At 42.6% G+C, this 57671-nt stretch carries 54 protein-coding genes and 1 riboswitch (2 of these 55 running past the window's edge); of the genes, 32 read left to right on the top strand and 22 right to left on the bottom strand.

Annotation, left to right across the window (positions count from 1 at the left end; translation table 11 throughout):
• From AC1RM2_RS33270 to AC1RM2_RS33260, 3 genes are all read left to right on the top strand, one after another.
• On the top strand, positions 1-2452 hold the 3' portion of the coding sequence (locus tag AC1RM2_RS33270; protein WP_492989434.1) for a glutaminase family protein. 17 nt of this gene lie to the left of the window's left edge; 2452 of the gene's 2469 nt are visible here — the last part of the coding sequence; its start codon lies beyond the left edge, outside the window; its stop codon occupies positions 2450-2452.
• A gap of 175 nt (positions 2453-2627) precedes the next feature.
• Positions 2628-3944 (top strand): MFS transporter, encoded by a 1317-nt coding sequence (locus AC1RM2_RS33265; RefSeq protein WP_492989433.1) that lies wholly within the window; start codon positions 2628-2630, stop codon positions 3942-3944.
• Positions 3945-3953: 9 nt separating this feature from the next.
• Positions 3954-4682: a (Fe-S)-binding protein gene (locus AC1RM2_RS33260; RefSeq protein WP_492989432.1), complete on the top strand. Its 729-nt coding sequence runs from the start codon at positions 3954-3956 to the stop codon at positions 4680-4682.
• A gap of 80 nt (positions 4683-4762) precedes the next feature.
• On the opposite strand, the gene AC1RM2_RS33255 is transcribed toward AC1RM2_RS33260, so the two are convergent.
• A complete protein-coding gene (locus AC1RM2_RS33255) occupies positions 4763-5905 on the bottom strand; it encodes a hypothetical protein (protein WP_492989431.1) in 1143 nt (380 codons plus the stop codon).
• Positions 5889-6659 (bottom strand): hypothetical protein, encoded by a 771-nt coding sequence (locus tag AC1RM2_RS33250; protein WP_492989430.1) that lies wholly within the window; start codon positions 6657-6659, stop codon positions 5889-5891. The genes AC1RM2_RS33255 and AC1RM2_RS33250 overlap by 17 nt, the downstream gene beginning before the upstream one ends.
• A 35-nt stretch (positions 6660-6694) precedes the next feature.
• On the opposite strand from AC1RM2_RS33250, the gene AC1RM2_RS33245 reads away from it, so the two are divergent.
• The 7 genes from AC1RM2_RS33245 to AC1RM2_RS33215 all read left to right on the top strand — a co-directional run bounded on the left by AC1RM2_RS33245 (position 6695) and on the right by AC1RM2_RS33215 (position 11409).
• Positions 6695-6859 (top strand): hypothetical protein, encoded by a 165-nt coding sequence (locus AC1RM2_RS33245; RefSeq protein WP_492989429.1) that lies wholly within the window; start codon positions 6695-6697, stop codon positions 6857-6859.
• Positions 6860-6864: 5 nt separating this feature from the next.
• Complete coding sequence (locus AC1RM2_RS33240) at positions 6865-7347, top strand: hypothetical protein (protein WP_492989428.1); 483 nt, start codon at positions 6865-6867, stop codon at positions 7345-7347.
• Positions 7348-7495: 148 nt separating this feature from the next.
• Positions 7496-9421 (top strand): threonine--tRNA ligase, encoded by a 1926-nt coding sequence (thrS, locus tag AC1RM2_RS33235; protein ID WP_492989427.1) that lies wholly within the window; start codon positions 7496-7498, stop codon positions 9419-9421.
• A 1-nt stretch (position 9422) separates the two neighbouring features.
• A complete protein-coding gene (gene infC, locus AC1RM2_RS33230; protein ID WP_090647343.1) occupies positions 9423-9989 on the top strand; it encodes a translation initiation factor IF-3 in 567 nt (188 codons plus the stop codon).
• Positions 9990-10204: 215 nt separating this feature from the next.
• Positions 10205-10405 carry a 50S ribosomal protein L35 gene (gene rpmI, locus AC1RM2_RS33225; protein ID WP_090647347.1) on the top strand — a complete coding sequence of 67 codons (201 nt, stop codon included), beginning with the start codon at positions 10205-10207 and terminating at the stop codon, positions 10403-10405.
• Positions 10406-10484: 79 nt separating this feature from the next.
• Positions 10485-10829 (top strand): 50S ribosomal protein L20, encoded by a 345-nt coding sequence (gene rplT, locus AC1RM2_RS33220; protein ID WP_076369188.1) that lies wholly within the window; start codon positions 10485-10487, stop codon positions 10827-10829.
• Positions 10830-10920: 91 nt separating this feature from the next.
• Positions 10921-11409: a hypothetical protein gene (locus AC1RM2_RS33215; protein WP_492989426.1), complete on the top strand. Its 489-nt coding sequence runs from the start codon at positions 10921-10923 to the stop codon at positions 11407-11409.
• 49 nt (positions 11410-11458) lie between these two features.
• Here AC1RM2_RS33215 and AC1RM2_RS33210 read toward each other — a convergent pair whose 3' ends face one another.
• From AC1RM2_RS33210 to AC1RM2_RS33200, 3 genes are all read right to left on the bottom strand, one after another.
• Complete coding sequence (locus AC1RM2_RS33210; RefSeq protein WP_492989425.1) at positions 11459-12202, bottom strand: SRPBCC family protein; 744 nt, start codon at positions 12200-12202, stop codon at positions 11459-11461.
• Between the two features lie 180 nt (positions 12203-12382).
• Positions 12383-13636, bottom strand: a complete 1254-nt coding sequence (locus tag AC1RM2_RS33205) for a serine hydrolase (protein WP_492989424.1) — start codon at positions 13634-13636, stop codon at positions 12383-12385.
• A gap of 125 nt (positions 13637-13761) precedes the next feature.
• A complete protein-coding gene (locus tag AC1RM2_RS33200) occupies positions 13762-13986 on the bottom strand; it encodes a CDGSH iron-sulfur domain-containing protein (protein WP_090647357.1) in 225 nt (74 codons plus the stop codon).
• Positions 13987-14247: 261 nt separating this feature from the next.
• On the opposite strand from AC1RM2_RS33200, the gene AC1RM2_RS33195 reads away from it, so the two are divergent.
• From AC1RM2_RS33195 to AC1RM2_RS33185, 3 genes are all read left to right on the top strand, one after another.
• On the top strand, positions 14248-15279 hold the full coding sequence (locus AC1RM2_RS33195; protein ID WP_492989423.1) for an aldo/keto reductase: 1032 nt from the start codon (positions 14248-14250) through the stop codon (positions 15277-15279).
• A 405-nt stretch (positions 15280-15684) separates the two neighbouring features.
• Positions 15685-17016 (top strand): Gfo/Idh/MocA family protein, encoded by a 1332-nt coding sequence (locus tag AC1RM2_RS33190; protein ID WP_492989422.1) that lies wholly within the window; start codon positions 15685-15687, stop codon positions 17014-17016.
• A gap of 149 nt (positions 17017-17165) precedes the next feature.
• A complete protein-coding gene (locus AC1RM2_RS33185) occupies positions 17166-18518 on the top strand; it encodes a 3-keto-disaccharide hydrolase (RefSeq protein ID WP_492989421.1) in 1353 nt (450 codons plus the stop codon).
• A gap of 101 nt (positions 18519-18619) precedes the next feature.
• Here the strand turns inward: AC1RM2_RS33185 and AC1RM2_RS33180 are convergent, their stop codons facing one another.
• Complete coding sequence (locus tag AC1RM2_RS33180; RefSeq protein WP_477363771.1) at positions 18620-19648, bottom strand: GntR family transcriptional regulator; 1029 nt, start codon at positions 19646-19648, stop codon at positions 18620-18622.
• Between the two features lie 209 nt (positions 19649-19857).
• Complete coding sequence (locus AC1RM2_RS33175) at positions 19858-20526, bottom strand: basic secretory protein-like protein (RefSeq protein ID WP_492989420.1); 669 nt, start codon at positions 20524-20526, stop codon at positions 19858-19860.
• Between the two features lie 142 nt (positions 20527-20668).
• Between AC1RM2_RS33175 and AC1RM2_RS33170 the strand changes: the two genes are divergently transcribed.
• Complete coding sequence (locus AC1RM2_RS33170) at positions 20669-21733, top strand: M20 family metallo-hydrolase (RefSeq protein ID WP_492989419.1); 1065 nt, start codon at positions 20669-20671, stop codon at positions 21731-21733.
• A gap of 99 nt (positions 21734-21832) precedes the next feature.
• Here the strand turns inward: AC1RM2_RS33170 and AC1RM2_RS33165 are convergent, their stop codons facing one another.
• Positions 21833-22549 carry a ZIP family metal transporter gene (locus AC1RM2_RS33165; RefSeq protein ID WP_492989418.1) on the bottom strand — a complete coding sequence of 239 codons (717 nt, stop codon included), beginning with the start codon at positions 22547-22549 and terminating at the stop codon, positions 21833-21835.
• Positions 22549-23112: a phosphatase PAP2 family protein gene (locus tag AC1RM2_RS33160; RefSeq protein ID WP_492989417.1), complete on the bottom strand. Its 564-nt coding sequence runs from the start codon at positions 23110-23112 to the stop codon at positions 22549-22551. Before AC1RM2_RS33160 ends, AC1RM2_RS33165 begins: the two co-directional genes overlap by 1 nt.
• Before the next feature lie 279 nt (positions 23113-23391).
• On the opposite strand from AC1RM2_RS33160, the gene glmM reads away from it, so the two are divergent.
• The 4 genes from glmM to AC1RM2_RS33140 all read left to right on the top strand — a co-directional run bounded on the left by glmM (position 23392) and on the right by AC1RM2_RS33140 (position 27623).
• Entirely contained in the window at positions 23392-24774 is a 1383-nt protein-coding gene (gene glmM / locus AC1RM2_RS33155) for a phosphoglucosamine mutase (protein WP_492989416.1), read from the top strand.
• 185 nt (positions 24775-24959) lie between these two features.
• Complete coding sequence (locus AC1RM2_RS33150) at positions 24960-26096, top strand: cysteine desulfurase family protein (RefSeq protein ID WP_492989415.1); 1137 nt, start codon at positions 24960-24962, stop codon at positions 26094-26096.
• Positions 26097-26722: 626 nt separating this feature from the next.
• Positions 26723-27121: a hypothetical protein gene (locus tag AC1RM2_RS33145; protein WP_492989414.1), complete on the top strand. Its 399-nt coding sequence runs from the start codon at positions 26723-26725 to the stop codon at positions 27119-27121.
• Between the two features lie 283 nt (positions 27122-27404).
• Positions 27405-27623 carry a hypothetical protein gene (locus AC1RM2_RS33140; protein ID WP_492989413.1) on the top strand — a complete coding sequence of 73 codons (219 nt, stop codon included), beginning with the start codon at positions 27405-27407 and terminating at the stop codon, positions 27621-27623.
• A 101-nt stretch (positions 27624-27724) separates the two neighbouring features.
• Here the strand turns inward: AC1RM2_RS33140 and AC1RM2_RS33135 are convergent, their stop codons facing one another.
• From AC1RM2_RS33135 to AC1RM2_RS33120, 4 genes are all read right to left on the bottom strand, one after another.
• On the bottom strand, positions 27725-28936 hold the full coding sequence (locus AC1RM2_RS33135; protein ID WP_492989412.1) for a homoserine dehydrogenase: 1212 nt from the start codon (positions 28934-28936) through the stop codon (positions 27725-27727).
• Positions 28936-29991 (bottom strand): homoserine O-acetyltransferase family protein, encoded by a 1056-nt coding sequence (locus tag AC1RM2_RS33130; protein ID WP_492989411.1) that lies wholly within the window; start codon positions 29989-29991, stop codon positions 28936-28938. The genes AC1RM2_RS33135 and AC1RM2_RS33130 overlap by 1 nt, the downstream gene beginning before the upstream one ends.
• A gap of 88 nt (positions 29992-30079) precedes the next feature.
• Positions 30080-31399 carry an O-acetylhomoserine aminocarboxypropyltransferase/cysteine synthase family protein gene (locus AC1RM2_RS33125; RefSeq protein ID WP_492989410.1) on the bottom strand — a complete coding sequence of 440 codons (1320 nt, stop codon included), beginning with the start codon at positions 31397-31399 and terminating at the stop codon, positions 30080-30082.
• Between the two features lie 247 nt (positions 31400-31646).
• A riboswitch (SAM riboswitch) is annotated at positions 31647-31757 on the bottom strand.
• A 212-nt stretch (positions 31758-31969) separates the two neighbouring features.
• Positions 31970-33085, bottom strand: a complete 1116-nt coding sequence (locus AC1RM2_RS33120; RefSeq protein WP_492989409.1) for a trans-sulfuration enzyme family protein — start codon at positions 33083-33085, stop codon at positions 31970-31972.
• 387 nt (positions 33086-33472) lie between these two features.
• On the opposite strand from AC1RM2_RS33120, the gene AC1RM2_RS33115 reads away from it, so the two are divergent.
• The 11 genes from AC1RM2_RS33115 to AC1RM2_RS33065 all read left to right on the top strand — a co-directional run bounded on the left by AC1RM2_RS33115 (position 33473) and on the right by AC1RM2_RS33065 (position 47434).
• Positions 33473-33994 (top strand): hypothetical protein, encoded by a 522-nt coding sequence (locus tag AC1RM2_RS33115; RefSeq protein ID WP_492989408.1) that lies wholly within the window; start codon positions 33473-33475, stop codon positions 33992-33994.
• A gap of 220 nt (positions 33995-34214) precedes the next feature.
• On the top strand, positions 34215-35411 hold the full coding sequence (gene mqnE, locus AC1RM2_RS33110; RefSeq protein WP_492989407.1) for an aminofutalosine synthase MqnE: 1197 nt from the start codon (positions 34215-34217) through the stop codon (positions 35409-35411).
• 104 nt (positions 35412-35515) lie between these two features.
• Positions 35516-36133 (top strand): histidine phosphatase family protein, encoded by a 618-nt coding sequence (locus tag AC1RM2_RS33105; RefSeq protein ID WP_492989406.1) that lies wholly within the window; start codon positions 35516-35518, stop codon positions 36131-36133.
• A 15-nt stretch (positions 36134-36148) separates the two neighbouring features.
• Positions 36149-36898, top strand: coding sequence for a menaquinone biosynthetic enzyme MqnA/MqnD family protein (locus tag AC1RM2_RS33100; protein WP_492989405.1), 750 nt, complete (start codon positions 36149-36151; stop codon positions 36896-36898).
• 235 nt (positions 36899-37133) lie between these two features.
• Positions 37134-37571 carry a DUF5990 family protein gene (locus tag AC1RM2_RS33095; RefSeq protein ID WP_492989404.1) on the top strand — a complete coding sequence of 146 codons (438 nt, stop codon included), beginning with the start codon at positions 37134-37136 and terminating at the stop codon, positions 37569-37571.
• A gap of 140 nt (positions 37572-37711) precedes the next feature.
• Positions 37712-38212, top strand: coding sequence for a DinB family protein (locus tag AC1RM2_RS33090; protein ID WP_492989403.1), 501 nt, complete (start codon positions 37712-37714; stop codon positions 38210-38212).
• Between the two features lie 197 nt (positions 38213-38409).
• Positions 38410-39015 carry a TetR/AcrR family transcriptional regulator gene (locus AC1RM2_RS33085; protein WP_492989402.1) on the top strand — a complete coding sequence of 202 codons (606 nt, stop codon included), beginning with the start codon at positions 38410-38412 and terminating at the stop codon, positions 39013-39015.
• Positions 39016-39351: 336 nt separating this feature from the next.
• Positions 39352-40488: an efflux RND transporter periplasmic adaptor subunit gene (locus tag AC1RM2_RS33080; RefSeq protein ID WP_492989401.1), complete on the top strand. Its 1137-nt coding sequence runs from the start codon at positions 39352-39354 to the stop codon at positions 40486-40488.
• Positions 40489-40639: 151 nt separating this feature from the next.
• Positions 40640-43855, top strand: a complete 3216-nt coding sequence (locus AC1RM2_RS33075; protein WP_492989400.1) for an efflux RND transporter permease subunit — start codon at positions 40640-40642, stop codon at positions 43853-43855.
• A gap of 105 nt (positions 43856-43960) precedes the next feature.
• Positions 43961-45385, top strand: coding sequence for an efflux transporter outer membrane subunit (locus AC1RM2_RS33070; protein ID WP_492989399.1), 1425 nt, complete (start codon positions 43961-43963; stop codon positions 45383-45385).
• Positions 45386-45646: 261 nt separating this feature from the next.
• Positions 45647-47434 carry a beta-N-acetylhexosaminidase gene (locus tag AC1RM2_RS33065; protein ID WP_492989398.1) on the top strand — a complete coding sequence of 596 codons (1788 nt, stop codon included), beginning with the start codon at positions 45647-45649 and terminating at the stop codon, positions 47432-47434.
• A gap of 74 nt (positions 47435-47508) precedes the next feature.
• On the opposite strand, the gene AC1RM2_RS33060 is transcribed toward AC1RM2_RS33065, so the two are convergent.
• The gene (locus AC1RM2_RS33060) at positions 47509-47850 is read right to left on the bottom strand and encodes a hypothetical protein (protein WP_090647651.1); all 342 of its coding nucleotides are present in this window, start codon (positions 47848-47850) and stop codon (positions 47509-47511) included.
• A 577-nt stretch (positions 47851-48427) separates the two neighbouring features.
• Between AC1RM2_RS33060 and AC1RM2_RS33055 the strand changes: the two genes are divergently transcribed.
• From AC1RM2_RS33055 to AC1RM2_RS33045, 3 genes are all read left to right on the top strand, one after another.
• Positions 48428-48601 (top strand): hypothetical protein, encoded by a 174-nt coding sequence (locus AC1RM2_RS33055; protein ID WP_492989397.1) that lies wholly within the window; start codon positions 48428-48430, stop codon positions 48599-48601.
• Between the two features lie 47 nt (positions 48602-48648).
• Positions 48649-49221, top strand: coding sequence for a Crp/Fnr family transcriptional regulator (locus tag AC1RM2_RS33050; protein ID WP_492989396.1), 573 nt, complete (start codon positions 48649-48651; stop codon positions 49219-49221).
• A gap of 84 nt (positions 49222-49305) precedes the next feature.
• Positions 49306-49884, top strand: coding sequence for a GNAT family N-acetyltransferase (locus AC1RM2_RS33045; RefSeq protein WP_492989395.1), 579 nt, complete (start codon positions 49306-49308; stop codon positions 49882-49884).
• 51 nt (positions 49885-49935) lie between these two features.
• Here the strand turns inward: AC1RM2_RS33045 and AC1RM2_RS33040 are convergent, their stop codons facing one another.
• The 8 genes from AC1RM2_RS33040 to AC1RM2_RS33005 all read right to left on the bottom strand — a co-directional run.
• Entirely contained in the window at positions 49936-50856 is a 921-nt protein-coding gene (locus tag AC1RM2_RS33040; protein ID WP_492989394.1) for an Rpn family recombination-promoting nuclease/putative transposase, read from the bottom strand.
• A gap of 134 nt (positions 50857-50990) precedes the next feature.
• Entirely contained in the window at positions 50991-51701 is a 711-nt protein-coding gene (locus AC1RM2_RS33035; RefSeq protein WP_492989393.1) for a phosphoadenylyl-sulfate reductase, read from the bottom strand.
• Position 51702: 1 nt separating this feature from the next.
• Positions 51703-53211, bottom strand: coding sequence for a TSUP family transporter (locus AC1RM2_RS33030; RefSeq protein ID WP_492989392.1), 1509 nt, complete (start codon positions 53209-53211; stop codon positions 51703-51705).
• A complete protein-coding gene (gene cobA, locus AC1RM2_RS33025; RefSeq protein ID WP_492989391.1) occupies positions 53189-53965 on the bottom strand; it encodes a uroporphyrinogen-III C-methyltransferase in 777 nt (258 codons plus the stop codon). Before cobA ends, AC1RM2_RS33030 begins: the two co-directional genes overlap by 23 nt.
• Complete coding sequence (locus tag AC1RM2_RS33020; RefSeq protein WP_492989390.1) at positions 53965-56055, bottom strand: ferredoxin-like domain-containing protein; 2091 nt, start codon at positions 56053-56055, stop codon at positions 53965-53967. Before AC1RM2_RS33020 ends, cobA begins: the two co-directional genes overlap by 1 nt.
• Before the next feature lie 233 nt (positions 56056-56288).
• The gene (locus AC1RM2_RS33015; protein ID WP_090647684.1) at positions 56289-56723 is read right to left on the bottom strand and encodes an RrF2 family transcriptional regulator; all 435 of its coding nucleotides are present in this window, start codon (positions 56721-56723) and stop codon (positions 56289-56291) included.
• A gap of 254 nt (positions 56724-56977) precedes the next feature.
• On the bottom strand, positions 56978-57256 hold the full coding sequence (locus tag AC1RM2_RS33010) for an Rdx family protein (protein ID WP_492989389.1): 279 nt from the start codon (positions 57254-57256) through the stop codon (positions 56978-56980).
• On the bottom strand, positions 57253-57671 hold the final stretch of the coding sequence (locus tag AC1RM2_RS33005) for an MOSC domain-containing protein (RefSeq protein WP_492989388.1). It continues 424 nt past the right edge of the window; 419 of the gene's 843 nt are visible here — the last part of the coding sequence; its start codon lies off the right edge, out of view; the stop codon is at positions 57253-57255. The genes AC1RM2_RS33010 and AC1RM2_RS33005 overlap by 4 nt, the downstream gene beginning before the upstream one ends.

Here is a 57671-nt window from a genome sequence, read left to right as displayed (position 1 = left end):
AACCGTTTGTATTTCACTATTGGGGCTGTTTGCCGGGGCGCAGGATGTTAAGGCGCCGGCTTATCCGCTTATTACGCATAATCCTTACTTCAGCATCTGGTCGTCTACCGATGATTTGAACGAATCAACAACTCACCACTGGACAGGAAAAGATCAGTCACTATTGGGCCTGATAAAGGTTGATGGCGAGGTTTATCGTTTTATAGGTAAAGAGCCGGTACACTACAAAACGCTGGTGCCCGGTGGCGATGAAAAACCTTACACGGTTAAATACACCGAAACACAGCCTTCACAAAATTGGGCCGATGAAAAATTTGACGATGCCGCATGGAAAACTGGTACTGCCCCTTTTAGCGACGACCCCAAACAAGGTAAAACAGTATGGACAAGCCGCGACATTTGGGTGCGCCGCATATTTACCTTCCACAAAACAGGCATTAATAAACTGTTCCTGAAACTTCATCATGATGATGAAGCCGAAGTATATCTTAACGGCGAAAAAATAAACGTAAGCAGCGGCGCCAATGGCGATTTGCAAATGATGCCGCTTAAAGACGATGTAGCGGGTAAACTGAAAGAAGGCGAAAATGTATTGGCTTTGCATTGCACCAATACCGGAGGCGGCGCTGCCCTTGATGCCGGCTTTGCTGATGAACTAAAACCTACCCAACATGCCGATATTCAGGCAGCTAAACAAACCCACGTTGAGGTTACGGCTACCCAAACCATGTATGCATTTAAATGCGGCAAAATTGATTTGCAGGTAACGTTTACATCACCTCTGTTGATGAATAACCTTGATTTGATGGCAAGGCCAATATCGTACATTACTTACAGTGTAAAATCAAATAACGGCCAGGCACACAACGTACAGGTTTATTTAGGCGCATCTGCGGATATTGCCCGTAACAAACCGTCACAGCCGGTTACAACTCAAAAGTATGAAACAAGCACTTTGTCGGTGTTAAAAGCAGGAACTGTTGAGCAGCCCATTTTACAAAAACGCGGCGACGATTTACGGATAGATTGGGGATACATGTATGTTGCGGCGCCAAAATCGGCAACTGCCACACAGTACATCAGCACAGGCGACGAAGCCGTTACTTCGTTTTTTAAAAACGATAGTAAATCAACCGTTAAAGAAGGTACAGATGTGGTACTGAATACGGTGGTACCTTTTGGTAAAGTAGGTAAAACAGCGGTTGAACATTTTGTTGAATTGGGCTACGATGATATCACGCCCGTTCAGTACTTTCATGTAAACTTAAAGCCATACTGGCAAAACGCGCAAATTAAAACTATTGACCAGTTACTGGCCAAAGCAGCTACCGATTACCCCGTGATTACTAAAAATTGCGCGGCTTTTAACGCACTGATGTATCGTGATGCCTTAAAAGCAGGTGGTGATAAATATGCTAAACTTTGCGTGTTGGCTTATCGCCAGGCAATAAGCGCTCATATATTGGTAAAAAGTCCGCAGGGCGAGCTCTTATTTTTATCGAAAGAGAATTTCAGCAATGGATCTATTAATACAGTTGACGTAACTTATCCATCGGCGCCATTATTCCTGATCTATAATCCAAAACTGATGGAAGGCATGCTGAATGGGATTTTCTATTTCAGCGAAACCGGTAAGTTTCCGCATGATTTTGCGGCACATGACTTAGGTACTTACCCGCTTGCAAACGGACAAACTTATGGCGAAGGCATGCCGGTTGAAGAGTCGGGCAATATGCTGGCGCTTACTGCGGCCATTGTTAAAGCAAATGGCAATAACCCTGCTTATGCTAAAAAGCATTGGAAAACTTTAACCGCATGGACTAACTACCTGGTGCGCGAAGGCGGCGATCCGGCAAACCAGTTGTGTACCGATGATTTTGCCGGTCACCTGGCGCGCAATGCAAACTTATCTGCCAAAGCCATAGTAGGGGTAGGCTGTTACGCTCACCTGGCCGATTTAATGGGCGATAAAGCTACAGGCACTAAGTACAGGGCTATAGCTAAAGAAATGGTTGCCAAGTGGATGAAACTTGCCGATGCGGGTGATCATTACTCGCTGGTGTTTGAAAAACCTGAAACCTGGAGCCAGAAATATAATATTGTATGGGATAAAATTCTTGGCTTAAACCTGTTCCCGCAATCGGTTTACGACCGCGAGGTTAAATTTTATCTTACCAAACAAAACGAGTTTGGCTTACCATTGGATAGCCGTAAAACTTATACCAAAAGCGACTGGATTATATGGACAGCCACCCTGGCCAAAAGCAACGACGATTTTAATACGCTTGTTGCCCCTGTTTACAAATACGCCATGGAAACCCCAACCCGTGTACCGCTAAGCGATTGGCACGAAACTACCGATGGCAAGCAGGTAGGCTTCCAGGCCCGCAGCGTAGTAGGCGGATACTTTATAAAGGAACTGCAGGAAAAGTGGAAACCGACGGTGAAATAGAATCAAGAATCAAGAATCAAGATTTTTTGAAACACCGTGACGGTTTGCCGTCACGGTGTTTTAGTTATGCAGGTAAATCAAATGAGCTACGTCGCTTCCTAATCCTCGCTCAAAAAATAAGTCTTAATTCTTGACTCTTGATTCTTAACTCTTTTTCCCTACTTTTAAAGTATCAATGGAAACCAAGAATAACAAGAAAACCATCCGGGCCTGGGCATTTTTTGATTGGGCCAACTCGGCCTATAACCTGGTCATCACTTCAACAATTTTTCCGGCTTATTATGTAGCTATCACCGCTAACCCGGCTAATGGAAACAGGGTCACCTTTTTTGGAAAAAGTTTTGTGAATACAGCATTGCAAGATTATGCGCTGGCTGCCGCTTACCTCGTTATGGTATTTCTGCTGCCTATACTTTCGTCTATCGCAGATTATAAGGGTAATAAAAAAGTATTCATGCAGTTTTTTACAGCCATAGGCGCACTCTCCTGTGGTTGTTTGTACTTTTTTACAAAAGACAACATAGAGATGGGGATCATAGCGTTTGCGCTGGCAGCTATAGGATATAGTGGTGGCTTTGTGTTTTACAATTCATATCTGCCCGAGATTGCCACTATCGACATGCAGGATAAGGTAAGTGCGAAGGGCTTTACCTACGGATATATCGGTAGTGTTTTATTACAGATCATTTGCTTTGTATTTGTGCTTAATCCCAAATGGTTTGCCGATGAAAGCTTTCCTTCCCGGTTTTCGTTCCTGTTAGTTGGTTTGTGGTGGATAGGCTTTGCTTTAATTCCGTTCACAGTGTTGCCAAAAGGAAGTCCTAACGTAAAAGGGCATAATCATAATATTATAAAGGGTGGTTTTATTGAGTTGGGCAACGTTTGGAAAAAAGTAAAAAAAATGCCTTTGCTTAAAAGATTTTTACCTGCGTTCTTTTTTTATTCTATGGGCGTGCAAACTATCATGCTGGTAGCTACCGGGTTTGCGGCCAAGGAGCTTAATATGAAAAAAGAGGAGTTGATCGCCATTATATTGATCATACAATTAGTGGCAATAGCCGGTGCAACTTTAATGTCGTGGTTATCCACCAAGTACGGAAATGTTAGGGTACTTATCGGTACTGTGATGTTGTGGATCATTGTGTGCATCGCAGCTTATTATACCGCTAATAAATCAGAGTTTTATGTCGTTGCAGTAATTGTAGGGCTAGTAATGGGTGGTATACAATCCATGTCTCGATCTACTTATTCCAAGTATTTGCCCGAGAATATACCGGACACAGCTTCTTTCTTTAGTTTTTACGATGTTACCGAGAAGCTTGCCATTGTAGGCGGTGTATTTAGTTTCGGTTTTTTTGAAGAAATAACAGGTAGTTCACGCAATTCGGTATTGGTGTTAGGATTATTTTTTATCGTTGGATTGATTTTATTGTTTTCTTTGCTGAAAGCCGAAAAAAGCATTCAAAAAAATGCGGAATTTAGTGCCGAATAATTTGTGCCGATGAAGATAGAGTTGTTTGTACCGTGTTTTGTAGATCAATTATTTCCTGATACTGCTTTTAATACCATAAAAGTGCTGGAAAAGGCAGGCTGCAAGGTCAGTTTTAACCCTAACCAAACCTGTTGCGGGCAACCGGCTTTTAACGCCGGTTTCTGGGATGATGCCAAAGCAGTGGGCAGCAAATTCCTGAATGATTTTTCGGAGGATAGCGTCATCGTTACGCCATCGGCCTCGTGTACGGGCATGGTAAAAAATTACTATAACGATTTATTTACCAATACAGCCCTGCACAATAAATGCCGGGCCATACAGGGTAATATTTACGAGCTGTCGGATTTCCTGGTGAACATTCTCCAGTTTGATTACTTCGGCGCAGAACTGGACGGAAAAGCCGTGTACCACGATAGCTGTGCCGCCCTGCGCGAGTGCAAGATCAGGTCGGAGCCCCGGCAGTTGCTATCCAAAGTATTAGGCCTGGAATTGCTCGAACTAAAAGATAACGAAACCTGTTGCGGCTTCGGTGGTACATTTGCCGTTAAGTTTGAGGCCATCTCCACAGCTATGGCGCAGCAAAAGGTAGATAACGCTTTAGCCGCCGGTGCAGAATATATTATATCGACAGATGCCTCATGCTTGATGCAGCTGCAAACCTATATCGATAAAAATAGCTTACCTATCCGCACTATTCACCTTGCTGATGTGTTGGCATTGGGGTGGGGGAATGTTTGAGATTGGATTTGGGAACTTCGATTGTGGATTTACTTGAAGTGAAGAAATGTATTCCATTTTTAATTCTCAAATAAATTCTACTATCTCGATTTCAGCAACTTCATCCGGATAGTATCCGAGTAATATACCATATCCCATTGCATCATTTTGCCTGTATAATTGCTGATTTTGACTTTAGTCGTATCTGTTATTGGGCCGTTGAAAAATACAATGTCAAGCGTTTTCTTTGGCTCGTTGTATGTATAATCGCCGGATAAAGCCTGATTCTGTTCAAAAATGAACGGATTGGTTGAAAAGTTCAACTTGCCATATTGTTCAATATAAACAGCATGCCAGGCCCTTGGATTGTTTTGCCAGTTGCGCTGGTCAATATCTTTTCCGTTTTGAATCAGTTCGTAAACCTTCCATTTGCCTTCAAATGCCGATGGCGGCTGGGCGGCAACCAAATGATGAAGGCCATAAAACGCGAGGGCAATTGTCGCTACTTTTATTAAAGGTTTTAGGTAGCCTAATTTAACAGCCGGAAGGTTGTCAATCTTTTTAAATAAAAGAATTTTAAGGTCGTCCCATCTTAATAAGATCAAATAACTTAACCCGGCTGTAAAAATCAAGGAGTTTATAAATGCACCCACGTCTATATCATAAAAAATATTGATAAGCACGATATTGACCATTACAGGCAGTAAAATAAACGCGCCCAGCAAAGTAGTACGTCTAAAAAGTAACAGTATGCCTCCGCCAATTTGTAGCAGGCCCAAAATGACAGCGAATGTATAGGAGTGGCCAAAATAATTCCAGGTAAGATTGAAACCCGTCAACTCGCCCACCGGGATATCGTCGCGACTATAAATATGGCCAAATTGAGTTTGAAGTATTTTAGCAAAACCGTAAACAGCAATTTCATAGGCAATAAAATACCGCATAATCCCGCGGAGCCATGCGTGCCTGATTCCCGAATTAAAACCCGGCGATTTTTCTTTTCGGTGCCAGTAAACAGAATATACAATGGTCGGGATAATGGAAAATATGCCGCAATAAAGAAAAACTCTTACATCTTTGGAGTGATCAATACTATCAAAATATCGGAAGAAAATAGTTGTTACAGCCAAATAAAAACCACTGCCCAAAACTGCACACGCGAATATGCACTCAAAACACTTTCCAAACCAGGTGGTTTGGGCCACTGCGCTAATTTCTATTTGTTTATCAGTTTCGTTCAACATCCAGTATCTGCTCTTTTTTATCCATTAGTTTCAAATCGTCAGTACTTATGCCATCTTCTTCGGTTTCAAACTCCTTACTTTTTAAGTCATCGATACCCGATTCCAAATTTGTTTGATACTTATTGGCAACGCAGTATATACTGTCACCAACAACCCGGCTAACCTTAATCAGGGTGTATGCATCATCCTTTAGTTTAATTTGAAGGACATCGTCCTTTTTAAGCGAAGTAATCATGCTGCTCACCTTTTTTGCCGTTTGCCTGCCGGAAATAGTTACGCCTACCGCTATCAAACCTATAATAAAAACACCAGAAAATGTCCATACAGGCACCGCGGTATGCTTTTTAATATTGTAATAGCTCATTTTGAGCGAAGGTGTCATTTGGTCGAATTTTAACACCTGTTTGCAATTGTTACATTGCGAGACGCCGGTTTTACCGATAGGAAAAAAGGGGATCCAGTAAACATGCGCGTACCGTTGAAATACGTTCATCTGTATCACGTTACCTGTGCCGCAGGCCGGGCATGAATCTGCAATATAGTCGGTTTTTCGAAGGGTAGCTTTTGTGCCGTAGATGATCATTGTTATGGTGTGATAAAGGTTTTGGAAATGAAGTTGGTTAAACGAACTGAAAATAAGCAAAAAATCGTGTAGGGTGAAATTATGGTTGAAATATTTTTGCTCCCATGGTAAATGATTGCCGGGTTTATTCACGTTATCAAATTTGAAACCCGCTTGTGTTATTACCGGCATTTACTTAAATTTGAAATAATTGCTAACTGTAATTTATGGACAAAAACAAGTCGCCGTTTACCCAGGCAGAGTTGGAGTATTTAAAGGAAGGCCTTAAGCGTAGTTATAAAGAACGTTTTGAGATGGCCACCCGTTTATACAAAATACAACAAACCATGAACAAGGCAACTATAACGCATAAGCCGTTTATCAGCAAATAACTTCTGTGGATATTTTTGATGAGGATATTTTAAATTTTTGGAGATCGTTACAAGAGTTTGATGTAAAATATATCATGGTTGGTGGGTATGCCACTAACCTTCATGGATATCAGCGTTTTACCGGTGATATGGATATCTGGCTTAAGGATACTCTGGAAAACAGGCAACAACTTCGTAAGGCTTTCATAAAATGTGATGTCGGTGACTACCCAATGATCGATTATATGCAATTTGCGCCAGGCTGGACCGATTTTCATCTTAATAACGGATTGAGTGTTGATATTCTTATTGATATGAAAGGGCTGGAGGGGTATACCTTTGATGAGTGTTTGCAAATGGCATCGGTAGCTGATATTGAAGATATAAGCATTCCTTTTCTTCATATAACCCAACTGATAGAAAATAAAAGGGTAGTAAATCGCCCGAAAGATCAGATTGATGTATTGGCGCTTGAACAAATTAAGCAATTGAGAGAAGACAACCGGTAATTGTCAGAGCTATTCCATTCTCCAATCGAAATACCGCATCCGCAATCCCAATTCAAAAAATAATCCTATTTTTGCACCTCAAAATATACAATCACTTTGTAGGTGATTGTGCAAACGTAATTTTATAAACTTTAAATCATAGTTGTAGATGATTAGTATTACACTTCCAGATGGTTCCGTTCGTCGGTACGACAAGGGGATCACTTCCGCCCAGATCGCGTTGTCGATCTCCGAAGGATTAGCACGTAACGTTTTAGCAGCCGAAGTTGATGGCGAGGTTTGGGATGCCAGCCGGCCTATCGAAAAGGATTCGCACGTTAAATTATTAACCTGGAACGATGCTTCAGGTAAATCAACCTTCTGGCATTCATCAGCCCACTTATTGGCCGAGGCTTTAGAAGCGCTTTATCCGGGTACCAAATTTGGTATTGGCCCGGCGATTGAAACAGGTTTTTACTATGATGTTGACTTTGGCGACCGCGAATTCTCGTCAGATGAGTTCAAAAAAATCGAAGATAAAATTATCGAGTTAGCTAAAACTAAAGAGGAATACATTCGCAAGGCGGTAAGCAAGGCCGACGCTATTAAGTATTTTACCGATAAAGGCGATGAGTATAAACTCGACTTGATTAAGGATCTGCCGGATGGCGCTATTACATTTTACACACAAGGTAACTTTACCGACTTGTGCCGCGGGCCGCATATCCCCAACACCGGTTTTATAAAAGCTGTTAAACTCATGAGCGTTGCCGGTGCTTACTGGCGCGGCGACGAAACACGCAAGCAGTTAACCCGTATATATGCTGTAACGTTCCCTAAAGCCAGCGAACTTACCGAATACCTGCATATGATTGAGGAAGCTAAAAAGCGCGATCACCGCAAATTGGGTAAAGAGTTGGAATTGTTTGCTTTCTCCGAAAAAGTGGGTATGGGCCTGCCTCTGTGGTTGCCTAAAGGTACCGCACTACGCGAGCGTTTGACTAATTTTTTGCAAAAGGCGCAGGTTAAAGCCGGTTACGAGCAGGTAATTACACCACACATCGGCCATAAAAACCTGTATGTAACATCTGGTCACTATGAAAAATACGGCGCCGATTCCTTTCAGCCTATAAAAACCCCGCAGGAAGGAGAGGAGTTCTTTTTAAAACCGATGAACTGTCCGCACCACTGTGAGATATATAAGACAAAACCACGCTCGTACAAGGACCTTCCTGTTCGTTTGGCCGAGTTTGGTACCGTATACCGTTACGAGCAAAGCGGCGAGCTGCACGGCCTAACCCGCGTGCGTGGCTTTACGCAGGACGACGCCCACTTATTTTGCCGCCCCGACCAGGTAAAGGACGAATTTAAAAAAGTGATTGACCTGGTGTTATACGTGTTTAAAGCCCTGGGTTTTGAAAACTATACCGCGCAGGTATCGTTACGCGATCCGGAAAATAAAGCCAAATACATCGGTACAGACGAGAATTGGGCCCTGGCTGAGTCGGCTATTATTGAAGCAGCAGCCGAAAAGGGCTTAAATACAGTGGTTGAGTATGGCGAGGCCGCGTTTTATGGCCCCAAACTCGATTTTATGGTGCGTGATGCCCTGGGCCGTAAATGGCAATTGGGTACCATCCAGGTAGATTATAACCTGCCTGAGCGTTTTGAGCTGGAATACACCGGTAGCGACAACTTAAAACATCGCCCGGTAATGATTCACAGAGCGCCATTTGGCTCGATGGAACGCTTTATTGCCGTGTTAATTGAGCATTGCGCGGGCAATTTCCCGCTGTGGTTGTCTCCTGAGCAATTTATTATCCTGCCGATATCAGAAAAATACGAGGAATATGCAAAAAAACTTTCTGATGTGTTAAAAGATTCCGATATTTGCGGGCTGATTGATTTCAGGGACGAGAAGATAGGGCGTAAGATACGCGATGCTGAAGTCAAAAAGATCCCTTATATGTTGATAGTGGGTGAAAAAGAAGCTGCCGAAGGCATGGTTTCTGTAAGGAAACATGGTTTGGGCGACTTGGGAAGTATGAGCATAGAAGATTTTAAAGAACAAATAATTAAAGAAATAAAAGTATAACTTGGCATTAAACAAACCTTTCAATAGAGGACCAAGGCTTCCTTTTAAGAAAAAAGAAGCTGAACACAACATCAATCAATTCATTAGGGCTCAGGAAGTTCGCCTTGTAGGTGACAACGTAGAGCAAGGTATTTTTTCATTAAGAGATGCCCTTGCTATAGCGCAGGAGCAGGAACTTGACCTGGTTGAAATATCTCCGAACGCCGTACCACCGGTTTGTAAAGTAACGGACTATAACAAGTTCATTTACGAACAGAAGAAAAAGCTTAAGGAGATAAAAAGCAATGCCAAGCAAACTGTAATTAAAGAGATTCGTTTTGGGCCGAATACTGATGACCATGACTTTGAATTTAAATTAAAGCATGCCATTAAGTTTTTGGAAGCCGGCGAAAAGGTGAGGGCTTACGTACACTTTAAAGGTCGTGCCATTGTTTACAAAGAGCAGGGCGAGATATTACTACTTCGTTTTGCGCAGGCATTGGAAGATGTAGGTAAAGTAGAGCAGTTACCAAAGCTTGAAGGTAAAAGGATGTTTTTAACCCTTGCGCCTAAAGCAGCTAAAAAATAGATTTGAGATATTAGATGTGAGATTTGAGACAAAGGTGCAAACTCATAGCTAATTAAGATAATAGTTGAATATGGTGTAAGATCGAGTATGATTCTCGCACCGCAAATCTTATATCTCAAGTTTAAATAATGAATTTAATAAACGAGTTGTGAGGCAGATGAAGAGGAATGAATCTCAAATCTCAAATCTCATATCTCAAATCTAAATAAATAGTTATGCCAAAAATGAAAACCAATTCCAGTGCTAAAAAGCGCTTTAAGCTTACTGGAACAGGTAAAATCACTCGGAAGAATGCATTCAAAAGCCACATCTTAACCAAGATGTCGACTAAACGTAAGCGTAACCTTGGCCACACCAGCTTAGTTTCTAAAGCTGATAGTGGAAATGTTAAACGCATGCTTTGCATCGGAAAGTAATTCACAATTTTTATTAACCAGGTATTAGAGTTTTAAGTTCGGCTGTAAAGGCAGGCACTCACTACCAAAATCAAACAACATGCCACGTTCAGTTAACGCAGTCGCGTCGAGAAGACGCCGGAAAAGGATCATGAACCTCGCCAAAGGTTATTGGGGTTCACGCAGCAAGGTTTATACCGTTGCAAAAAACACAGTAGAAAAAGGTTTACAGTACGCTTATCGTGACCGTAAAACCAAGAAAAGAGAGTTCAGAGCTTTATGGATCCAGCGTATCAACGCCGGTGCGCGTCAGCACGGAATTTCTTACTCTCAATTAATAGGTAAATTAGCAGCAAAAGAAATCGGTTTAAACCGTAAAGTGTTAGCTGATTTAGCAATGAATCATCCTGATGCTTTCAAAGCCGTTATTGATGCAGTAAAATAATATCGAAATTTATTAACAGGAATGGCCCTTTGATTTTTCAGAGGGCCATTTTTGTTATATTTATGTTTGCGTGTAATAGAATCAAAATCCAATGTGGTATCTGTTAAAATCATTTGTTTCAGCCCTGTTTATACTTTGTTTGATAGTAATATCTATCAGTGCTAAGTCCAAAAAGAAAAGTAACAATCCGATACAGGCGGCAGATATCTCGAAAGTGATCAAACCTCCTAAACAACGCATAGAACCAGAAATAGTAAAAGATACGGTTATCACTGTGGCGTACGGATCAGTAGCGTGTACCTGTGCACAATGGATTATATACCCAAAACAAAACCGGGAGTATATTTACCTGGAACGAACTAATAAACGTTTGACAGATGCGGACGACATATCGGATGGTGCACATGTACCACTACATTTAAGAGTTACCGGCAGTTTTTATAAAAACAAGGGAATCCCTCCAAACTATCGGGAAGGTAAAGGTGGCCCCGATTCGGCGAGAATTTTTAAATACCGGAAGATTGAAATATTAAGTGCTTATTTTAGAAATAAGAAGCACTGGGGTATTAATACCAATTAGTTAAAAAAGCCGCCCTCGCGACATGCAAGGCGGCTTTTTTAACAGTCTTTTAAGATATGATAATAACCTCCGGTGTATCAAAAGATGCTTCGAATCCATTATCAAGATCCATATACTGTTTAAAGTTTTGTACGTCTTTGTCAACCATGTTTTTAAACAAGGGATTCAATACCTGCGCTATACCCGCGCCTATACCGCCTGCGGGAGGCTGATAACTGATCACAATATCAACTACAGTGCCCGTTCCGTCAACAGTATCCTGGAAACGTACTTTGCCGGCGTTATTAATGGCTGAATCGGGCAACGAACTCCAGCCTATCATCTCGTTTGGTTCATCCTTCACAATTTCGGCATGCCAGCTTACGGTTGCCATATCGGCGGGTAATTTTAAAACCCAATAAGAATACTTTGAGTCAATAATTTCCACGCTTTCCAGGTGTTTCATAAACAGCGGCAGGTTATCCAGTTTGCGCCAAAAATTATAAACCTTGTGCCTTGGCTGGTTTACCGTGAATGACGACCGGATATTAACGTTTATAGGGTTGGTAGAAAGTTTGCCAATGCGCTTATAAAGCTCACAATGCCCCGTAAGGCCGCGGTTTAACAGGTAACCACCTGCGCCAATTTTTAAAACACTTGAAAACGGGCTCGAGAAAATGTTTTTAAAGCCCGACCAGCCGAGTTTTACACCACCAATGATAGATGTATAACGTTCCGGCCAGTTCAGGTTTACCCTGTCATCGCCATAAAGTATGGGGAAATTATCTTTGTATTCAATTATGGTAGTTGCCATGTGCTTGTTTTAATGGTACTAAAACTAAACGCAAGATGGCGAGGTAAGTTTTGTTGAATTGTATTTTATAACACGAATTGTCACGAATGGTATCGAATTACACGAATAAAACACACACACCACTTTTTCAATTCGTGTAATTCGATACAATCCGCGGCAATTCGTGTCTAATTCAATTTTTCAATTCGTGTAATTCGATACCATTCGTGGCAATTCGTGTCTGTTTTTTTTAGGCCGGTGCAATTCGTGTTGATAGATTACCCGGCCCAGGTTTTTCAGAAAGGGGAGGCATACCGTGGCATACTCATACTTGTTGTCATTGTAAATACCATCTTCGTTTGATTGAACAACGGCGGTAAGTAAAAATTCCACTTGATTTTTAAAATCAACTATATAAGCGTTATCAATATTGTAGCCATAGCTGTCGCCATATTTATTAAAAATTCTAATGTTTGCATCGGGCACTGCGGTACTATCAGCGCCATAAAACAACAGTTTGCTCATTACAGGATAATTTTGTGGCCGGTTATAGGTGGGTTTCATACTTTCTGTGGGGAACATGCTCATATACTTGTAGATAAGCCGGTAATCTGCTGGTGTTAAATTAAAGCGTTGTTCCGCAGCGAAAGCTTCGGGGAAAAGCAACCGTTTTAAAACCATTTGCTGATCGGCAATGGTATAAACGTTTTTCTGGGTAAAATCAAACGGCTGCATTACGAGTTTGTCGTTCTTATCCAGGTAGCCTTTACCTTGCAGCATATTATCCAGCTGCATGGGGTAGTCGTTGCCATCAAACAAAGCCGGTTTTTGGTAAACCAGTTTATTGCCATTGTAAAAATCAATGGGGTTGGTATGTTTGGTACCTTCGCCGGTATCGTTTATCGCCAACCTGCCTATAATGCGGGTGTTGTTAAGCCGGTATTTTTTTAATTTTTTGTTAATCTCTTCGCGACCTACAAACTCGTATAAGCGGTTATAAGCATCATTATCGCTTACCAGCAGTATCTTTTTTATATAGTTTTCTATCGATGGCAACCCATTGGCCGACGATGTATCTGTTTTAACTTTAGTTTGGCCTGCGAAAGCGCTGTCGGTTATCATTGCCGAGCTTTTTGTAAAGCCCTTAATTTTAAGCTCGTTGATTTTTTCGAGCGCGAAAATGCAGGTTGGCAGCTTTACAGTACTTGCCGGATAAAAATATCGCTTTGGATTAAGCCGGTAACTGTATGATTTAAAATGTGGTATATTACTCTTGTCACGGTTGATCTGCGTATACAGGATCTGTACTTCGTTTTGTGTTGGATGGTTGAGGATGCCTTTAAACAACTCCGGATGCGATTGCAGCAGATTTTTTAGGAAGATGGTATCTGGTTGTTGGGCTAAGGTTTTTAAACCGGTTACAATCATTATTAACAGGATGCAATATTGTTTCATTATGATAAATATACGCTATGTAAACAAGTTTGCCGGCATAATAACACAAATGGCCCCGTAGGAGCCATTTGTTATAAAAAACAGATAATGTGCCGGTGCAGCAGCGGAGTCCGTTATTAAACGAATTATACTTTTTTTGGAGGCAAATCAAAAGCGATTGCATCATGCTCAAAATGACCTTTGTGCGAGCCATCGCAAAATGGTTTGTTGGCCGATAAGCCACAGCGGCAGATAGAAACTATTGTTCTGCCTTGTAAGCCATAGTTGTTGCCCTGCATATCTACAATTTCAAAATCGCCATCGATTTTTACAGATCCGTTGTTATTGATAGTAAGTTTAGTTGTTGCCATACGTTAAATTTTGGCCCAAAGTTAACCAATGCAGTGGCCTTTAAGCCTGCTATTTGCTATTTAGAAGGGTTCCGGATTGGACTGGGAATAGAATCAAGAGTTAAGACAGCTGCGGATAGTTTGGCCTTTTATTATCGCAGGCCACAAATGACAAAATGATGATGCACTATATCCGCGCTACAGAAACAGATGTTTTAGCTTTGTTATATGCGATAAAGGCTTTCGGCTTTTTGCTTTAAACTTTCTGCTTAAAATTACACTATGGAATACAGACAATTAGGAGCATCGGGATTGAGGGTTCCCGTATTAAGTTTCGGAACGGCCACTTTTGGCGGTGGCAACGAATTTTTTAAAGCCTGGGGCAATACACAAGTTGATGATGCCAAAGAACTGATTAATTTATGCCTTGATGCGGGTGTGAACTTTTTTGATACTGCGAATATATACTCAAGGGGGCTATCCGAAGAGATATTAGGCAAGGCATTAGAAGGGCTGCGTAACGAGGTGCTTATCAGCACAAAGGCGACGCTGCCTATGGGCGATGGCCCCAATGAATATGGTTCATCGCGCCTGCATCTGGTAAAACAGGCAGAAGACAGCCTCAAACGCCTGCAAACCGACCACATAGATTTATACCATATGCATAGCTTTGATGCCACAACCCCGGTTGAAGAAACCCTGCGTGCGCTTGATGACCTGGTGACCAGCGGCAAGGTGCGTTATATTGCCTGTTCAAACTTTTCGGGCTGGCATTTAATGAAATCGTTGTCGGTATCTGAACGTTACGGCTGGAGCAGGTACATTGCCAACCAGGCTTATTATTCGCTGTTAGACCGTGAATTTGAATGGGAGCTGATGCCTTTGGCTATCGATCAAAATGTGAGTACCATAGTTTGGAGTCCGCTGGCATCCGGCAAGGTGAGCGGTAAATTCAGGAGAGGGCAGCCCATACCGGCAGATTCAAGAACCGTGCAAGGCGGCGCTCACGGCCCCGCAACCAACTTCGATCGCCTATACAATATTGTTGATGTGCTGGATGAAGTGGCCGAAGAAACAGGTAAATCTGTAGCACAGGTTTCCATTAATTGGCTGTTGCAAAGGCCAACCGTTGCCAATATCATTATAGGCGCACGTAACCAGGAGCAGCTAAAGCAGAACCTGGGCGCCGTTGGCTGGAATTTGACTACCAACCAGGTAAAAAAACTGGATGCCGCCAGTGATTTGACGCCAATATATCCATACTGGCACCAACGCCAAAATCCAAAACTTATACCTCCGCCAATACAATACTAATATTATTATTTACTCAAGTGCCGTAGAAGCAGATTTTAAAGTGGTCGGTATGTGAGTTTGAATCATCATGTTTAATTGCGTAAAAACACGTGCGTAAACTGTTCAAATACCGTGTTTCTACTAATCTGATAACAACAGGGGATCTCTATTTTTACAAAGTAGACAGTTAATAGTTAATAATTTAATGCTCCTAAACATTATCCTTTAAAAACAAGCCAGTTTCCTGCCGGCTTGTTTTTTTGTTTTAAAGCAAGCCGATTGAGATGACAACGGGCCGAGGTAACAGTTAAATTACAATGGTATTCAAAAAAAATAGCCTGTTTTCTTCGATGCTTTACAAAACTTAGCTAATTTGCCTGCCTGCCCTAACGGGCAATGCTTTATAAACCAATTTACCTTTTACCTATGCTTAACCGAAGACAGTTCATCCAGAATACGTCAGTTGCCGGGACAAGTTTTTTACTTGCGCCCCAACTTTCAAAGGCAGCCGGTTTTTTCAAAGGTTCGCCCAACGAAAAAGTAGTTTTAGGCTCTATGGGCACCAATAGCCGCGGCCTGTACCTGGCACAGAGCTATGCTAAAATTCCGAATGTAGAGATAGGGTATATCTGCGATGTGGACTCCAAAGTAGTGGATAGAACCATTGACGAGATTTATAAAATAACAGGCAAACGGCCAAAAGGAATTACCGATATCCGCAAAATGCTGGAAATAAAGGACATCGACGCCGTTGTTGTTGCGCCGCCCGATCATTGGCACGCCCCTGCAACCATTATGGCTTGCCAGGCCGGTAAACATGTTTATGTTGAAAAGCCCTGCAGCCATAACCCACACGAGGGCGAGATGGCTGTTGAGGCCGCAAAAAAATACAATCGCCTGGTACAGATGGGTAGTCAGCGGCGCTCATTCTCCAATGTACAAGCCATGGTGAAAGAATTGCATGATGGCGTTATTGGCCGTACCTATTATGCCAAAGGCTGGTACACCAACCACAGGCTAAGCATTGGGCATGGCAAGCAAGTGCCCGTGCCCGCGAATTTAAACTACGATTTGTGGCAGGGCCCGGCCCCACGAAAACCCTACCAGGATAACCTGATACACTATAACTGGCACTGGTTTTGGAACTGGGGAACCGGCGAGGCCCTGAACAACGGTACCCACGAGCTGGATGTGATCCGCTGGGGCTTGGGTGTGGATTATCCTAACAAAGTAGTATCAACCGGAGGCCGTTTCCATTTTAATGACGACTGGCAAACGCCCGATACCCAAAATATCCTGTATAATTTCCCCAACAATACCGCTGCCGAATGGGAAAGCCGAAGCAGCAACGGTTTTAATATTGAGCAATTAAGCCGTGGGGTAGTATTTTATGGCGATAAAGGCACCCTGTTTTACGGCAGCGGCAACGGCTACCAGGTTTACGATGGCGATAACAAGCTGGTGAAGGAAGTTAAAGACGATACTAAAGTTGATGGCACCAACAAAGTTAGCCCAACCGAGGCACTTGACGGTTTTCACCTGAAAAATTTTATCGATGGTGTAAGGGGAGTAGCGCCGCTGAACTGCCCCATCGAAATTGGTTTTAAATCGACCCTGCTGCCGCAATTGGGCAATATATCATACCGCGTTGACCGCGTGCTGCACATTAACCCAACCAACGGCCATATCCTGAATGACCCCGAAGCCCAAAAACTTTGGAGCCGGGAATATGAAAAGGGTTGGGAGGTGAAGGTGTAAAACGCCATTATTGCCTCATTCCTCACCAGTATGTCATTGCGAGGAACGAAGCAATCCCGTAGAAATGCATCTCCGCCAAGTAAGCGAAGAGGTTGCCGCGCTACGCTCGCAATGACATAGTTTAATAATTTGAATAACAATACCATACCATGAAAAAATACATCTATCCTTTAGCTCTTTTACTTGCTACAGCCTCATTAACCCAGGCGCAAACAAAAATATTTGACGGCAAAACGCTCAAAGGCTGGAAACGCCTTGCAGGTACCGCCGATTACAAGGTAGAAGATGGGGCCATTGTGGGCACCACCGTTTTAAATTCCGGTAACACCTTTTTGGTTACCGAAAAAGAATACGGCGATTTTATTTTAGAGCTGGATGCCAAAATAGAAAGCAAACTGAGCAACTCTGGCGTGCAAACACGCAGCCATTATAACCCGGCCGGTCACGATGGCAAGGGGCTGGTTTATGGCCGACAGTTTGAAATTGATCCATCGGACCGTAAATGGACAGGTGGTATTTATGACGAGGGCCGTCGCGATTGGCTATACCCGTTAGATTTGAATGCCGCTGCCAAAGATGCCTTTAAAGTAGGCGAATACAACCACATCCGTATTGAGTGCATCGGTAACGAAATGAAAACCTGGGTAAACGGAATTCCGACCGCTGATGTGGTAGATACTATCGACACCAAAGGCTTCATTGCCTTACAGGTTCATGCGGTGAGCGACGAAAAACAAGCCGGTAAAAAAGTATATTTCAAAAACTTTAACCTGCAAACTACCAATCTGAAATTAAAGCCATTTCCTAAAAATGTGTATGTGGTAAACCTGCAACCCAACAGCATCACCGCTGCCGAAAAAGCAGCCGGTTGGAAGCTGTTATATGATGGCAAAACCAGTGCCGGCTGGCGCGGTGCAACCCTCAAAACCTTCCCTAATCATGGCTGGGAAGTTGCCAATGGTACCATGCATGTACTGCCATCTGCCGGTAAAGAAGAATCGGGCGGCGGCGATGTGGTTACTGATGATAATTACAGCGCCTTTGACCTGTCGTTTGAGTTTAAGCTGACGCCGGGGGCCAACAGCGGTGTTAAATACTTTGTCACCCTGAGTGAAGTTACCACAGGCTCGGCCATAGGCCTGGAATACCAGGTATTGGATGACAAGCTGCACCCCGATGCCAAACTTGGCCGCGACGGCGACAGGACGCTGGCTTCACTATATGACCTGATTAAAGCCAACAAACAGGAACGCTTTGTACATCCCATTGGTGCCTGGAACACCGGCAGGGTGGTTGTTTACCCCAATAACCATGTAGAACACTACCTGAATGGTGTAAAGGTATTGGAGTACGAACGCGGCTCAAAGGCCTTTAAAGACCTGGTTGCCATCAGCAAATACACCATCTGGAAAAACTTTGGCGAAGCCCCTCAAGGGCACTTGCTTATACAAGACCATGGTAACGAGGTGTTTTTCAGGAGCATAAAGGTGAAGCCCCTCTAAATCTCCCCTAAAGGGGAGACTTCAAAAAAGGAAGTCGTTAAAATTAAAAGTGCTCTTAAGTCTCCCCTTCCGGGGGAGATTTAGAGGGGGCTGGGCTGTGCTTACAACGAATTCCTCAACGTTACATTAAAAGGAACCGCGAAATGTTCATGGCAATTGCTCAACGCAAACTCAGCTGTTTTGCTGCCCATGAGTTTAAAATCGGTTGATATGGTGGTGATGCCATCCAAAATAATCTCCTTAAGGGCTGTCTCGTTGTAAGATATAACGCCCACATCCTTAGCTACTTTCAAGTCGGATGCGATGATCTTCTTGATCAGCTCTACCAGGTCATCTTCTGTGAGGCTGATGTATACTGTATCTTTCTGGATGGTTTCTATTGCTGATGATTCAACTACTTCGTAGTCAAAGGCGTATTGCCTGCAAAAATTAAGGAAACCTTTCAGTATCTCTTTAGAATGGTATGTTTTACCGGGAAATATCAGTTTAATGTTATGATACTTGGTTAGTTTGTGTGTAAGGCTTTTAAGTGCTTCATAAACATCCGATGCAAAATTTTCATAAATGGCGGCAAACTTGCCGTTTATAGCCGGTACCAGGTTATCTAACAGGATCAGTTTATCCTTGGGGATCGTGTTGATGATCTCATGCGCCTTGGTTTCGTTATCCAAAAAATGGGGGATAATAATGTATTTGGCGTAGTCGCTGTTAAAGCTTTCGGCCATTATCTTTTTAAAAAAGTAAAAGTCGTTATTGTAAATGTAAAAATCGATGGTCGCCAGTTCGCCAATTGTGTCTACAAAGGCATCGTAAATCAATTTTTTATGAGCGCTTAACTTGTTGAATAACAGGAAGATCTTCAACGGCTTCTGAAAGTCCGTATTCGATATAAAAAAGCCCTTGCCCGGTACAGAACTTACTATCCCTTTGTCCTTCAATTCTTTATAAACTCTTTCTATAGTATTTCGCGAGGTGTCTAAAGCAAAACTTAAATCATTGATAGATGGTAGCATATCATCTTTAACGATATCACCACTTTCGATAGCCCTGATAATGGCGTTTGAAAGCTGCAGGTATTTGGGAGTGATGGAATACTCGTCGATAGATAATATTTTAAGATAGTTCTTCACGCTTTACAATTGGGTTACACAAATGTAATATTACAGGGTTGTATTTTTTGTTTAAAAAGATAGTAGGGGATGGCGAGGGTGTTTGTCTGAACGGAATTTGTCGAATTGAAGAATTTGTAGAATTAAAAAAGCAAATTCGATAAATTCAACAAATTCCGGTTTGACTTGTCTCAGACAAATTCTGTATACTCTTAAATTCTGAAGTCAATTCAGACAACTGGATTCTCTGAATAATCTTTCCACAGTTCATCCAGTGTTTTGCCGGTTTGTTGTTTCCAGGTGTCGTCGGTAAATGTATGGTCGCGCATTTTGCCATCGAAAGTTTTCACAATTCCGGGCTTGCCTTTTTCAAGCCAGGCCAGGAAACGCGCTGTAACCCGGTAGCTGTTATCATAGTTTTGCGTGGCCTTGTAAGCAGGTAACAACCAGTTTGCTGCCGGGTTGTTAACGCCAAATTTAAATCGGGCATAATCGGCAATCCCCTCTGTTAACCAACCCGGGCCGGTGCTTTGGCCATAATCCTGTACAATATGCATTACTTCGTGCGTTACCACATCGATGTCCTGGGGGCGTTGATGCATCCAGCGCGAGCTTATGGTAACAATGCCGTTTGCAGTTTCGGCAACGCCTTTGTAACTGGTATCTATGATCATAGTAACAGCCTTCAGTGTTTTTTTGTTGTAGGCATTTGCCAGTTCAGGATATACTTTATAAAATGTGTTTATCAGTTTGGTTTTCAGCGCAGTATCAAGCGTATTGTCATAGTTGATAAAAGTTAGCTTGTAACCGTTTTTGTTGTAAGTACTGGTTTGCTGCGCACACGAAGCACCTGCCATCAGCATTAAAAATAAGATAGATAAGATTGATGTTTTTTTCATTGTTTTGGATAAAATAGATTGAATTTCAAAACTACCATTTTAAATTAAACCCGAATATTAATACCATTCGTTTATCAGTATCGTTACATAAAAAGTTATTAATTTTGCCCGCATAACATTCATGGGAATTATCCCGACATCTATGACCGATAGCAACAATTTATACCAGTTGGCAGTTACATTATTGCAGCAACTGATATCTATACCATCATTCAGTAAAGAAGAAGACCGTACAGCCGATCTGATTAACGAGTTTTTACAACAATATGGCGTAACAACCCATCGTAAGCTTAACAACATCTGGGCCTGGAACAGGCATTTTGATCCGGCAAAGCCAACAATACTGCTCAACTCACATCACGATACCGTAAAACCCAATTCAGGTTACACACGCGACCCATATGATGCCAAAATTGAAGACGGCAAACTATTTGGCCTTGGCAGTAATGATGCCGGCGGTTGCCTGGTATCGTTGATAGCGGTATTCCTTTATTTTCACGACAGGGAAAACCTGAAATATAATTTTTGCCTGGCTACCACTGCCGAAGAGGAAATCTCTGGGGTAAACGGACTTGAACTCATCATCCCCGACCTCGGCAAGCTTGATTTCGGAATAGTAGGGGAGCCTACCCAGATGCAGCTGGCCATTGCCGAACGTGGTTTAATGGTGCTGGATTGTACCGCTCATGGCCGCGCCGGCCACGCAGCCCGCGAGGAAGGCGAAAATGCAATCTATAAAGCACTAACAGATATTGAATGGTTCCGCAGTTTTAAGTTTCCTAAAGAATCGGAAGTTTTTGGGCCTATCAAAATGTCGGTTACTATTATCAACGCAGGTTCGCAGCATAATGTGGTACCGGCAAGTTGTGTGTTTACCGTTGATGTTCGGGTTACCGATGCCTACCGCAACGAGGAGGTTTTGGAAATCATCCGGCAGCATGTAAGCTGCGATGTAAAGCCAAGATCTATCCGGCTAAAACCATCATCAATTCCCCGGGAGCATGCTATTGTACAGGCAGGTATAGCTTTAGGCCGGACAACGTATGGCTCGCCAACCACCTCAGATCAATCGTTGCTGGATATCCCATCGATCAAAGTTGGCCCCGGCGACTCAGCAAGGTCACATACTGCTGATGAGTTTGTATATATTGACGAGATAAGGGAAGGCATTGAGTTGTATATTAAGATGTTAGAGAGTATTAATTAGCGCATAGCGCCTAAGCCCCCTAACCCCCTGAAGGAGGAACCATAGTTGCAAATTCAAATTAGCAATTCAAAAAGTTCCCCCTTCAGGGGGTTAGGGAGCTTAATGGGTTAGGGGGCTCGCAGCTAATGCTATGCCGATGCCCAAAAGTACCGCAATCATTTTTCGTAAGTTAAATTTGTGATCGGCGCTTGATTCAAACAAAATTGTGGTGGATATGTGCAGGAAGATACCAATTACCACGCCCATTATCCGGTTAAAGTAATGCTGCAGGTTACCAATATTACTGGTGCTTAAGGTATTGCTAAAAAAGTAGCCCGCCGGCGCCATTACGGCAAATAACAAAATGAAAAACACCGTTTTATTACGGCCTTGTTTGTTGGTGAGCAGTACAGTACCTAAAGCAAACGCCGCCGGTATATGGTGCAGTGCTATGCCATAAACCAACTGATCCTGGTTGCCTTGTGCCAATGGCATACCCTCTAAAAAAGCATGCAGGCAAAGGCTTACCATAATGCCCACCGGAAAAACCACAAGGTCGTGCTGGTGTTTGTGCATGTGGCCGTGCTCAATGCCGTCCGAAAACAGTTCTAAAACAATCTGGAAAAGAAAACCGATCAGGATAAACACCCCTACATAATTATCATTGCCGTGGTAAGCATCGGGTATCAAATGCAAAACGGTTATGCCAAACAGGTATGCCCCGCTAAACGACAGCACAAGTTTGAGCATTTTATGATTATCGCCCCTGAATAAAAAAACAGATAAGCCACCAAAGGAGGCGCTTAAAAACAACAGTAAAACTTTCCAGATCTCCATTAAAAGGCAGGTTGTATTTTTTTGAAAATATAGGCAAACAGCATCCCCACAAGCGAGCCGTAAATAGCACCGCAAATGACATCAACAGGGAAATGCACGCCCACGTAAACTTGCGCAAATGATACCAGCGCGGCCCAGAAAATTGCAGCAAACCATACCCAGCGCCATTTTTTGCCAAAAACAAGGCATAAAAATATAGCCATGGCAAAATGATCGGTCGCGTGGGTTGATGGGAAGCTGTACCCGGTTCCGCATGGAATGCGGTTAATATCAGTTAAACCAACCACCGGATCGCGGCAGGGGCGAAGCCTTTGTACCTGGTGTTTGATGAGGGTAGCGCTTGTAAAATCAGCAAAGCCTGCTGTGGTTGCTAACAGGATGATGATTATAGCGCCCACTTTTTTATATCGCCATAAAGAAAAAACAATAATGAAAATATATAGCGGAATCCAGAATTTAGGATTACGGAACCAGGGCATAACCAGATCAAAGAACGGATTGGCCAGGTCGTGGTTGATGAAATAAAATAAATGCCGGTCGAGTTGTAAGATGTAATCTGGCATTGATGCAAATTGAATTTTATATTTTCGTCCAAAGTTATTAAATACTTTAAAACAAGTTTTATAACAAGCGCCCAATAAAAACTAAAACATAGGTTAGTTTACCGGCTACATGCGGATTGACCCGCTTAAACACTATACTTTTAAAAGATAAACAGCTATAAAGTAGTTTTTAACGCCGTTTAAGCTGTTTTTCGCTGAGCAAACGTTTGCAGAAAAATATAATTTGTACAAGGCAATCGCTTAAATATTTTACTTTTGTGCAACAAAAACATTACAATTTTGACACTTATAAAATCAATTTCGGGAATACGCGGTACCATTGGTGGTGCTGCCGGCGATGGTTTAACACCGCTGGATATTGTAAAATTTACATCGGCTTACGGTGCCTGGGCAGTTAAAAAATCGGGGATCAAAAAAATTGTGATAGGCCGCGATGCCCGCATATCGGGCACCATGGTTAATAACCTGGTAGTGGGTACTTTACAAGGCCTTGGCATTGATGTAATAGATCTTGGCCTTTCAACTACGCCTACTGTTGAAGTTGCAGTTACAGGCGAGCAGGCGGCAGGCGGCATTATACTAACAGCAAGCCATAACCCAAAACAATGGAACGCGCTTAAACTGCTTAATGCCGATGGTGAATTTATAAGTGATGCGGATGGTAAAGAAGTATTAGAAATTGCCGAAAACAGCGATTTTAAATATGCCGATGTAAACGACCTTGGTAAGGTTACCCTGGATGATAGCTGGCTGCAAAAACATATTGACCTTGTACTGGCATTGCCACTGGTTGACGTGGAAGCTATTAAAAAGGCCGATTTTAATATTGTAATTGATTGTGTAAATTCTACCGGTGGTATTTTTGTACCAGCCTTGCTTAAGGCATTGGGTGTAAAAACCGTTCACGAATTATATTGTGAGCCCGATGGGAATTTTCCACACAATCCCGAACCTTTGCCCGAGAACCTTACAGCCTTGTCAAAAGAAGTTTTAAATAAGCGCGCCCATTTAGGGATAGCTGTTGACCCGGATGTTGATCGCCTTTGCTTTGTTTGCGAGGATGGCAATATGTTTGGCGAGGAGTATACCCTGGTTGCTGTGGCCGATTACGTGTTGCAGAATAATTTGGGTAATACGGTATCCAACCTGTCGTCAACCCGTGCTTTGCGCGATGTTACCGAAAAGGCAGGCGGCGAATATCATGCGTCGGCAGTAGGCGAGGTGAACGTGGTTAACAAAATGAAAGCAGTTAACGCTGTTATCGGCGGCGAAGGTAATGGTGGTATTATTTACCCCGAAATACACTACGGCCGCGATGCTTTAGTTGGTATAGCCTTGTTTTTAACCCACCTGGCTAAATATGGCAAGTCGGTTTCAAACCTGCGTCAGTCATATCCCGGTTATTTTATTTCGAAAAATAAGATCACTTTAACCCCTGAAATGGACATTGATGCCCTTTTGATCAAGGTTGAAGAAAAATATATGAAACAACCGCACTCAACAATTGACGGTTTGAAAATAGAATTTGATAAAGAATGGGTACATTTGCGTCGTTCAAACACTGAACCGATTATCCGTATTTACTCTGAGGGCAATTCAGAAACGGTTGCAAACGGATTGGCAAATAAGATAATCGCAGATATTAAAGAGATTTTGAATTAATTATTGAATTATTGATTTACTGAATTATTGAGTTAGGAATTAGCCCAGTCATTGAATTATTAATTTAATAAATAGTTTTTACAAGTTAACTGACCCATTTGTTGAAGGATTGAATTGATGAATTGTTGAGTTTGCTCTTCAAATCACTAATTCAGTAAATCAATAAATCAATAATTACTATAACGATGCGTGTTTATTTTGATAATGCTGCTACTACGCCGCTTGACCCTGAAGTTTTAAAAGAAATGTATAAAGTGATGGAAAACCATTATGGTAATCCATCTTCAATTCATTCGCACGGCAGGGAGGCACGCACGCTAATCGAAAGATCGCGCAAAACCATAGCCGGGCTGCTGCATACTTCGCCTGCCGAGATATTTTTTACCTCGAGCGGCACCGAAGCCGATAATACAGCCATCAGATGCGGCATAATTGATCATAACATTACCCATGCCATAACCAGCCATATTGAGCACCATGCCGTATTGCATACGCTGGAGGCGATGGAAAAATCGGGTATTATCAAGTTAAGTTTTGTTAACGTTGATAGTAAAGGCAATGTAGATTATGATCACCTGGAGACTTTATTGAAGGATAATGCCAGGAGTTTTGTATCTATTATGCATGCCAACAACGAGATTGGAACCCTATCGGATATGAACCGCATTGGCGACCTTTGCGAGGCTTATAACGCCATTTATCATTGCGATACGGTACAAACTATGGGGCACTATCAGCACGACCTGAGTAAGCTTAAAACTCATTTTTTGGTTTGCGCCGGTCATAAACTGCATGGGCCTAAGGGTGTTGGATTTTTACACATCAACCATCGCATTAAAATAAAGCCTTTGATATATGGCGGCTCGCAGGAGCGCAACATGCGTGGCGGTACCGAAAATATTTACGGCATTGTTGGCCTGGCCAAAGCTTTGGAGCTGGCTTATGCCGAAATGGAGCAACACCAGGCACATATCCAGGGCTTAAAATCATACATGCTGGGCAAATTGGCCAGCGAAATCCCCGGCGTAAACTTTAACGGCGAAATTGATCCTGAAAAAAGCTTATATACGGTACTTAACGTAGCTTTCCCCGAAATGGAAATGGCCGATATGTTGTTATTTAATTTAGATATCAGCGGCATATCAGCATCAGGCGGCAGCGCTTGCAGTTCGGGCACCGATATTGGCTCGCACGTACTTACATCGATAGGTGCAAGCTCATCAAGGCCTTCGGTGAGGTTCTCTTTCTCCAAATACAATACCAAAGACGAAGTTGATTTTACCGTAGCCAAGGTAAAAGAGCTTTGCTTGGTAAGCGCGTAAACTGCGTCGCATAGAGGGGCGAAAAAATAAAAAATGAGCTTCACCCTCTTTGCGGCTTCAGCCGGAGAGAGGGTCGGCCAGCGTAGCGTAGCCGGGGTGAGTAGTAGCCAGCGTTCAAAACCAATGTTTATGTAAACCCTAACAAGTCATGGGTAGCCTGCAGAAGCATAGCGGGCAAAGGCCTCTCCGCGCGACCCTTCGACAGGCTCAGGGTGACAGGCCTACGCACCTCGAAAGTTTAACATGTCATGGGTAGGAACGAAGGCTCTATCCGTGAACTTTTCTATCGGTCATGCACAGCTTATAGATCCTTCGTACCTCAGGATGACAGGAAAGTTGCAGTCCGCTGTTGCCCGCACTACGCTTGTAATGACATGTTTATAAATAGTTGACTGCCAATATCGAATATCCGTCATTGCGAGGCACGAAGCAATTCCCTACATGCTACCCACATAGTTCGGGATTGCTTCGTGCCTCGCAATGACGGTAGTTTGAAAAATTCGTTTACCTTTCCCTCGCACTGCGCATCTAAATCTGCACACTTTTATTTGAAAGTTATTTTCTTAATTCGAAAACAATATGGCATTTTAATAGGTTTAATTAATTAACAACTAAAATTAAAACCTATGAATATGCATAATGAAACCTGGGAAAACCAGGATAGCAATTACCAAAATGCTCATTCAGTTCCGGTAAACAAAGGCGATGCCCATAACAGCAACCGCGATTTGGAAGACGAAGGTGATGATCTGGACGAAGAATTTGATGTAACCAACGAGTATCCAAACGAAACTCCCGAGGAACGTAAAACCAGGACAGAAGGTGTAGGTAGCCATAGCCAGGCCGAAGTTGACCAGCCAACCAAAAGCGCCGATACATCTTACAGCGAACAAACCGACGTAACCCCACCAAATAAGAAAGAATTTCCATCAGTTGGGCCAGCTAAAACAGATTTTGCCAGCCGCCCGCAGGGCCGCACAACAGGCCGTATGGTAGGGCATGAGCCGGGTACCGAAGGTATATAGGTTTACGAGCTTGAATTGATTATAACATCGTGCCGACCACCAGTCGGCTTTACTAACCAAACAGAACTCGCTGCTTGAAAATAAGGAGGGGCTATCCGTACCGGCCGGCCTCTTCTTTATCGCTCTTTCGGGATAATATATAGAACAATAATGAGTTTATATTTTATACAACGAGGATAAAATCCCAGCTACAAAAGCGGGTGCCCAGACTTATCACCGACTGAATTCATAACCATGAATAATTTTAGAATTAATAACCTAAAATATAAAGGAGGATAAGATCATGAGAAAGTATGGAGAACTAAACCAAAACCAGGCTAATAACCTGTGGATGAGGGACGCTAACATTAACGCAGATATGACGGCGGGTAATCATACGCTTGAAAGGAATGGCCCCAACAGAAAAAACCTGAAAGTTTTACACGAGGACGGGAGCTTTGCCGATTTTCCTGATCGCGATATACCAGGAGCCGGTGCACTATCGGGCTGTATAACAAAATAAATTTTTATAACACACAAAGAAAGGGTACCCAAAACGGATACCCTTTCTTTTGTTATAAACTAACAAAGCAAAATTTGCTTTAAAATCATTCAGGCTTTCACTTAAATTGACGCCAGGCTAACCCCGGTAAGCTGGCCGGCAAAGGCAACAAACGCCTTTCCTTCGGTTATTTGCAATTGGTTATCAATAAGGCTTTGTAAATTAACTTTTCCGATAACAAATTTATAATCGCCAGAGTAGTAGCGTTCTTTTATCGAAATAAATTTCAAATCTTCTACCAACCGCTCGTCATCATACCTTAAATAGATATCAAACTCCACATCGTTGGTAAATTGAAGTCCTGTTTTTTCTTTGGCTTTTTTGTACTCGTATTGGTAGCTATAACGCAAAGCAGCTATATCTGATAGTACGGCCGATCCGGTAGGGTGGCCACCGGCGCCTTTTCCGAAAAAGAATTGCTGATCGGCAAAGGCGGCTTGTACTGTTACCCCATTGTACTCGTACTCCACGTTATATAAAAACTCGGTACTGTTAACAAATTTAGGCAATACAAACATGGCCACATTGCTATCATCCAATTCTTTAGCTACCGGAACCAGTTTAATTTTCAGGTTCTTTTCGCGGGCGTATTGTAAATCCTGGGCAGCAAGGTTCTGAATGCCTAAATTGAAAACCTCATCTGGCTGTACTATTACGCCATAGGCATGTGCCGCCGCAATAACCAGCTTATATTTGGCATCGTAACCGCCTACGTCGCTGGTGGGGTCGGTTTCGGCAAAACCAAGGTCTTGCGCCTGTTTAAGGGCGCTATCATAATCAAGGCCTTCAATAAAGCCTTTAGATAAAATATAATTTGATGATCCGTTAAAAATTCCGCTTATGGAGTGTAGTAATTCATTATCATAATACTCTTCCAGGTTACGGATAATAGGGATGCTACCACAAACCGCGCCTTCGTATAATAATGAAGTGCCGTGTTTGTGCTGTAGCTCAATCAGCTCTTCCAAATGAAGCGCTATCATTTTTTTACTGGCCGATACTACATTTTTGCCGCTGCTTAATGCTCTTGATACAATTTCAAAAGCCGCCTCGGTATCGTTAATTAATTCTACAATGGTATTAATCTCCGGGTTGTTTAGCAACTCGTCTCTATCTGTAGTAAATAAATCTGCCGGCAGGGAACGCTCTTTATGCGGATCCTTGATAGCAAATTTTACAATTTCGATGTTTAAATTTTTTGTCTTGATGATATCATATAATCCCTGTCCAACTACGCCAAATCCAAATAATCCTATACTTAACTTTTTACTCATTACGCTGTACGTTGCAATTCTATAATTTTTCCTTTTACATCAGTTTTAAAAAACGATGTAATAATATTTGTTAATGCTTCTGTTTCAATTAAAAAACCATCGTGGCCATAAAACGAATCCAATTCGGCAAAGGCCGATTTGGGAATATGCCTGAACAGGTATTCCTGCTCCTCGATAGGGAATAGCACATCCGATTTGATGCCAATAACCAAAGTACGGGCCTTGATAAGGCTTAATGCCTTCTCAACTCCATTACGGTTGCGGCCCACGTTGTGCGAATCCATCACTTTGGTTAAATACCAATAGCTGTAGGCATTAAACCGGTTCACCAGTTTTTGGCCCTGGTATTCCTGGTAGGTTGACGCCTTAAAATTATCGGTTTTGCTATCAACCTCCTCCTGTTGTGTAATACCGTAAGTTTTATAGGTACGGTAGGAGAGCAGTGCTATACTCCTGGCAGCCTTTAATCCGTTTAGCCCGCCTTCAATAGTGTTATTGTTAAAAGTCGCGTCGGCGCTTAAAGCCAAACGCTGCGACTCATTAAAGGCTATACCCCATGGCGAATGGCGCGCGTTGGTAGCTATCAAAATAAGGTTTTTGATACGGTTTGGTTCGATAATACCCCATTCAACAGCCTGCTGACCGCCCAATGAGCCACCAATAAGGATATGAATATTGCCTACGCCCAAATGGTCGGCTAATAACTGGTGGGCCTTAACAATGTCCCTGATAGTAAACTGGGGGAATGTTAAAAAATATGGCAAACCAGTTTCAGGATTTGTACTTAACGGATTAGTTGTACCATATGGCGAACCCAAAATATTGGCACAAACTATAAAATGTTCTTCGGGGTTGAATTTATTTGCGGTGCCCACAAAACCTTTCCACCAATCAAAAACATCGGCATTGGCCGTTAGCGCGTGGCATACCCATACCACGTTGTCCCGCTCTTGGTTTAAGCGGCCATAAGTATGAAAGCCTATCTCCAGTTGCTGTAGTTGTTCGCCAGATTCCAGCTCAAAAGTTTGTGTGTACTTAAATATTTCTGTATTCATTCTATCTTACTTTCAGTCGAAAGTCTTGAGTCTTAAGTTCTAAGTGTTTTGTTTTTGACTCAGAACTTAAGACTTTAGACTCAAGACTTTAAACCAATTCGGCCTGCGCCTCTTTTATTTTGGCAAATGCCTGTTCAAAATCTGCTTTTATATCGTCAATATGCTCAATACCAACTGCTACCCGTAACGATGTTGGGGTAACGCCCGCCGAAAGCTGTTCTTCATCAGATAGCTGCTGATGTGTTGTGGCCGATGGCTGTATAATGAGCGTTTTTGCATCGCCCACATTGGCCAGGTGGCTCACCAGTTTCAGGCTATCTATTAATTTACCCGCTGCTTCTTTATCGCCATCAATCTCGAAAGATAACACCGCTCCAAAACCATTTTTCAGATATTTTTTTGCTAATTCGTGGTACGGCGACGATGCTAATCCCGGATAGTTTACTGATGCTACCTGCGGATGCTGGTCAAGCCATTTAGCCAGTTCCAGTGTATTATCTACATGGCGTTGCACCCGTAGTGATAGTGTTTCCAGTCCCTGTATATTCAGCCATGAATTAAACGGCGATTGCGAAGGGCCAAAATCGCGTAAGCCTTCTACACGGGCACGAATAATAAACTGAATGTTACCAAACGGACCGCCAATGCCAAACACATCTGCAAAAACCAACCCGTGGTAACCTTCGGATGGCTGGGTAAATTGCGGGAACTTGCCGTTGCCCCAGTTGTAGTTACCGCCATCAACAATAACACCGCCAATGCTGGTACCATGGCCGCCAATCCATTTGGTGGTTGATTGCACCACTACACTTGCGCCATGCTCCAACGGGCGGAATAAATAGCCGCCTGCTCCAAAGGTATTATCAACAATCAGCGGCAGGTCGTGCTTTTTGGCCAATGCGCCAACTTTATCAAAGTCGGCAATTGTAAAGCCGGGATTACCTATAGTTTCCAGGTAAATGGCTTTGGTTTTATCATCTATTAAAGCTTCAAGGCTTTCGGCAGTATCGTCTTTGGCAAAACGCACATCAATGCCTAAGCGTTTAAAGGCAACTTTAAACTGGTTGTAAGTGCCGCCGTATAAAAAGGGCGAGGTCACAAAATTATCGCCGACCTGTAAAATGTTATTTAACGCTAAAAACTGGGCAGCCTGTCCCGATGCGGTGGCTAAAGCTGCAACACCGCCTTCTAAAGCGGCAATGCGTTTTTCAAACACATCGGTAGTGGGGTTCATTAAGCGGGTATAAATATTGCCAAACTCCTTTAGCGCAAACAAGTTGGCGCCATGTTCGGCGTTTTTAAATACGTACGATGTAGTTTGATAAAGTGGTACCGCGCGTGAACCTGTAGTAGGGTCAACTTCCTGGCCGGCGTGTAATTGTAAGGTTTCGAATTTTAAGGCTGACATAGTTGTAGATTTTTAAAAGGTTATAATTAAATTTTGTTGTTTAGATGGATTTTTGACAAGCTGATAAAATATTTACCAGTTTTACAACACGTATGTTTTCAGGGATTGAAAAAGGGACGTATTAAAGCATCAACAGCAGCAACACATACAAATGCAGCCAATAATCGGGCTAATGCGTTGTATGTTACCGTTTTGGGTATTAAAAATGTTGCTTGTAGTAATTGTAATTAAACTTTTCATGGCTATAAATTTATATCCCCCGGTGTTATTTGCCGGGACAGGAATTGGCACCTTCTTCAAAACTGAAGGGTTGCCAGCGGGTCATTGAGCCTGATCTCTCGCCGCTTCTTTATAAATCAATACCCGAACTATGCGGAGAATTGATTGACTATGGTATCGCTACCAAATAATGTTGCGAATATAAGGGGTTATTTATTTAAATACAAAATTTTATTTTTATAAAAGGGTAAAGGTAAAAGGCGAAAGGTAAAAGGTTTTGTGTCAACCTATCTCACAACATGACAAAAATACCCTTTGCCCTTAACCTTTCGCCTTTTGCCAAAAAAGGGCTTAAGCGAGAGCCTGCTCCAAATCCTCCACCAAATCATCAATATGTTCTAACCCCACCGAAACACGCAATAAATTCCTTGGTGTTTTGGTGTCGGGGCCCTCTACGGTTGCGCGGTGCTCTATTAAGCTTTCCACGCCGCCTAAGCTGGTTGCTTTAGTGAATATTTTGAGTTTGTTGATGAGGTTGTGCGTATCGTTTTCATCGCCCTTAACAATAAACGAAAGCATGCCGCCGAAAGCCAACATCTGCTCCCTGGCAATTTCATGCTGCGGATGCGATGCCAAGCCGGGATATAATACCTGTTCTACTTTAGGATGCTTTTCTAAAAATTCAGCTAATAGTTGCGCATTGTGTACATGGCCCTTAACCCGGTAAGGCAAGGTTTTAATACTGCGTGCCAGCCAGAAACAGTCGGTTGGGGAAGGGATAGCGCCGCCCATTTCCTGTATCAGGCGTATTTTTGCCCACCACTCGTTTTTTTCTGCGGTGATTAATGCGCCGCCCATTAAATCGCTGTGCCCGCCAAAATATTTGGTGGCCGAGTGCATTACTATATCGGCACCCAAAGCTAATGGTTGCTGGCATATAGGTGTGGCAAAGGTATTGTCAACAACAACTTTAATGTTATTCGCCCTGGCAAAGGCAACTACTTTTTTTATGTCGGTTATCTTGAGCAACGGGTTTGAGGGCGTCTCAACCCAAATCACCCCGGTTTCGGGCCTGATGTGTTGTGTTAAAACATCAATATCATTAACGTCAACAAAATCAAAAGTTAAAATACCCGCGAAGAGGTTTTTAAGCTGATTACGCAAGCCATGGTACATATCATCCGGGCAAATAATGTGCGTACCGGGGGCCAGCGACTGGAATACCGACATGCCCGCCGCGTTACCAGATGAAAATGATGCTGCATCGGCGCCACCCTCTAATTTGGCTATAACGTTTTCAAGCAAGGCCCGGTTAGGGTTTGATGCCCTGCTGTAAATATGCCCGCCGGGAAAGCCGCCATCTTCGTCACGTTCAAAAGTGGTCGACATGACAATGGGTTGTATTACGGCTTTTGATGATCCGTCTACATGGTTGCCTGCGTGTATAGCTATAGTTTCAGTTTTCATGAAAAATATTTGCAGCAAACTTAGTATTCCAATTTGCAATAATATTATCTTAGGGTAAAAAAAATTAAATATGAATATTCGAGGTATCCCTATGGCATCTATTGTTTTATTCGTTTATGCCCTGGTTAATTTGGTGATCAAATACTTTTATCCGTTATCATATCATTTAATTCATCCATACTTAGATGGGGGCCTAATTGGAGCCATGTTTGTTTACGGGTTGTACTACGCTAATATATATGTTGGCGCATGGGTAAATAACAGGAAAGAGGAAGTCGCGAAATAATAAGTCTGTGGCAGTCATGCCGCTTTATTATTTAACCAGAATTATTTCTAATACGGGTGTAGCGGTAAGCTAAAGGTTTGCGTAATGATAAAAAAAACTTCATGAAAAACCTGTACCTGCCCGTTATTATACTACTATTACTGGTTGTATCCTGTAAAAAAGAAGACATCGCCAAACAAAGCGAATATGATGCCAGCTACAAAGCCTGGATAAGTTTCAAAAACAGCAGCAAAAACTCATATTCCTATACAACAACCTTTGGCTCGTGGGTAGGTTTTGGTGTTACTATCAAAGTAGCTGTAAGCAATGGTAAAGTTGTTTCGCGTGATTACGTCAAAATACAGTCGCGCAATGATGGCACTAATAAAATCGACACCGTTAAAACCTGGCATGAAGATGCTGCCACCATAAATTCGCACCCAAATGACGCCGCCGATGCACTTACGATAGATGGCATTTACTTAAAGGCCCGTACCGAATGGCTTAAGGTTGATGCCGCAACCAATGATATTATATTTGAAGCAAAAAACAACGGCCTTATTTCAGACTGCGGTTACGTGCCTCGCAATTGCGTCGACGATTGCTTTAGAGGGGTAAGCATTACGGCCATAACCGCTATTTAAGCTTAAAGCCGAAAGCAAAAGGCCGAAAGCTAATCCAAATTCTTGTTTAGGCTTTTTGCTTTCAGCCTTTAGCTTTCGGCTTTCTCCAATTAGCCTTTTGCTTTCAGCCTTCTGCTTTAAGCTTTCCACACTCATAATCTTATTGTAAAGATGCCTCTTGCTTTAGGCCCTGGGCTTTAAGCTTTCCGCTTTTTTAGTACATTTGTTCAAAGTTTTTTGAATGGAAGCTGAGCATAATTTACAGTTATTATTACAAAATCCCGACCTGCCTGCTGATTTAAAGCACATTGCCGAAAAGGTACAGCGCAGCGAAAGGATTACCTTTGATGAATGTGTTACGTTATATGAGCAGGGCGACCTCGGTTACCTTGGTGTTTTGGCCAACTACATCCGCGAAAAGCGCCATGGCGATAAAACTTATTTCAACCGTAATTTCCATATCGAACCTACCAATCTTTGTGTTTACGATTGCAAATTTTGCTCGTACTCGCGGCTGCTTAAACAAAAAGCCGAGGGCTGGGAGTATACCATGGACGAAATGTTTAACATGGTAACCAAATACGATGACGAACCCGTAACCGAAGTACATATTGTAGGTGGCGTACTGCCGCAATACGACGTGCCTTTTTACCAGGAACTTTTCAGCCGCATCCGTACCCATCGCCCCGAATTACACATTAAGGCCTTAACGCCGGTTGAATACCATTACATTTTCAAAAAAGCCAAAATTGACTACGCCACAGGCATGCGCCTGATGATGGAGGCTGGTTTAGGCTCGATACCAGGCGGAGGGGCCGAGATTTTCCACCCGGAGGTTCGTGATTTGATTTCAAAAGATAAATGTACCGGCGACCAATGGCTGGCCATACACGAGGAATGGCATAAACTGGGTGGCCGCTCAAACGCCACCATGCTTTACGGCCATATCGAAAAATTCCATCACCGGGTTGACCATATGGAACGCTTGCGCCAGCTGCAGGATAAAACAGGCGGTTTTCAAACATTTATCCCGCTGAAATTCCGCAACCAGGATAACCAGATGTCGCACGTACCCGAATCAACGGTTGTTGAAGATTTGCGTAATTATGCTGTCGCGAGGATCTATTTGGATAATTTCGACCATATTAAGGCGTATTGGGCCATGATTAGCCGTACCACGGCGCAGCTTTCACTCAATTTTGGAGTAGATGATATTGATGGCACCCTTGACGATACCACCAAAATTTACTCGATGGCAGGTGCCGAAGAGCAACACCCCGGCATGAGCACCAAACAACTGGTGGAATTGATTAAGCATGTAGGCAGGTACCCTATTGAGCGCGATACGCTTTATAACGTAGTTACCGATTACAATGATTTTGAATTTCCTGAAACCCAGCCCAAGCCGCAATATTACAAGCTGCCGGTAATAAATTAAGCTAAACAAAAGCCTAAAGCTGAAGGCTTAAAGCAAAAAGCTTTTAATAAAACGTAAAATATCAGACCTGCGTAAAGCTTTAAGCTTTACGCTTCAATAAAAAAATGCAAAAAACCTTATACATAGTACGTCACGGCCAAACTGAGTACAACAAATTGGGAATCATCCAGGGCAGGGGCGTTGATACCGACCTGAACGACGAGGGCCGCAAGCAGGCTCAACAGTTTTTTGCGGCTTATAAAGACGTACCTTTCGATAAAGCATATATATCTGCACTAAAACGTACAAAGCAAAGCATTCAGCCTTTTTTGGATGGGGGATTGCCATTTGAAAAGCTTCCGGGCCTTGATGAACTGGCCTGGGGTATTCATGAAGGTCAGCTGCCCACGCCGGAAAATAAAGCAGCCTTTTTGCAAATTATGCGCGATTGGCTGGATGGAAACCTGGACAGCAAATTTGAAGGCGGCGAAAGCCCCAACGAAGTGGAGATCCGTCAGCGTGAAGCTTTGAAGGTGATCATGGGCCATCCCGAAGAAAAAACCGTACTGGTTTGCATGCATGGCCGCGCCATGCGTTTATTGCTTTGTATTTTAACCGGCAAGCCATTGAGCGAAATGGATAACTTCCCACATCAAAATTTGGTTTTATACAAAGTTGTTTATGATGGCCAACAATTTGCTATTGTAGATTTTAACAATGCCGAACATTTAAAACAATCCTGAAAGAGAACGTTTCTTGTGAAAAAGATCAGAATATCAGCAGTAAGCTACACTAATACCAAACCCTTTATATACGGCCTTCAACATACCGGTTTTGTAGACAAAATAGAACTAAGTCTTGACACCCCGACTGATTGTGCCCAAAAACTCATTGATGACGTGGTGGATATAGGCCTTATCCCCGTGGCGGCCACCTTAAGCCTGCCCAACTGGGAAATAGTATCCGATTACTGCATTGGTGCCGTAGGCTCGGTAAACTCGGTTTTTATATTTAGTAATTGCCCGGTACACGATATTAAATACCTGCAGCTTGATCCCGAATCGCGCTCATCTAACAACCTGGCGCGTGTACTACTTAAAAACTATTGGAAAATAAGTCCGGAGTTAATTGAGGGGGCAGCAAACTACGGCCTGTCGACCGAACCACACACGGCTTTTGTTCAAATTGGCGACCGCACCTTTGGCAAAAAAGATCAATATAAATATGTATATGATTTGGCCGAAGAATGGCAAAAGTTTACCGGCCTGCCGTTCATGTTTGCAGGCTGGATAGCCAACAAACCAATCCCGCATGATTTTATGCAGGAATTTAACGCCGCCCTTAAATACGGCCTCGACCATAGGCAGGAGTTATTCAAAGAGTTGCCTATGCGCGATGACTTTGATATTGTTGATTACCTGATGGTAAAAATTGATTTTGATTTAACCGAGGGGAAGAAGAAGGCGTTGTATATGTTTTTAGATTACATAAAGCGATTAAACGATTAGCGGTTTTGTCTGAACTCGGATTAAGCAGATTTTTTGGATTTCACAGATTTTAAAAAAAACAGCTTGTCTCATGGGCGAGAAAAAAATCAAAATCCAAAAAATCTGAAGAATCTGCTTAATCCAGGTTCGGACGAATTGAATAATATCAAAATCACGCTTAGGGATCAAAGATATAGTTGGCGATTTCAGTATCTTAACCGTTGTTTATTGATACTAACCAAAATCTGATAAAACCATGGAACTATCGCTTCATATTATCCTTGAAAAGCCTACCGCCGGGGTGGCTTTTGGCTTACAAAAGGGATCGGGCAATAAATATGAAACTGTACAAATCCAAAAAACTGATTCGGGCGACCTGAATTTTTATTTAACGGTAACCACAAAAGGGGACAGGCTAAAAGATGCTTCGCCAAGATTTGGCGGTCCATTTATACAAGGCCCCTATATGGGCAACTTTATTTACCTCGATATCGGCACGCTGGCCGGGCAGGTTAGCCCCTGGAACAGGAGGCTCAAAATTCCGATGGCCGGAATAACCTGGGAGATCATCGATCAGCTAAATGCAGATGCGGCGTTAATGCTTAAAACAAACGTAGCCGGAACCGCCAAAGACGGCAGCCCCAATTGTGCTACAGTAAAGCCATTTAACGGCTGGCAGGTAACTTCAAAATAATCAATTGTTAAGTCAACGGCACTAAGTCGGAAGTCATAAGGCTATCTCATTTCTGTGCTTGCAACTTGTGACATTGGGCTGAAGAATAAGCGTCAATTTATCGGTAACACAACCTTATATTTATCAAAATAAATCCCATTATGGAAATTCAACAGGAAACAACCACCGCTTTATTCATTAAAATAGCCATATCAAACTGGGAGTTGCAAAACACCCGCCTTAACGCGTTGCTGGATAAACTAACCGACGAGCAAATTGCCGGCTTTACCGCCCCCGACCGTAACAGTGGCACCTATCTTTTAGGGCACTTGACCGCGGTAAGTGACGGCCTGTTCACCTATTTAGAACTTGGCGACCGGCTTTACCCGCAATTGGACGAGATCTTCCTAAAAAACTCCGATACGTCCGGCCTGGAAAAGCCGCCGATAGCCGATATCAAAGCTGCCTGGCACAACGTAAACACCACCCTTAAACAAAAATTTGATGCCATGCAGCCCGAAGATTGGTTTACCAAGCACAGCGCAATCTCAGCCGAAGATTTTGCAAAAGAACCGCATCGCAACAAACTGAATATCCTCATCAACAGAACAGTTCACCAGGGCTACCACATGGGGCAACTGGCCTATTTGGTGAAAAAGTAGATAGCCCTTCCAAACCTCCCCTGAAGGGGAGGCTTTAAGAAAAGCCTCTCGAAAATCAAAAAGTTCCCCCTTTAGGGGGTTAGGGGGCTTCCTCCTGACAATTCCATGATCTCAATTTGACAAATGGATGGTACTATGCCTAAATAAACAGCTGTATATTTGCTTAACGCTGTTAAATGATTTAAGGCGTAAATAAAATGGCCAGTAAAGAACGTATTCAACGCTTAAAAGACGAAACCAGGATCAATATTCTGGATGCCGCACTCCAGATTGTTAAAGAGGAGGGATGGCAGGCTTTAAGTATGCGTAAAATTGCCGATGTAATTGAATACACCGCACCTATCATATATGAATATTACGCTAATAAAGAAGCTATTTTGCTGGAACTTGCCCGCAAAGGTTACTTGTTATTGGCTAAAGACCTTAGGGCAGCTCACGAACAACATGCACTGCCCGAAAAACAATTGGAAGCTATGTGGCTTGCCTACTGGAATTTCGCCTTTGCCAACAAAGAGCTTTACCAGATTATGTTTGGCGTAACTACCAATTGTTGTTGCGACGAGATAAACAAGCTGGAAGAATCTGTGATGCCCTGGGATCTGTTCACCGATGTAATTGGCAAAGTGATGCGTATTGACAATCCCGAATCGGATGTTATTTGCACTAAATATTACACTTTCTGGTCTGTTGTTCATGGGTTGGTGTCTATCAACTTATTGCGGCGCGGTTCATCAGACGATATCAATCGCCAGGTATTAATGGATGCCATTACCGGTATCATCAGGTCGATAAAACCTGAGTAATTTTTTGCTTCGAAAATAACATCGTTAAATAATTTAACAGTGTTAAATAAAAGTAAACTCAACAACAAATAAATAATAAAACAACTATGGATATCAACTTTTACATAGCGTTACTAAACAGTGTTAAGTCATCAAACACAAAACGCGGCAACTATTTAGCTACAAAACGTTAGCTCAGTTAATAATCACACTGGTAGCCTTAAAAACAAAGGTTATCATTTCAATAAAAACTACACATATATCAATTCAGCAATGAAAACAATTAACTCAACATATATCTACCCGCCGCAAGGCATCAAAATGAATCACAATCTATCACCCTCAAAATTAAGTATCATGAAAATTATCCCATTAGCGCTTTTAGCACTCACATTATATGGTTGCTCGCCCAAGCCGCAAACGCAGCAGGCACCGCCACCGCCGGCACTACCCGTAGCCGCAATAGCATCGGGCACACAAACTACTTACCAGGAATATCCTGCATCTATTGAAGGTACTGTTAACGTAGAAGTTCGTCCGCAGGTAAGTGGCGCTTTAGACAAAGTATTTGTTGACGAAGGTGCTTTTGTAAGCGCCGGCCAACCTATATTTAAAATAAATGAGCAGCCTTACCGCGCAGCTTTAAATAATGCCCTGGCCAGCTTACATGCGGCCGAAGCAGCAGCAGGTAACGCGCAGCTTGAAGTTGACAAGCTTACACCGCTGGTTGAAAACAAGGTAGTATCTGATTACCAGTTAAAAACCGCAAAAGCCAGCCTGCAGGTTGCTAAAGCCAATATCGAATCGGCTAAGGCAAATGTATCAACCGCGCAGATAAATTTAGGCTATACTTTAATAAAAGCACCGGTTAGCGGCTACATCGGTCGTTTACTAAAAAAACAGGGAAGCCTGGTTACTCCGCAGGATGTGGAAGCTTTAACCCAACTGTCTGATGTGCATGATGTGCATGTTTACTTCTCTTTGGGCGAAAAAGATTTCGTAGCCTTTAAAGAACAGTATCCCGGTACTACTTTAAAAGAAAAACTACAGCACTTGCCTACGGTATCATTACTATTAGCAGATGGCAGCCAATACGCCAAACAAGGTAAAATAGATGTAATAGATGGCCAGTTTGATAAAAACACAGGCGCTATTACCATCAGGGCAAACTTTGCCAATCCCGATGGTTTGTTACGTGCCGGTAATACAGGTAAAGTACGTTTAAGCTTACAACATACGGATGCATTGATAGTGCCCGAGTCGGCTACTGTCGAAATGCAGGATAAAGTATTTGTTTTTGCCCTTGCCGATAGCAATAAAGTGAAAAAAGTACCTATCAACATTGTAGGCAAAAGCGGCGAAAACTACCTGGTTAAAGATGGCCTTAAAGCCGGCGACCAGATTGTACTAAGCGGCATGGACCACTTAGCCGAAGGTATGGTGATAGCACCTCAAAAAGCTACTGATAAGGTTGCTGCTGTAGTTAATAAATAAGAATCAAGAGTCAGGATTTAGGTAAAAGGCTAAAGGCCAAAGGTAAAAGGTTTAATTGGTTGTCGTTGATATTGTTCAATTACGGATGATATGCAGCACCGGAATAAATCCGAAATCGAACTTCCGAAATCCGAAATAAAAAATTAAAATCATGTTTCAAAAATTCATAGAAAGACCGGTACTTTCAACCGTTATCTCCATATTACTGGTGATAGTAGGGGTACTTGGTTTAACAAAACTGCCCTTAGAGCGGTTTCCGAATATTGCCCCTCCGGCGGTATTGGTATCTGCTGTTTACCCGGGCGCTAATGCCGAGACTATTTTACGTTCTGTTACGCCTTCGTTAGAAGAAGCGATTAACGGTGTGGAAAATATGACCTATATGACCTCCACTGCCAGTAACGACGGTACATTGGGTATTACCGTTTACTTTAAACAAGGTACCAACCCCGATCAGGCAGCTGTAAACGTTCAAAACCGTGTTTCGCAGGCTACAAGCCAATTGCCGGCAGAGGTTGTGCAATATGGTATAACCACAACCAAACAGCAAAACAGCTTCATTGGTGCTATGGCCATCTACTCAGAGGATCCTAAAAAATACGATCAAACCTTTGTGGCCAACTACGCACAGATTAACATTGTGCCCGAAATTAAACGTATCACGGGTGTAGGTTCGGCCAGTATATTTGGTGGTATTAAGGATTACTCTATGCGTGTTTGGCTTAATCCTGCGCAAATGGCAACTTACAAAGTTACACCCGCCGAAGTAATGGCAGCTATACAGGACAAAAACCTTGAAGCCGCGCCTGGTAAATTTGGTGAGCGCAGTAACGAGGCATTTGAATATGTAATTAAATATAAAGGTAAGCTTACCAAACCAGAGGAATATCAGAATATCGCTATCCGTGCAAACGCAGATGGTTCTGTATTGCATTTAAAAGATGTAGCCCGTGTTGAACTGGGCGCCTATTCTTATAATAGCGTAAGTAACCTGAACGGGCACGACGGTATTATTATTGGTATCATCCAGTTGTCGGGCTCAAACGCCAACCAAATTCAGATTGAGATTGATAAGCTAATGGAAAAACTATCAAAGGATTTCCCGGCTGGTATCAAATACAACCAGTTCTATCGTACCAAAACCGATCTTGATGAGTCAATTAACCAGGTTGAACATACATTGGTAGAGGCTTTTATACTGGTGTTCATCGTAGTATTTATATTCCTGCAGGATTTCAGGTCGACTTTGATTCCGGCTATAGCCGTTCCGGTGGCTATTATCGGTACATTCTTCTTCATGAACCTGTTTGGCTTCTCAGTTAACCTTTTAACCCTGTTTGCCCTGGTGCTGGCCATAGGTATTGTGGTGGATGATGCCATTGTGGTGGTAGAGGCCGTGCATGCCAAAATGGAGCACGACCCAAGCCTAACCCCTAAGGCGGCAACTACCGAGGCTATGCACGAAATTACAGGCGCCATTATATCTATTACGCTGGTTATGGCTGCCGTGTTTTTACCGGTTAGTTTCATGGTGGGCTCAACAGGTATATTTTATCGCCAGTTTGCGTTAACTATGGCCATAGCTATTATTATATCGGCTGTTAACGCTTTAACCTTAAGCCCTGCTTTGGCAGCACTGTTCTTAAAGAACAAGCATAGTGCAGACGGCCATGAAGCACCTAAAAAAGGCTTTGTAGATAAATTTTATGCAGGCTTTAATGGTGGTTTTAATTATTTAACCAACAGGTACGTAGGTGGCTTAAAATTCCTAATCAATAAAAAATGGCTAAGCATAGGCGGATTGGTGTTGGTAATAGCAGCAACAGTTTACCTGGTAAACAGAACAAAAACTGGCTTTATTCCAACTGAAGACCAGGGCTTTGTGGCCATTGCTGTTAGTACACCATCCGGTACATCATTAAGCGGTACCAATAAAATCTTTAAACAAGCCGAAGATCAGCTGAAAACTTTACCGTCGGCAAGGTTTGTTACCGCATTGTCTGGTTTTAACTTTTTAACCCAATCCAGCAGTCCATCTGCCGGTGTAATCTTCCTGTTATTAAAACCAAATGAACAGCGGGGAGCAGTTAAAAATATTGACGAGATACAGAACATTGTTAGAGGAAGATTAGGCGGCATACCTGGCGGTACTTTCTTTGTGTTCAGTTTTCCAACGGTGCCAGGTTTTAGTAACGTAGAGGCCCTGGATGTGGTACTGCAGGATAAAACCAACGGTAAGCTGGATAAATTTAGTGGTGTTGCCAATAACTTTATTGGCAAACTGATGCAGAAACCAGCAATAGCTTATGCCTTTACATCTTATAAGGCAGATTATCCTCAGTTGCAATTAGAAATTGATGACGAAAAGGCCGGTCAGTTGGGCGTAAATGTTAAAGACATTTTACAAACTATGCAGGCGTATTTTGGTACTGCACAGGCGTCAGATTTTAACCGCTTTGGTAAATACTACCGCGTGGTAGTGCAGGCTGATACTGCGGACAGAACAGATCCTTCGGCAATTGACAGGGTATTTGTTAAAAACAAAGCCGGCGAAAATGTGCCTATCAATACCCTGGTTAAACTAACCCGTGTATATGGTTCAGAAACGGCTTCACGTTATAACCTGTTTAACTCTATCGAGATCAACGCTATCCCTAAACCGGGTTATAGCTCTGGTGATGCAATTAAAGCTATACAGGAAACAGCGCAGGAGCAATTGCCTACAGGTTTTGCCTATGAATTTGCCGGCCAAACCCGCGAGGAAATTGCTTCGGGCGGTCAGTCGGCTATTATCTTCATGCTTTGTTTGGTGTTTGTATACTTCTTATTATCGGCACAGTATGAAAGCTATATATTGCCATTGGCAGTTATCCTTTCAATCCCTACAGGTATTTTAGGTGTGTTTGTGGTATTGGGTTTAACCGGTATCGAAAATAACATTTATGTACAGGTGGCTTTAATTATGCTCATCGGTTTGCTGGCCAAAAATGCCATCCTAATTGTGGAGTTTGCGGTACAGCGTCGAAAGGCTGGGCACGGTTTAATTGAATCAGCAATTGAAGCTGCAAGGCTCAGGATACGCCCAATCATCATGACATCGCTGGCTTTCGTATTCGGTTTATTCCCGATGAGTATTGCCACAGGCCCATCAGCACAAGGTAACCACTCTATTAGTATAGGTGCTGCCGGCGGGATGGTTTCAGGAGTAATTTTAGGATTGTTCATCATCCCCGTATTGTTTGTCATATTCCAGGGATTACAGGAAAAAATCAGCGGTGTACCATTGGCCGTGCTGAACGGTGACGGGCCAGGCCACAAAAAAGGGCACGCAATTGACCCTAAAAAATTGGAACTACAGAATAATTAATCTTTGAGAATCAAGAATCAAGAGCCAGGAATCAAGACTTTAAAAAGTTGTTGAAGCCGTCTTGATTCTTGACTCTAATCTCTTGATTCTATTAATATTAAAAAAATGAAACGTTATTTAACTCCATTAGCTTTTGTATTACTTACGGCCTTTTTAAGCGCCTGTAAAGTATCAAAGGATGTGGAAACACCCAAACCAGAGCTGCCGGTTGCTTTCAGGAGCGCCACAGCCATAACCACTGCCGATACCAGCAGCATAGCCGATATACAGTGGAAAAACTTTTTTACCGACGCGACCCTGCAAAAGCTGATTGACAGCGCCATAGCAAAAAATTATGACATGCAGATAGCGGTCAAAAATATTGATGCAGCACAGTTGCTGTTTAAACAGGTAAAATGGAATTATGTACCCGAGGTTGCACTAAATGTAACGGCAAGCAGCAGCCGCCCGAGCGATAACAGCCTCAACGGACTAAGCATTAAACAGTATGGCTTAGGTACCAAACACATTGAAGATTATTCAGCAAACCTTGCCCTTTCATGGGAGGCCGATATCTGGGGCAAAATCCGTAACCAAAGCCGCCAGGCACTTGCAGAATACCTGCAAACAGCCGAAGCAAAAAAGGCTATTCAAACCAACATCGTAGCAAACGTATCGCAAGGTTACTATAACCTGCTGATGCTTGATGCGCAATTGGATATAGCCAAAAAGAATGTTAAACTGAATGACAGTACCATCCGGATCATCCGTTTACAATATGATGCCGGCCAGGTAACTTTACTGGCAGTACAACAGGCCGAAGCACAGCAGCAGGCAGCTGCGCAGTTGGTTCCACAGTTTGAAAGGAACGTAGCTGTACAGGAAAACGCTCTTAGTATCTTGGCAGGCAAATTGCCGGATGCTATCGAACGCAATGGCACATTAAATGATGTTAAATTCCCTGAAACGCTAACTGCCGGGGTTCCATCGGCCATCATCAGCCGCAGGCCCGATATCAGGACACAGGAACTGGCTTTAACTATTGCTAACGCCAAAGTGGGCATCACCAAATCTGAAATGTACCCGGCTTTAAGAATCACTGCAAGCGGTGGCGTTAACTCCTTTAAGGCCAGCAATTGGTTTAATATTCCAGCTTCGTTGTTTGGTATAGTTGGCGGTAGTGTTGTAACTCCATTACTGGAGCACAAACAATTAAGTACTACTTACAAAGTTGCACAAATTGACCGCGAAAAAACGGTACTGCAATTCAGGCAATCAGTTTTAAATGCGGTTGGCGAGGTATCTGACGCCCTGGTTAAAATTGAAAAGCTAAAACAGGAGCAAGCCATAGCTGCAAATCGTGTAAAAACCCTGCAGCAAGCTACAACAAACGCCAGCATGTTATTTAAAAACGGCCTGGCTAATTACCTGGAAGTAATAACAGCCCAGGGCAATGTATTGCAAGGTGAATTAGCACTTGCTACTATTAAAAGAGATGAGCTAAGCGCTACTGCCGAACTTTACCGTTCATTAGGTGGCGGATGGAAGTGATTTGGTAAGTAGTTGATTAAGTTGATTAGGAGGGTAGTTTAGCTTTATCAGCTTATTGCCAAATATTCGGGGCCGGTCGTATTTAATACGACCGGCCCCTTTTCGTAGAGGTGTATAATTGCGTCTCCCGTGTTTATGTCTACGCCATGTGTTTAAATAAAGCAGCCAGGTGCCCAAATTCAGATATTACAAATAAATTACCTCGATTTAGCATAAAATCGCTATCATAGCGGAACCCCAATAATTTTGACTTGTTTTTTAATGAAATATAAATTCTTAATAGCGCTGCTTCTTATATCCGGATACCTGAAAGCACAAAATTTAAACATCATTCCTCAGCCACGGTCGGTTGTAAGTGGTTCCGGGCAAATCAGCATCAATAATCACTCGACAATTAGCTTAAGCGATACTTCATTAACCACTTTGGCTATTTACTTTCAAAAGGAATTATTTAAAGCAAAAGGTTTATCACCTGTTATAAACAACGGTGATTTAAAAAGTACCGTTAAACTCGTTTTAACCAACACAAACCAAACTATAGGTGCATACGCACTAAAAATTACGCCGGAGCAGGTAACCATATCATCTTCAAATAAAGAAGGTATTTTTTATGGCTTGATATCGCTTTTACAACTTATTAAAGATCATCCTAAAGAAGGTGATAACCTTACTCTTGCATCAACAGATGCAACCGACGCCCGTGAGTATCAGAACGTAAGCATTGCATCCGCAGAAATAACCGACGCGCCCCGTTACCAATGGCGTGGTTTAATGCTTGACGAATCGCGACATTTTTTTGGCAAGCAGAAGGTTAAGCAAATATTGGATTGGATGGCCTATTACAAGCTTAACAAATTTCACTGGCACCTTACCGATGTACAGGGCTGGCGCATCGAAATAAAAAAATATCCCAGGTTAACATCCGTTGGCGGGGTAGGTGATTATAGTGATACCTCGGCAGAAGCTATTCCTATGTTTTATACCCAAAACGATATAAAAGAGGTAGTTAATTACGCAGCTCAGCGCTTTATAACAGTGATTCCGGAGATTGATATGCCCGGCCATGCAACCGCCGCTAATAAAGCTTATCCCGAATATTCGGGTGGGAGTGTAGCCGGTTATCCAAATTTCACTTTTAACCCTGCCAAAGAAGAAACTTACCAGTATTTAGCCAATGTTATCAAGGAAACAACTGCACTGTTTCCATCAAAAATGATACACCTGGGGGGCGACGAGGTTGTTTTGGGCATCAAAGCCTGGTCGTTAGATACGGCCATTGCCCGGATGATGCAGAATAAGGGTTTTGCTGATGTTGGCACGCTGGAACGCTACTTTTTTAAGCGGATGACCGATACCGTAACCAATATGGGCAGTAAGATTCTGGCCTGGGACGAGGCCACCCAAACCGACCTTCCGGCTGGCAAAACCATCATTTTTTGGTGGCGGCAAAATCTGCCGGGCCAGCTAAGTCTTGCCTTGCAGAAAAATTACCAGGTGGTATTATGCCCTCGCTTGCCGCTATATCTCGATTTTTTACAGGATGGCACACACGTTTCGGGTCGTAACTGGAAGGGTGTATTTAACCGGTATACAGATATCTATAACTTTCCGGACAGGCAATTAAATGCAGATCAGCTTGCATCAAACCAAATCATCGGCGTGCAGGCAAATATCTGGACAGAGAAAATAGCATCAGAAAAACGCCTGGACTTTATGCTCTTTCCACGAATTGCCGGCCTGGCCGAAGCTGGGTGGACTGCGCCTGAGGTAAAAAACGAGGCGGCATTTAATGAACGGGTACAGGCAGGCTTAAAAAACTGGGACGCGGCCGATATTTATTACTTTAACCCTTTCAATCCCCAGGCCCATCCAGAGGCAGTTGATTTTGCACCTGTGATCAGGAAAGCGCCTGTTGCTGAAAAACATGGCCGACACCATAAAGCACATTCAAAAGCATCTAAAAGAGGAAAGAAAGCTTCTGCCAAATCCCATAAATCGTCATCTAAAGCTAAATCGACAAAAAGTAATTCGCATAAAAAAAGGAAATAACCTGTTGGTTACTCCCTTTATATGGCGGGTTAGGTGCCGAAAATGCTTTAGGCCTTCTGCTTTCAGCTTATTTCTTACCTGTAGGTTGAAAGATGGGTAGTTTTGATGCTCAACACAAACGATTTCCCAACGCTTATTTTAACATTTTTATCCAGCAACATAGCCTTAACAGCATCGTCACCTTTTATGGCTTCAAACAAATCGCGCGCTACAGCCGATCCGCTGATGTTATTGGTAACCTTGCCGTTTTCCATGTTGATGTTGAACGTGTAACCTGATTTTCCACGATCTCCTGCAGATTCAAAATCGGTAATGTTCAGTTTGAATTGCTGATCTTCGGTCAGGCTTTTCTTCAAATGCAAACGGATAACCGGCATGTACCTTTTCCAGGTAGTTAAATACTTTCTTTCTTCCATGATATGCTTATCTATATAAAAAATAAAGCCCCTGTAGGTATTCGTTTACAGGGGCTTTTAAAATTTTTCAAGAACAGGAAAACAATATATCCTGATCTTATTTTATGTATGTAATTTGTTGTTTTGAAACCAGGGTAATAAGGGACAGCTACTCCCGCGAATAATATTACCGCATAACAATTCAAAGCTACTTAAATTATAGTGCACACGCGCAATTTATATTTTTATAGTCGGCATGGCGTAATAGGTTGTTAATCAATTGTTACTATATCATTACTTAGGCAGCAAAAGTATATCACTTGTATAATCCGAATCCCCAGGATCAGAAATATTCTTTTTTTTGTGCAGGCCGTTAATACTTTAAGCTATAAAAAAGTCATTTTTACTTATAGCAACTAAAAAATACGGTCAGCTTCCTTTTAACTTTTACTGCGTTTACCTATATTGGGGCATGAGATGGTTTAACCGCCGGAATTAATCGCCCTGGCATTAAGCTATAAAAGGTCTCAACCAATCATTATGTTTAATAATCAGGCTATTGCGATCTTAACGGTCGCGGCTAAAAATCTATTCTATAATGATTGCTTTATTAACTGCTATTGCACTTCTTGTTGCGCTGATATTTGTTCTGCGTGGCCCCTCAACCCGGAACAATAAAACTATCACCAAAGCCCAACGGCCTAAAAATTTTTCTAAATACCTTGTAAATAAAGATGGCTGGCTTGAAGTGGCCGACGAAGACCGAACGTAATAATAATTTTTTTTTGCTGATAGTTTATAAATGTTACAAATTTGAATATGCCCAATAAACTCATTTCGTTTTTGCAGCTATTCAGTTATATTTCGCCCCAGGATCAGGAAGTTATAGGGAATGCATTTGAAGCCCGCACATTTGAAGAAGGCGATTACCTGTTTAAAGGGGGAAATGTTTGCCGGCAACGATTTTTCATTGTAGAGGGGGTGCTGCGAATTGTGATGCATAACGAAAAGGGAAACGAGGTTACTCACTATTTTTTAAAAGAAAACCAATTTTGCACCATATTAAACAGCTTTAATAACCAGGTTCCTGCACAGGAAAGTATCCAGGCGGCATGCAAGGCAAATGTGTTGGAAATAAGCCACGCCAAACTGATGGCCTTATATGAGCAGTTGCCTTATATAAAAAGTTTGATTGATGATATAACGCAGCAGGCGCTGCTTGATAAAATACAAATCAGGAATGCCTACCTGGGACAGGATTCAACCACGCGCTACAGGCTTTTTATGATGCGACAGGCAGATATAGCACTTCGTGTACCATTAAGCGATGTGGCCTCTTATTTGGGCATCACGCCTCAATCGTTAAGCCGCATCAGGAAAAACATTCGCTGACAATCGTTTTTTTGACATCGCCAAATAATTCAGTCTTATTTATGATTGCACAAATTCGGTTAAAATAAAGACATTTGCCAAACTATGAATAAGGATATCTCAGCGGCAATAACTTTCCAGGCAGCTACCACCATCAAACATTTTGAACAAATTATAGCGCTTCAGAATCAAAACCTATACAAATCATTAACCGCCGAAGAGCAAGATCAGCAGGGCTTTGTTTTTGCAGAACACACCATTGAATTATTGCAGCAAATGGCATCCCAAATACCGCAGGTTATTGCGTTGCATCAAAACAAAGTAATTGGCTATAACCTGGCCATGACAGCTGCTATGGAAAAACAACTGCCCAGCCTTGAACCTATGTTCAGGGAATTTCATAAAAGCCGGTTTCAGGGCAAAGTTTTAACTGCTTATAAATTTTTTGTAGGCGGACAGGTGTGCGTTGATAAAGATTTCAGAGGGTTGGGGCTGTTGAGAAAACTTTACAACGCAACGGCCAACCTGGTAGGTGATGATTACGAACTTTGTATTACCGAAATAGCAGTAAGAAACGTCAATTCGTTAAAAGTACATCAAAAAATGGGTTTCGAAATAGCCGGTACCCACCGCGATGAGTTTGGTGATTGGTATGTAGTTGTTTGGGACATCAGAAAGATTTAAACACATTTGGAATCAAGCACAGATGATTGCTCATTCTAAATTGAGCGTATATCATAGTTTTTCTATTTCTTCAACCAAAAGACCGGTGAATTTTTTGATCTGGGCAACAGGCAAACCCTCCTTTTTCATTTCGCGGGCAATAGCAACAGCTTCTTCTTTTCTACCTTCATTTCTGCCTTCATTTCTGCCTTCATTTCTGCCTTTTTTTTCAGCTCTTTCTAATAAAAGTTCTTCGATACCCATGGTGTTGCTCCTTCCTGTTAAAATTTCTACCTGTTGCTCAAATTTAGTGTTTATATCCTGATTTTCAAAGCGTATGTAATACCTTAAAAAATTCATCAGCACCCTTATCTTATCTTTCGCTATCTGTTTGGCCAATAATAGCCTGGTGAGGTTAAGTTTTAAATTCAGCAATAGTTCGTCACGTTCCCTGCTGCTTTTCAGGTCTTTGCCTGCAAGTGCCGCCTTAGCTGTAAGCACAACCAGGGCAAAGGGGTTATCGCTCGCTTTCAGCACCTCATCGCTTTGGCTGGCTATTTTATACGTATTAAAGGTATAACGCAAACTGGTGCCCATAAAGTCTATGGCAAAATGGTTTGGTCTTTCCTTTGTATTGGCTTCGGTAAATATGGCGTAGGCGACTATGGGCTTTTGATATTTGTCCAGTATCCGGTAAAAGTAAGTATACATGCGGCTGGCAAAATCTTTTTGATATTGGCCCTGCACTTCCACATGCACCAAAATCCATTCTTCTTTGCCGGCTTTGGTAAATACCTTAACCAGCTTATCGATCACCTTTGGAGAATACTCATCATTTTCGGGCGGAAAAACCTGTTCCAACTCCTTATCCAGGAATTCGAAGCCTTTATTAAAGTCGAAAATCTTAGAAGCATCAGGATTAAGAAAACATAGGAAATCGTCAAAAACATCTTCGAGTATCCCTTTCCAAAGGAGGTCGTCTTTTCTTCTCATTAAACAATAATAGAAAATTATAATTGATCAAAAAGCAGATTTATTAAAGCCCACGGGACGGATGTAAGGAAAGAGATGCAAAATTCCAACAGGGGGGAAAATCCTGTCAATCCTGTAAAATCCCGAAATCGTGTTTACTTTGCAGTTACCTCATGCAAGCCGCATTCTTTTTTGGATTGATCTTCCCACCACCAGCGGCCGGCGCGGAAATCTTCGCCTTCGGCAACGGCACGGGTACAAGGCATACACCCTATGCTCGGGAAGCCTTTATCGTGAAGTGAGTTGTAAGGGATATTGTATTGTTTAATATAGGCTTTAACCTCATCCAAAGTCCAATGAAAAATAGGGTGGTATTTTACCAGTTGGTTTTGTTCGTCCCATTCCACATCATGCATATCATGGCGGTTGGCCGATTGATCAGCACGGATGCCCGTAATCCAAACCTTATTACCTTTTAAAGCGCGCTTAAGCGGTTCAATTTTACGGATGCCGCAGCATTCTTTACGGTTCTCTACCGACTCATAAAAGCTGTTAGGGCCTTTGGCGTTTACCATTTGCTCCAAAAGTTCATTATTTGGATAATAGGCGTGGATAGGTTGTTTATACCTGTCCATTGTGCTGGCCCAAACTGAATAGGTTTCGCGGAAAAGCCGCCCTGTTTCTAAAGTAAACACTTTAATGGGCAGCTTATTGGCGAAGATCATATGACTGATCACCTGGTCTTCCCAGCCAAAACTGGTCGAAAATACAACCTCGCCGCGATAAAGCTCAGCCAGCTTAGTCAGCGCTTCAACAGGGCCGAGACCTGATGTAATGTTGTTTATATGTTCAAAAGCCTCGTTCATATCAGATAAACTTTGTAATAAAGGCAACAATTGATTTAATACTTACCAAAATCACGATGATACCTACAGATACCATGATGGTTTTGGTCGAAATTTTATTTGAAATTTTTGCCGCAATAGGCGATGCTAAAGCGCTACCCAGTACCAGGCCGGCAACAGCTTGCCAATGATCGCTGCTTACCATGGCTATGAAGGTGATTGACCCTGCTATCGCCACAAAAAAGCGGGATAATTTTACCGTGCCTAAGCAAAATATAGGGCTGCGGCCACCTGCTATTAGTGTTGATAACACGATTGAGCCCCAACCACCGCCGCCAACAGCATCAATAAAACCGCCGCCTAAACCAAGCAACGATATGCGTTTTACCTTATCAGCCGATTTCTTTTTCTTAATATTGAACGCTTTGGAGAGTATTACAATGCCTAATATCAAAGTGTACACTGATACCACGGGCTTGGTATACATGCTGTAATGTTCAAGGGACGACAGGATAGATGCCCCAATAACTGCACCGGCAATGCCCGGTAATACCAATAACCAAAATAACTTCCAATTGATATTGCCCATACGGTAATGCATCCATCCGGCAATACCGCAGCTCATGATCTCGGACAGGTGGACGCCCATACTTGCCGAAGCAGGAGGGATGCCCATTGAAAGGGAGAATGTGGTTGATGTAACGCCATACGACATGCCAATGGCGCCATCTATCATCGCGAATATAAACCCCGCGCCTAAAAAGTAATAAAACTGCGGGCTTACACCTTCTACAAATGTTTTAAAAGCGGGCTCTTTGAAGTATAAAGCGGTTATAACGATGGCTAATGAAACTATAATGGTTGACCAGATAAGCCAGATGAAATTTTTGATCACGACCGATCTTGGCTTAACCAATACCGCTGTTACACTATTCAGTTGTTTAACTTTATCAGCAAAATCGCCGCTTAACGTGTTCCGTAGCTCGCTCATTTGCTGCAGCGTGGTATCCAATTCATCGGGCAGGCTTTCGTTTAATACCTCTTTTAAACGCTTGGCTACCGTAGGCGATTTGCCGTTGGTTGATATGGCCAGTTTCAGGTCGCCCTTTTTTACTATCGAACCTAAATAAAAATCGCAAAGTTCGGGCTTATCGGCCACGTTGATGAGCAGCTTGCGGTCATGTGCCGATTGGCGCACATACTTGTTAAGTTCGCTATCATTGGTAGCTGCAATTACTACCTCGGCGGTATCCAGGTCGTTATCCGTAAACGATTTCTGAACAATGGTTAAATCCGGGTATTGCGCGGCAAGTTCATGAATTTCGGGTAAAAACGTTTTAGATATTACTGTTACATTGGCTTTCTGGCTATTGTTTAAGATAGCCGTGAGTTTTTCAAGGCCAACATTGCCGCCACCAACCAAAACGGTATGCAGGTTATTCAGCTTCAAAAATACCGGGAACAATTGGTTACCGCCGATCTCTTCGTGCTCAATTTGCGTTAAACTATTATCCTTTGGCAACAACGTCATAAATTTCTTTAATCAACTGGTATTTAGGGTGCAATGAAACCACTTCGCCCAACACTATAATCGCCGGCGAACCGATATTATTTTCTTTCACTGCATCAACAATGGTATCAACTGTAGCAATAACAACTTTTTCATCTGCGGTTGTCCCGCTTTGAATTACCGCTACTGGCAGTTTGCTTTTTCCTTCACTTTTAAATATTTCGATAATCTCGGCCAGCTTATTGATCCCCATGAGCACAACAACCGTTGCCCTGCTTTTGGCGGCATCATACAAATCAGGCGAAATTTTCCCGTTTGAGATAGTGCCTGTTATCACCCAAAAACTTTCACTTAAACCACGGTGTGTTACCGGGATGTTTTGCAACTCCGCTACCGCTATTGAGCTGGAGATACCAGGGATAACCGAGGCTGGGATATCATGAGAGGAGGCAAAATCCAGTTCTTCAAACCCGCGGCCAAATACAAATGGGTCGCCGCCCTTTAACCTTACCACATGCCCGTAATTGATGGCGTAGTCAACCATTAGCTGGTTCACAGCTTCCTGTGAGTAGGTATGATCGCCGGAACGTTTGCCTACATATACTTTTACCGAAGCCTCTGGCGCATAGCCAAGCAATTCTTCGTTCACTAAAGCATCGTATAAAACAACATCGGCTGTTTTTAATGCTTTAATAGCCTTAACGGTAATCAGGTCGGCATCGCCGGGGCCTGCACCCACTAAAGTTATTTGTGGTTGTTTAGTGTTATCCGTCATTATTGCACCAATGCCTCTCTTTGCGCTTTGCTTTTTCCTAAAAATTCTTCGGCCTGGGCTAAATATGCAGCGGCAAATTCGGCTGAGGGCTCGTTTTGATTGATCTGCAATACAAGGTCGTTAAATGATCCCTGTAAATCAAACTCGCCGGTTGCTACAAACTGTGCATCAAACTCTTTAATAATGCCAGCCTGTGTACTGCTGTTGGTACCTTTATCTAACAATAAAGCTTTTGCCGAACTGATGAACACGTTGTATGAATGATAAATAGCATCAGACCAGTCGCCCTGGGTAAACGAACCATTTGCCCAGCCCATTTTTTCTTCCGATTCAAAAAGGAGTGTTGCAACCAAATCAATTACTACGCCGGCACACTCGCCCACGCCAATAGCAGATACATAGGTTTCCTGGTGGCCCCAGTCAACAAATTCATCATCGGTAAGGGTTGTTAAATCTGCAAGCGGTTTCAGCAGGCGGTAAAAATAATCTTTACCCTGGCGGTCGTAATAGGCATGGAAAGTTTCACCCTCAGGCGAAAATTCTTTGTAATCGTCAAGGATTTTTCTTAAAACATCGGTAGCACGTTTTGAAGGCACCTTAACTACTCTTTCGGCCGCACGGCCTACGCCATCGCCAACAGTGCCACCGCCCAGCATGACCTGTACCGAAGGCAATACCTTTGTACCGGCTTTAAGCGAACTGCCATGAAAACCTATATGCGCCAAACCATGCTGGCCGCAGGAGTTCATACATCCACTTATCTTTATTTTAATCTCGCGGTTAAAAATGAACTCTTCGTATTCATTAAAAATCAAATCTTCCAGCACACGCGCCATGGTCATACTATTGCTGATGCCCAGGTTACAGGTATCAGTACCGGGACAGGTAGTTACATCGGCCAGGGTATCAAAACCGGGCGCGGCAAGCTCCAGTTTAGCTAAACCTTCATATAAAGCAGGCAATGCCTCTTTACGGACAAATTTTAACAATAAACCCTGGTTTTGCGTAATGCGGATTTCGTTGGCCACTAACGGCTCTAAAACCTTCACCAGGGCACGTGCGGTATCAGATGGGATATCGCCAACCGGTACTTTAATATATACACCGTAAAAGCCTTTTTGCTTTTGCTCAAAAACGTTGGTAACCAACCACTGTTCATAGCGGAATGGGTTGCTGATTTCTACTGTAGGGTATTCGGCTGTTGCCGGCAGCGCTGGCAATGCAATGGTATCGCGATTAACAGGATAGCTTTTTACTTTGATAGCAGTTCTTTCAATTTTGGCCAGGCGCAAAACTTCTTCCAATCCAATCTTCTGGATCAGGTACTTCATCCGGGCCTTATTACGGTTGTTACGCTCGCCATAGCGGTCAAACACACGAATAATGGCTTCGATATAAGGAATCAGCTGATCTTCGGGTAAAAACTCTTCAACAATGCTTGCCAATATAGGTTGTGCGCCTAAGCCGCCACCTAAAAGTATTTTGAAGCCACGTTCACCGTTAGCATTTACTTTAGGGATGGCGCCAATATCATGAATATATGAGAAAGCGGTATCCGCATCGCTTGATGAAAACGAGATTTTAAATTTACGGCCCATTTCCTGGCAAACAGGGTTACGCAAAAAGTACTCGAAAGTAGCATGTGCATAAGGCGATACATCAAATGGCTCCAAAGGATCAATACCGGCGGTAGGAGAGGCGGTAACATTCCGCACGGTATTGCCACAGGCTTCACGCAAGGTAATATCATCCTGCTCCAGTTTGGCCCAAAGTTCCGGCGTACGATCCAGGCTTACATAATGAATCTGGATGTCCTGACGGGTGGTAAGGTGCAAATTACGGCTTCCGTACTCGTCAGATATATCGGCAATTTTAAGCAGTTGCTTAAAAGTTACCTTACCAAATGGCAGCTTAATACGCACCATTTGCACACCTGGCTGGCGCTGGCCATATACACCACGGGCCAAACGAAGGCTCCTGAATTTTTCGTCGTGTATTTTACCTTCGCGAAAAGCTCTGATCTTTTTTTCCAGGTCAATAATATCCTGCTCTACTATTGGGTTCTCCAGTTCTGTTCTGAAGCTTTGCATAAGCTATTTTTTTAATCAATTATAAAAAAGCCCCTTTGGCTTTGGCTAAAGAGGCGTATGTGGATAATACAAATTATAGCCGTGTCCTGTCGCCGGTTAAACAGCAGTACATGTGGATATAAGTGTGTGTATTAATAGGGCTCATTATGTTTTATACCACAAATATATACATAGTATAGGGAAATGGTAGAATTTAATTGAAAAAACTGTTATTTGACAGTTTTATGATGACATTACACGTTGATGAGCGTCTGCTCGCGGGTTATAATGTCAGCTATGCTGGTCTCGCTCAGTATTTTTAGTGTAGCATCCCGCACATCAACAAACACATCGCGGATGCCGCAGGTAGTTTCCTGGTGGCACTCATCGCATTTGTGGTAAAAGTTCAGGCTGGCACAGGGTACCATGGCTATGGGGCCATCGGTAATGCGCATGATACTTACCAGGAAAATCTCTTTCGGATCGCGGTTTAAGCTGTAACCGCCGCCTGCTCCTTTTTTACTATACAGGAAACCAGCATTGCGCAGATCGAGCAGGATTTGTTCCAGGAATTTTTTGGGAATTCGTTCTGCCTCGGCGATTCTCGAAATTTGCATAGGCGGCTGATCCATGTTTTTGCCCAGGATCACCAATGCCTTAATAGCGTACTTTGTTTTTTTGGAAAGCATTTTAAAAAATAAAAACTCAAAAAGTTAAACAATATTAAATAAAATAATCCACTAAAACTATAGAGTACAACGATACTATCTTATTTACCTTTTTTGTTATAATAAAATTACAGTTTGCAGAAAAAAATGTAAAATCAGTGGATGTTAAGACGGAAAAAGGGGCGATATGATGTATTGTATTTCTTTTTATTGAAAAAAATCGCTGTTAATTGAATATACAATTGCGATAAAACCCGATATTTTTTGATATATCTTTATTTTTTATCCGAATGTCCAAGGTTTTTTTCGGGGTTGACCCTGTCGCGCACCAACTGCTTTAATTCTTTAATTTCGGGAAAACGGCTTTCTTTTTTCCTGTCAAAAATTACATCATCGTCAATAAAAACAGTATATCTGCCGCTTACTTCACTTGGGTGCAGCGTTACACCATAAATATCATCCGTAAAAGTGGTAAGCAGTTCCTGGGCCATATAAGCGGCCCGCATCATCCAGCCGCATTTGGGGCAATATTCAATAGTGACGGTTGGTTTCATTGTACCGATATCTTTTTCTCAATTATAAATCTGTCGTCGTTATGCGTACTTAACACATCAAGGTTATCGCCAACGGTAACAATCCCCACGCCCCGGTGTACCAGGTTTTGCCCAAAAAGGATCTTGTTATTTTTTAGGCGATAAGTAGCCAGTGTTTTCAACGGTTCTTTAGCTTTTACGCCCGTTTGCTGATCGATAGTGGTCATGATACAGCGGGCGCAGAGTTTAGCTCCGTAAAAATTGATACCGGCTATGGTAATATGGTTCATAACGTCCTCTTCAAATGCTGTTCCGCCTGCTAAAACGATATTTGGCCGAAACCTGTCCATGGGCAACGGTTCGGATAAACGGCTGTTCAGGTCATCAAGTGATGCTTGCCCGATAAGCAAAAAAGGGTAGGCATCAGCAAAAGAGG

Source organism: Mucilaginibacter sp. GW822-FHT03E02 (assembly GCF_058801545.1).
This window is presented reverse-complemented; position numbering and strand designations above follow the sequence as displayed.

Coding starts and splice junctions, on each gene's coding strand:
- AC1RM2_RS33140 (WP_492989413.1), top strand. CDS start 27,405: ATGAGAAAGTATGGAGAACTAAACCAAAACCAGGCTAATAACCTGTGG.
- AC1RM2_RS33165 (WP_492989418.1), bottom strand. CDS start 22,549: ATGGAGATCTGGAAAGTTTTACTGTTGTTTTTAAGCGCCTCCTTTGGT.
- AC1RM2_RS33260 (WP_492989432.1), top strand. CDS start 3,954: ATGAAGATAGAGTTGTTTGTACCGTGTTTTGTAGATCAATTATTTCCT.
- AC1RM2_RS33190 (WP_492989422.1), top strand. CDS start 15,685: ATGCTTAACCGAAGACAGTTCATCCAGAATACGTCAGTTGCCGGGACA.
- rplT (WP_076369188.1), top strand. CDS start 10,485: ATGCCACGTTCAGTTAACGCAGTCGCGTCGAGAAGACGCCGGAAAAGG.
- AC1RM2_RS33060 (WP_090647651.1), bottom strand. CDS start 47,850: ATGGAAGAAAGAAAGTATTTAACTACCTGGAAAAGGTACATGCCGGTT.
- AC1RM2_RS33200 (WP_090647357.1), bottom strand. CDS start 13,986: ATGGCAACAACTAAACTTACTATCAATAACAACGGATCTGTAAAAATC.
- AC1RM2_RS33205 (WP_492989424.1), bottom strand. CDS start 13,636: ATGAAACAATATTGCATCCTGTTAATAATGATTGTAACCGGTTTAAAA.
- AC1RM2_RS33195 (WP_492989423.1), top strand. CDS start 14,248: ATGGAATACAGACAATTAGGAGCATCGGGATTGAGGGTTCCCGTATTA.
- rpmI (WP_090647347.1), top strand. CDS start 10,205: ATGCCAAAAATGAAAACCAATTCCAGTGCTAAAAAGCGCTTTAAGCTT.
- AC1RM2_RS33115 (WP_492989408.1), top strand. CDS start 33,473: ATGAAAAACCTGTACCTGCCCGTTATTATACTACTATTACTGGTTGTA.
- thrS (WP_492989427.1), top strand. CDS start 7,496: ATGATTAGTATTACACTTCCAGATGGTTCCGTTCGTCGGTACGACAAG.
- AC1RM2_RS33080 (WP_492989401.1), top strand. CDS start 39,352: ATGAAAATTATCCCATTAGCGCTTTTAGCACTCACATTATATGGTTGC.
- AC1RM2_RS33250 (WP_492989430.1), bottom strand. CDS start 6,659: ATGCCGGTAATAACACAAGCGGGTTTCAAATTTGATAACGTGAATAAA.
- AC1RM2_RS33175 (WP_492989420.1), bottom strand. CDS start 20,526: ATGAAAAAAACATCAATCTTATCTATCTTATTTTTAATGCTGATGGCA.
- AC1RM2_RS33050 (WP_492989396.1), top strand. CDS start 48,649: ATGCCCAATAAACTCATTTCGTTTTTGCAGCTATTCAGTTATATTTCG.
- AC1RM2_RS33090 (WP_492989403.1), top strand. CDS start 37,712: ATGGAAATTCAACAGGAAACAACCACCGCTTTATTCATTAAAATAGCC.
- AC1RM2_RS33215 (WP_492989426.1), top strand. CDS start 10,921: ATGTGGTATCTGTTAAAATCATTTGTTTCAGCCCTGTTTATACTTTGT.
- AC1RM2_RS33255 (WP_492989431.1), bottom strand. CDS start 5,905: ATGTTGAACGAAACTGATAAACAAATAGAAATTAGCGCAGTGGCCCAA.
- AC1RM2_RS33065 (WP_492989398.1), top strand. CDS start 45,647: ATGAAATATAAATTCTTAATAGCGCTGCTTCTTATATCCGGATACCTG.
- AC1RM2_RS33040 (WP_492989394.1), bottom strand. CDS start 50,856: ATGAGAAGAAAAGACGACCTCCTTTGGAAAGGGATACTCGAAGATGTT.
- AC1RM2_RS33245 (WP_492989429.1), top strand. CDS start 6,695: ATGGACAAAAACAAGTCGCCGTTTACCCAGGCAGAGTTGGAGTATTTA.
- AC1RM2_RS33150 (WP_492989415.1), top strand. CDS start 24,960: ATGCGTGTTTATTTTGATAATGCTGCTACTACGCCGCTTGACCCTGAA.
- AC1RM2_RS33120 (WP_492989409.1), bottom strand. CDS start 33,085: ATGAAAACTGAAACTATAGCTATACACGCAGGCAACCATGTAGACGGA.
- AC1RM2_RS33185 (WP_492989421.1), top strand. CDS start 17,166: ATGAAAAAATACATCTATCCTTTAGCTCTTTTACTTGCTACAGCCTCA.
- AC1RM2_RS33020 (WP_492989390.1), bottom strand. CDS start 56,055: ATGCAAAGCTTCAGAACAGAACTGGAGAACCCAATAGTAGAGCAGGAT.
- AC1RM2_RS33130 (WP_492989411.1), bottom strand. CDS start 29,991: ATGAATACAGAAATATTTAAGTACACACAAACTTTTGAGCTGGAATCT.
- AC1RM2_RS33085 (WP_492989402.1), top strand. CDS start 38,410: ATGGCCAGTAAAGAACGTATTCAACGCTTAAAAGACGAAACCAGGATC.
- AC1RM2_RS33010 (WP_492989389.1), bottom strand. CDS start 57,256: ATGAAACCAACCGTCACTATTGAATATTGCCCCAAATGCGGCTGGATG.
- AC1RM2_RS33055 (WP_492989397.1), top strand. CDS start 48,428: ATGATTGCTTTATTAACTGCTATTGCACTTCTTGTTGCGCTGATATTT.
- AC1RM2_RS33035 (WP_492989393.1), bottom strand. CDS start 51,701: ATGAACGAGGCTTTTGAACATATAAACAACATTACATCAGGTCTCGGC.
- AC1RM2_RS33125 (WP_492989410.1), bottom strand. CDS start 31,399: ATGTCAGCCTTAAAATTCGAAACCTTACAATTACACGCCGGCCAGGAA.
- AC1RM2_RS33075 (WP_492989400.1), top strand. CDS start 40,640: ATGTTTCAAAAATTCATAGAAAGACCGGTACTTTCAACCGTTATCTCC.
- AC1RM2_RS33135 (WP_492989412.1), bottom strand. CDS start 28,936: ATGAGTAAAAAGTTAAGTATAGGATTATTTGGATTTGGCGTAGTTGGA.
- AC1RM2_RS33170 (WP_492989419.1), top strand. CDS start 20,669: ATGACCGATAGCAACAATTTATACCAGTTGGCAGTTACATTATTGCAG.
- mqnE (WP_492989407.1), top strand. CDS start 34,215: ATGGAAGCTGAGCATAATTTACAGTTATTATTACAAAATCCCGACCTG.
- AC1RM2_RS33015 (WP_090647684.1), bottom strand. CDS start 56,723: ATGCTTTCCAAAAAAACAAAGTACGCTATTAAGGCATTGGTGATCCTG.
- AC1RM2_RS33070 (WP_492989399.1), top strand. CDS start 43,961: ATGAAACGTTATTTAACTCCATTAGCTTTTGTATTACTTACGGCCTTT.
- cobA (WP_492989391.1), bottom strand. CDS start 53,965: ATGACGGATAACACTAAACAACCACAAATAACTTTAGTGGGTGCAGGC.
- AC1RM2_RS33265 (WP_492989433.1), top strand. CDS start 2,628: ATGGAAACCAAGAATAACAAGAAAACCATCCGGGCCTGGGCATTTTTT.
- AC1RM2_RS33105 (WP_492989406.1), top strand. CDS start 35,516: ATGCAAAAAACCTTATACATAGTACGTCACGGCCAAACTGAGTACAAC.
- AC1RM2_RS33030 (WP_492989392.1), bottom strand. CDS start 53,211: ATGACGTTGTTGCCAAAGGATAATAGTTTAACGCAAATTGAGCACGAA.
- AC1RM2_RS33160 (WP_492989417.1), bottom strand. CDS start 23,112: ATGCCAGATTACATCTTACAACTCGACCGGCATTTATTTTATTTCATC.
- AC1RM2_RS33145 (WP_492989414.1), top strand. CDS start 26,723: ATGAATATGCATAATGAAACCTGGGAAAACCAGGATAGCAATTACCAA.
- AC1RM2_RS33210 (WP_492989425.1), bottom strand. CDS start 12,202: ATGGCAACTACCATAATTGAATACAAAGATAATTTCCCCATACTTTAT.
- AC1RM2_RS33095 (WP_492989404.1), top strand. CDS start 37,134: ATGGAACTATCGCTTCATATTATCCTTGAAAAGCCTACCGCCGGGGTG.
- AC1RM2_RS33045 (WP_492989395.1), top strand. CDS start 49,306: ATGAATAAGGATATCTCAGCGGCAATAACTTTCCAGGCAGCTACCACC.